The sequence below is a fragment of the Paracoccus sediminicola genome (assembly GCF_027912835.1).
Taxonomy (GTDB): domain Bacteria; phylum Pseudomonadota; class Alphaproteobacteria; order Rhodobacterales; family Rhodobacteraceae; genus Paracoccus; species Paracoccus sediminicola.
This window is the reverse complement of the sequence record NZ_CP115768.1, coordinates 1,570,421-1,625,721: the sequence shown is the minus strand read 5'-3', so window position 1 is coordinate 1,625,721 and position 55,301 is coordinate 1,570,421. Positions and strand designations below refer to the sequence as shown.

Annotated in this window: 57 protein-coding genes and 1 pseudogene (2 of these 58 running past the window's edge); 31 read left to right on the top strand and 27 right to left on the bottom strand. The window is 65.7% G+C overall.

The genetic code is table 11. The features are described 5' to 3' along the window. The 4 genes in view from dut to PAF18_RS08000 are tightly spaced (at most 30 nt apart) and all read left to right on the top strand, a layout consistent with a single transcriptional unit that may run on beyond the window. A protein-coding gene (gene dut / locus PAF18_RS08015) for a dUTP diphosphatase (protein ID WP_271115233.1) crosses the window boundary here: on the top strand, positions 1-109 show its final stretch. It extends 347 nt beyond the left edge of the window; 109 of the gene's 456 nt are visible here — the last part of the coding sequence; its start codon lies beyond the left edge, outside the window; the stop codon is at positions 107-109. Between the two features lie 6 nt (positions 110-115). Beyond that, complete coding sequence (locus PAF18_RS08010; protein ID WP_271115232.1) at positions 116-1,213, top strand: HesA/MoeB/ThiF family protein; 1,098 nt, start codon at positions 116-118, stop codon at positions 1,211-1,213. A gap of 24 nt (positions 1,214-1,237) precedes the next feature. Continuing rightward, a complete protein-coding gene (locus tag PAF18_RS08005; protein ID WP_271115231.1) occupies positions 1,238-3,262 on the top strand; it encodes a M3 family metallopeptidase in 2,025 nt (674 codons plus the stop codon). 30 nt (positions 3,263-3,292) lie between these two features. Further along, a complete protein-coding gene (locus PAF18_RS08000; protein WP_271115230.1) occupies positions 3,293-3,751 on the top strand; it encodes a hypothetical protein in 459 nt (152 codons plus the stop codon). 49 nt (positions 3,752-3,800) lie between these two features. On the opposite strand, the gene selD is transcribed toward PAF18_RS08000, so the two are convergent. After that, the gene (selD, locus tag PAF18_RS07995) at positions 3,801-4,850 is read right to left on the bottom strand and encodes a selenide, water dikinase SelD (protein WP_434802204.1); all 1,050 of its coding nucleotides are present in this window, start codon (positions 4,848-4,850) and stop codon (positions 3,801-3,803) included. A gap of 81 nt (positions 4,851-4,931) precedes the next feature. Between selD and PAF18_RS07990 the strand changes: the two genes are divergently transcribed. From PAF18_RS07990 to glmM, 5 genes are all read left to right on the top strand, one after another. After that, positions 4,932-7,475 carry a putative PEP-binding protein gene (locus PAF18_RS07990; protein WP_271115228.1) on the top strand — a complete coding sequence of 848 codons (2,544 nt, stop codon included), beginning with the start codon at positions 4,932-4,934 and terminating at the stop codon, positions 7,473-7,475. A gap of 231 nt (positions 7,476-7,706) precedes the next feature. Then, complete coding sequence (locus tag PAF18_RS07985; RefSeq protein ID WP_271115227.1) at positions 7,707-8,210, top strand: cell wall hydrolase; 504 nt, start codon at positions 7,707-7,709, stop codon at positions 8,208-8,210. Positions 8,211-8,310: 100 nt separating this feature from the next. Then, the gene (locus PAF18_RS07980) at positions 8,311-9,093 is read left to right on the top strand and encodes a dihydroneopterin aldolase (RefSeq protein WP_271115226.1); all 783 of its coding nucleotides are present in this window, start codon (positions 8,311-8,313) and stop codon (positions 9,091-9,093) included. Continuing rightward, the gene (folP, locus tag PAF18_RS07975; protein WP_271115225.1) at positions 9,090-10,070 is read left to right on the top strand and encodes a dihydropteroate synthase; all 981 of its coding nucleotides are present in this window, start codon (positions 9,090-9,092) and stop codon (positions 10,068-10,070) included. Before PAF18_RS07980 ends, folP begins: the two co-directional genes overlap by 4 nt. Next, positions 10,067-11,410 (top strand): phosphoglucosamine mutase, encoded by a 1,344-nt coding sequence (glmM, locus tag PAF18_RS07970; protein WP_271115224.1) that lies wholly within the window; start codon positions 10,067-10,069, stop codon positions 11,408-11,410. Before folP ends, glmM begins: the two co-directional genes overlap by 4 nt. Before the next feature lie 21 nt (positions 11,411-11,431). On the opposite strand, the gene PAF18_RS07965 is transcribed toward glmM, so the two are convergent. After that, the gene (locus PAF18_RS07965) at positions 11,432-12,556 is read right to left on the bottom strand and encodes an FAD-dependent oxidoreductase (protein WP_271115223.1); all 1,125 of its coding nucleotides are present in this window, start codon (positions 12,554-12,556) and stop codon (positions 11,432-11,434) included. Between the two features lie 51 nt (positions 12,557-12,607). After that, positions 12,608-13,030, bottom strand: coding sequence for an RNA polymerase-binding protein DksA (gene dksA / locus PAF18_RS07960; RefSeq protein ID WP_271115222.1), 423 nt, complete (start codon positions 13,028-13,030; stop codon positions 12,608-12,610). Between the two features lie 164 nt (positions 13,031-13,194). Between dksA and PAF18_RS07955 the strand changes: the two genes are divergently transcribed. Both PAF18_RS07955 and aroQ read left to right on the top strand, forming a co-directional pair. Continuing rightward, positions 13,195-14,037, top strand: coding sequence for an AAA family ATPase (locus PAF18_RS07955; protein WP_271115221.1), 843 nt, complete (start codon positions 13,195-13,197; stop codon positions 14,035-14,037). Positions 14,038-14,160: 123 nt separating this feature from the next. Beyond that, positions 14,161-14,592: a type II 3-dehydroquinate dehydratase gene (gene aroQ, locus PAF18_RS07950; RefSeq protein WP_271118081.1), complete on the top strand. Its 432-nt coding sequence runs from the start codon at positions 14,161-14,163 to the stop codon at positions 14,590-14,592. Here the strand turns inward: aroQ and PAF18_RS07945 are convergent. From PAF18_RS07945 to PAF18_RS07930, 4 genes are all read right to left on the bottom strand, one after another. Next, positions 14,589-14,930 carry a putative quinol monooxygenase gene (locus PAF18_RS07945; protein WP_271115220.1) on the bottom strand — a complete coding sequence of 114 codons (342 nt, stop codon included), beginning with the start codon at positions 14,928-14,930 and terminating at the stop codon, positions 14,589-14,591. The genes aroQ and PAF18_RS07945 overlap by 4 nt on opposite strands. After that, a complete protein-coding gene (locus tag PAF18_RS07940) occupies positions 14,927-15,655 on the bottom strand; it encodes a DUF72 domain-containing protein (protein ID WP_271118080.1) in 729 nt (242 codons plus the stop codon). Before PAF18_RS07940 ends, PAF18_RS07945 begins: the two co-directional genes overlap by 4 nt. A 189-nt stretch (positions 15,656-15,844) precedes the next feature. Then, positions 15,845-17,059, bottom strand: coding sequence for a chromate efflux transporter (gene chrA, locus PAF18_RS07935; RefSeq protein WP_271115219.1), 1,215 nt, complete (start codon positions 17,057-17,059; stop codon positions 15,845-15,847). Positions 17,060-17,230: 171 nt separating this feature from the next. Continuing rightward, a complete protein-coding gene (locus tag PAF18_RS07930; RefSeq protein ID WP_271115218.1) occupies positions 17,231-17,647 on the bottom strand; it encodes a MerR family transcriptional regulator in 417 nt (138 codons plus the stop codon). Between the two features lie 74 nt (positions 17,648-17,721). On the opposite strand from PAF18_RS07930, the gene PAF18_RS07925 reads away from it, so the two are divergent. Together PAF18_RS07925 and PAF18_RS07920 are read left to right on the top strand one after the other, a co-directional pair. Further along, positions 17,722-18,417, top strand: a complete 696-nt coding sequence (locus tag PAF18_RS07925) for a cation efflux transmembrane domain-containing protein (protein ID WP_271115217.1) — start codon at positions 17,722-17,724, stop codon at positions 18,415-18,417. A 199-nt stretch (positions 18,418-18,616) separates the two neighbouring features. Beyond that, positions 18,617-19,957: a cytochrome P450 gene (locus PAF18_RS07920; RefSeq protein ID WP_271115216.1), complete on the top strand. Its 1,341-nt coding sequence runs from the start codon at positions 18,617-18,619 to the stop codon at positions 19,955-19,957. 15 nt (positions 19,958-19,972) lie between these two features. Here PAF18_RS07920 and guaA read toward each other — a convergent pair whose 3' ends face one another. Continuing rightward, complete coding sequence (gene guaA / locus PAF18_RS07915; RefSeq protein WP_271115215.1) at positions 19,973-21,526, bottom strand: glutamine-hydrolyzing GMP synthase; 1,554 nt, start codon at positions 21,524-21,526, stop codon at positions 19,973-19,975. 168 nt (positions 21,527-21,694) lie between these two features. Between guaA and PAF18_RS07910 the strand changes: the two genes are divergently transcribed. Then, positions 21,695-22,270, top strand: coding sequence for a CAP domain-containing protein (locus PAF18_RS07910; RefSeq protein WP_271115214.1), 576 nt, complete (start codon positions 21,695-21,697; stop codon positions 22,268-22,270). A 202-nt stretch (positions 22,271-22,472) separates the two neighbouring features. Here PAF18_RS07910 and PAF18_RS07905 read toward each other — a convergent pair whose 3' ends face one another. The 7 genes from PAF18_RS07905 to PAF18_RS07875 form a co-directional block, all read right to left on the bottom strand. After that, positions 22,473-23,813 carry a branched-chain amino acid ABC transporter permease gene (locus tag PAF18_RS07905; protein ID WP_271115213.1) on the bottom strand — a complete coding sequence of 447 codons (1,341 nt, stop codon included), beginning with the start codon at positions 23,811-23,813 and terminating at the stop codon, positions 22,473-22,475. A gap of 14 nt (positions 23,814-23,827) precedes the next feature. Then, positions 23,828-24,832, bottom strand: a complete 1,005-nt coding sequence (locus PAF18_RS07900) for a branched-chain amino acid ABC transporter permease (RefSeq protein ID WP_271115212.1) — start codon at positions 24,830-24,832, stop codon at positions 23,828-23,830. Beyond that, positions 24,832-25,173: a hypothetical protein gene (locus PAF18_RS07895; protein ID WP_271115211.1), complete on the bottom strand. Its 342-nt coding sequence runs from the start codon at positions 25,171-25,173 to the stop codon at positions 24,832-24,834. The genes PAF18_RS07900 and PAF18_RS07895 overlap by 1 nt, the downstream gene beginning before the upstream one ends. Continuing rightward, positions 25,170-25,670, bottom strand: coding sequence for a hypothetical protein (locus PAF18_RS07890; protein ID WP_271115210.1), 501 nt, complete (start codon positions 25,668-25,670; stop codon positions 25,170-25,172). Before PAF18_RS07890 ends, PAF18_RS07895 begins: the two co-directional genes overlap by 4 nt. A gap of 4 nt (positions 25,671-25,674) precedes the next feature. Then, complete coding sequence (locus PAF18_RS07885; RefSeq protein WP_271115209.1) at positions 25,675-26,505, bottom strand: ABC transporter ATP-binding protein; 831 nt, start codon at positions 26,503-26,505, stop codon at positions 25,675-25,677. Next, entirely contained in the window at positions 26,502-27,284 is a 783-nt protein-coding gene (locus tag PAF18_RS07880) for an ABC transporter ATP-binding protein (RefSeq protein ID WP_271115208.1), read from the bottom strand. The genes PAF18_RS07885 and PAF18_RS07880 overlap by 4 nt, the downstream gene beginning before the upstream one ends. Positions 27,285-27,416: 132 nt before the next feature. Continuing rightward, entirely contained in the window at positions 27,417-28,598 is a 1,182-nt protein-coding gene (locus PAF18_RS07875; RefSeq protein WP_271115207.1) for an ABC transporter substrate-binding protein, read from the bottom strand. A 182-nt stretch (positions 28,599-28,780) separates the two neighbouring features. Here PAF18_RS07875 and PAF18_RS07870 point away from each other — a divergent pair, with 182 nt between their 5' ends. Then, the gene (locus PAF18_RS07870; RefSeq protein WP_271115206.1) at positions 28,781-30,187 is read left to right on the top strand and encodes a class II 3-deoxy-7-phosphoheptulonate synthase; all 1,407 of its coding nucleotides are present in this window, start codon (positions 28,781-28,783) and stop codon (positions 30,185-30,187) included. A 97-nt stretch (positions 30,188-30,284) separates the two neighbouring features. Here PAF18_RS07870 and PAF18_RS07865 read toward each other — a convergent pair whose 3' ends face one another. Beyond that, on the bottom strand, positions 30,285-30,905 hold the full coding sequence (locus tag PAF18_RS07865; protein ID WP_271115205.1) for a thiamine phosphate synthase: 621 nt from the start codon (positions 30,903-30,905) through the stop codon (positions 30,285-30,287). A gap of 91 nt (positions 30,906-30,996) precedes the next feature. On the opposite strand from PAF18_RS07865, the gene PAF18_RS07860 reads away from it, so the two are divergent. Genes PAF18_RS07860 through PAF18_RS07820 form a run of 9 tightly spaced genes read left to right on the top strand, consistent with a single transcriptional unit; the run spans position 30,997 to position 37,752 of the window. After that, positions 30,997-31,737 (top strand): RNA methyltransferase, encoded by a 741-nt coding sequence (locus tag PAF18_RS07860; protein ID WP_271115204.1) that lies wholly within the window; start codon positions 30,997-30,999, stop codon positions 31,735-31,737. 32 nt (positions 31,738-31,769) lie between these two features. Next, the gene (locus tag PAF18_RS07855; RefSeq protein WP_271115203.1) at positions 31,770-31,937 is read left to right on the top strand and encodes a hypothetical protein; all 168 of its coding nucleotides are present in this window, start codon (positions 31,770-31,772) and stop codon (positions 31,935-31,937) included. Beyond that, complete coding sequence (gene murA / locus PAF18_RS07850) at positions 31,937-33,217, top strand: UDP-N-acetylglucosamine 1-carboxyvinyltransferase (RefSeq protein ID WP_271115202.1); 1,281 nt, start codon at positions 31,937-31,939, stop codon at positions 33,215-33,217. Before PAF18_RS07855 ends, murA begins: the two co-directional genes overlap by 1 nt. Next, on the top strand, positions 33,210-33,689 hold the full coding sequence (locus tag PAF18_RS07845) for a DUF2948 family protein (protein ID WP_271115201.1): 480 nt from the start codon (positions 33,210-33,212) through the stop codon (positions 33,687-33,689). The genes murA and PAF18_RS07845 overlap by 8 nt, the downstream gene beginning before the upstream one ends. Further along, on the top strand, positions 33,686-34,222 hold the full coding sequence (locus tag PAF18_RS07840; RefSeq protein ID WP_271115200.1) for a GNAT family N-acetyltransferase: 537 nt from the start codon (positions 33,686-33,688) through the stop codon (positions 34,220-34,222). Before PAF18_RS07845 ends, PAF18_RS07840 begins: the two co-directional genes overlap by 4 nt. A 47-nt stretch (positions 34,223-34,269) precedes the next feature. Further along, complete coding sequence (gene hisD / locus PAF18_RS07835; RefSeq protein WP_271115199.1) at positions 34,270-35,583, top strand: histidinol dehydrogenase; 1,314 nt, start codon at positions 34,270-34,272, stop codon at positions 35,581-35,583. Continuing rightward, positions 35,580-36,059 (top strand): UPF0262 family protein, encoded by a 480-nt coding sequence (locus PAF18_RS07830; RefSeq protein WP_271115198.1) that lies wholly within the window; start codon positions 35,580-35,582, stop codon positions 36,057-36,059. Before hisD ends, PAF18_RS07830 begins: the two co-directional genes overlap by 4 nt. A 4-nt stretch (positions 36,060-36,063) precedes the next feature. Beyond that, positions 36,064-36,522 (top strand): arsenate-mycothiol transferase ArsC, encoded by a 459-nt coding sequence (locus PAF18_RS07825; protein WP_271115197.1) that lies wholly within the window; start codon positions 36,064-36,066, stop codon positions 36,520-36,522. Between the two features lie 39 nt (positions 36,523-36,561). Further along, positions 36,562-37,752, top strand: coding sequence for an acetyl-CoA C-acyltransferase (locus PAF18_RS07820; protein WP_271115196.1), 1,191 nt, complete (start codon positions 36,562-36,564; stop codon positions 37,750-37,752). Positions 37,753-37,858: 106 nt separating this feature from the next. Here PAF18_RS07820 and edd read toward each other — a convergent pair whose 3' ends face one another. Beyond that, on the bottom strand, positions 37,859-39,661 hold the full coding sequence (gene edd / locus PAF18_RS07815) for a phosphogluconate dehydratase (protein ID WP_271118032.1): 1,803 nt from the start codon (positions 39,659-39,661) through the stop codon (positions 37,859-37,861). Positions 39,662-39,799: 138 nt separating this feature from the next. On the opposite strand from edd, the gene PAF18_RS07810 reads away from it, so the two are divergent. From PAF18_RS07810 to pgi, 5 genes are all read left to right on the top strand, one after another. Next, positions 39,800-40,993: an RSP_2647 family RNA methyltransferase gene (locus PAF18_RS07810; protein ID WP_271118031.1), complete on the top strand. Its 1,194-nt coding sequence runs from the start codon at positions 39,800-39,802 to the stop codon at positions 40,991-40,993. Next, a complete protein-coding gene (locus PAF18_RS07805; RefSeq protein ID WP_271118030.1) occupies positions 40,990-41,529 on the top strand; it encodes an RSP_2648 family PIN domain-containing protein in 540 nt (179 codons plus the stop codon). Before PAF18_RS07810 ends, PAF18_RS07805 begins: the two co-directional genes overlap by 4 nt. Before the next feature lie 63 nt (positions 41,530-41,592). Beyond that, entirely contained in the window at positions 41,593-43,041 is a 1,449-nt protein-coding gene (gene zwf, locus PAF18_RS07800) for a glucose-6-phosphate dehydrogenase (protein ID WP_271118029.1), read from the top strand. Continuing rightward, a complete protein-coding gene (pgl, locus tag PAF18_RS07795) occupies positions 43,038-43,712 on the top strand; it encodes a 6-phosphogluconolactonase (RefSeq protein ID WP_271118028.1) in 675 nt (224 codons plus the stop codon). Before zwf ends, pgl begins: the two co-directional genes overlap by 4 nt. Then, a complete protein-coding gene (gene pgi, locus PAF18_RS07790) occupies positions 43,702-45,321 on the top strand; it encodes a glucose-6-phosphate isomerase (protein ID WP_271118027.1) in 1,620 nt (539 codons plus the stop codon). The genes pgl and pgi overlap by 11 nt, the downstream gene beginning before the upstream one ends. 34 nt (positions 45,322-45,355) lie before the next feature. On the opposite strand, the gene PAF18_RS07785 is transcribed toward pgi, so the two are convergent. The 10 genes and pseudogenes from PAF18_RS07785 to PAF18_RS07740 form a co-directional block, all read right to left on the bottom strand. Then, positions 45,356-46,576 (bottom strand): MFS transporter, encoded by a 1,221-nt coding sequence (locus PAF18_RS07785; RefSeq protein ID WP_271118026.1) that lies wholly within the window; start codon positions 46,574-46,576, stop codon positions 45,356-45,358. Position 46,577: 1 nt separating this feature from the next. Continuing rightward, on the bottom strand, positions 46,578-47,222 hold the full coding sequence (gene eda / locus PAF18_RS07780; protein WP_271118025.1) for a bifunctional 4-hydroxy-2-oxoglutarate aldolase/2-dehydro-3-deoxy-phosphogluconate aldolase: 645 nt from the start codon (positions 47,220-47,222) through the stop codon (positions 46,578-46,580). Positions 47,223-47,290: 68 nt separating this feature from the next. Beyond that, positions 47,291-48,313 carry a TAXI family TRAP transporter solute-binding subunit gene (locus PAF18_RS07775; protein ID WP_271118024.1) on the bottom strand — a complete coding sequence of 341 codons (1,023 nt, stop codon included), beginning with the start codon at positions 48,311-48,313 and terminating at the stop codon, positions 47,291-47,293. Then, positions 48,313-48,777: a transglycosylase SLT domain-containing protein gene (locus tag PAF18_RS07770; RefSeq protein WP_353620694.1), complete on the bottom strand. Its 465-nt coding sequence runs from the start codon at positions 48,775-48,777 to the stop codon at positions 48,313-48,315. The genes PAF18_RS07775 and PAF18_RS07770 overlap by 1 nt, the downstream gene beginning before the upstream one ends. Positions 48,778-48,850: 73 nt before the next feature. Continuing rightward, positions 48,851-50,245, bottom strand: a complete 1,395-nt coding sequence (lpdA, locus tag PAF18_RS07765; RefSeq protein WP_271118023.1) for a dihydrolipoyl dehydrogenase — start codon at positions 50,243-50,245, stop codon at positions 48,851-48,853. 139 nt (positions 50,246-50,384) lie between these two features. After that, positions 50,385-50,774 (bottom strand): MAPEG family protein, encoded by a 390-nt coding sequence (locus PAF18_RS07760; protein ID WP_271118022.1) that lies wholly within the window; start codon positions 50,772-50,774, stop codon positions 50,385-50,387. A 26-nt stretch (positions 50,775-50,800) separates the two neighbouring features. Next, on the bottom strand, positions 50,801-51,190 hold the full coding sequence (locus PAF18_RS07755; protein WP_271118021.1) for an MAPEG family protein: 390 nt from the start codon (positions 51,188-51,190) through the stop codon (positions 50,801-50,803). A 3-nt stretch (positions 51,191-51,193) separates the two neighbouring features. After that, positions 51,194-51,448, bottom strand: a complete 255-nt coding sequence (locus PAF18_RS07750; protein ID WP_271118020.1) for a hypothetical protein — start codon at positions 51,446-51,448, stop codon at positions 51,194-51,196. A 177-nt stretch (positions 51,449-51,625) separates the two neighbouring features. Further along, positions 51,626-51,937, bottom strand: a complete 312-nt coding sequence (locus PAF18_RS07745) for a hypothetical protein (protein ID WP_271118019.1) — start codon at positions 51,935-51,937, stop codon at positions 51,626-51,628. Positions 51,938-52,095: 158 nt separating this feature from the next. After that, positions 52,096-52,356: pseudogene (locus PAF18_RS07740) on the bottom strand (transposase); the annotation flags it as partial. 663 nt (positions 52,357-53,019) lie between these two features. Between PAF18_RS07740 and PAF18_RS07735 the strand changes: the two are divergent. Next, positions 53,020-53,982 carry a TAXI family TRAP transporter solute-binding subunit gene (locus tag PAF18_RS07735; protein ID WP_271118018.1) on the top strand — a complete coding sequence of 321 codons (963 nt, stop codon included), beginning with the start codon at positions 53,020-53,022 and terminating at the stop codon, positions 53,980-53,982. Between the two features lie 135 nt (positions 53,983-54,117). Beyond that, positions 54,118-55,301, top strand: partial view of a TRAP transporter permease gene (locus tag PAF18_RS07730; protein ID WP_271118017.1) — the 5' end (the start) only. 1,654 nt of this gene lie beyond the right edge of the window; the window shows 1,184 of its 2,838 coding nt (coding positions 1-1,184); the start codon lies at positions 54,118-54,120; its stop codon lies off the right edge, out of view.

The following is a 55,301-nucleotide window of genomic DNA, read 5'->3' as shown; positions in this document are numbered from 1 at the left end:
CGCGCAGATCGTCGTGGCACCGGTGGTTCAGGCACGCTTTACCGCCAGCAACCAGGTGGATGAGACCGCGCGCGGCAGTGGCGGTTTCGGCTCGACCGGGCGGGGCTAGCGGCCGATGGCGCTGCTGCTTCCGCTCGGGCTGCTCAGCGTTGCCGCCGTGGCCTGGATCATGGGATGGGGCGTGCTGCGGGTATTGCTGCTTCTGGTGGTGATGTGGATTGCGATCCTCGGGCTTATGCTCGCCGCGCCTGCCGCCGAATATCGCAGCTTTAGCGGCTTCGATGTGCAGAGCTGGCTGGTCACGGGGCTCGTGCTGGCGCTCGTGCTTGGCTATGCGGCGATTATACGTCGCCTTCGCGGCGCGGCGCGCGCGCGGTGGGGCGCCGAGAACGCGCCCGGTGCCGTTGCGCCGCGCCAGACCTCGGACAAGATCCATTCCGGCGCGAGACAGGCCGACGCGCTGGACCGCTATGCACGGCATTACGTGCTGCGCGAGATCGGCGGGCCGGGGCAGGGCCGGTTGCGCGATTCCTCGGTGCTGATCGTGGGTGCGGGCGGCCTTGGCTCTCCGGCGGCGCTGTATCTTGCCGCGGCCGGGGTGGGTCGGCTGTGCATCGCCGATCCCGACGAAGTGAGCCTGTCCAATCTGCAACGCCAGATCCTGTTCCGCACCGCCGATACCGGCCGTCCCAAGGGGATGGCCGCGGCAGAGGCGCTTCGTGCGCTGAACCCGTATATCGACATCCACGCCATCTCCCAGCGAATCGGCGCGGGTGATGCAGAACTGATCGCAGGCTTCGATCTGGTGCTCGACGGCTGCGACAGTTTTGCCGACCGCGCCCGGATCAACGCGCTCTGTGCGCGCGCCGGTGTCCCGTTGATCGCCGGGTCGATTTCCCAATGGGAGGGCCAGCTTTCCCTTTATGACCCCGCCGGGGGCGGGCCCTGCATGGCCTGCATCTTCCCCGACCCGCCGGCACCCGGTCTCGCCCCGTCCTGCGCCGAGGCCGGTGTGGTCGGCCCGCTGCCGGGCGTGATCGGCTCGATGATGGCGCTGGAAGCCATCAAAGAGATCGCCGGGGCCGGCACCGGGCTGCGCAGCCAGATGGTGATATTCGACGGGCTTCACGGCGAGACGCGCCGCATATCGCTTAGGCGCCGTGCCGATTGCCCGGTCTGTTCGGGGGTGGCAGAGCGCGGTCACGAGGCGTAGCTTCGCGGGCAAAGGAGAATTGCCATGAACCGCGAATTGACCGAATGGAGCGGCGCGCACGGCCTGCCCCGCTTCGACCTGATTTCCGATGACGACTTTGCCCCGGCGATGGAGACGGCACTGGCCGAGGCCGAGGCGGCTTTCGAGGCGATCGCCAGCAACCCGGACCCGGCCAGCTTCGATAACAGCGTGGCGGCGATGGAAACCGCGGACGAGGCGCTGAACCGGGTTTGCGGCGTGTTCTATACGCTCACCGGCGTCGATTCGAATGAACGCCGCGAGGCGCTCAGCCGGGAGTTCGCGCCGATGCTGGCGGCGCATAACAGCCGGATCAGCATGGACAAGCGGCTCTATGACCGGGTCGCCGCGGTGTGGGAGCAGGCCGGTGATCTCGCCCCGCAGGATCGCCGCATCACCGAGCTGGCGCTGCGCGATTTCCGCCGCGCAGGGGCGGCGCTGACCGGCGCGGATCGCGAGCGCATGGCAGAGATCCGGCAGCGCCTCGCCGTGCTTTACACTCAATTCGGCCAGAACGTGCTCGCTGACGAGCGCGACTTCGTCATGCCGGTGCCGGAAGATCGGCTGGCCGGCTTGCCGGACTGGCTTCTGGACATGATGCGCGCCGCGGCGAAGGAGCGTGGGCGCGACGGGCTGGTCGTCACGCTGAACCGCTCGCTGATCGTGCCGTTCCTGCAATATGCCGAGGATCGCGAGCTGCGCGAGGCGGCATGGCGCGGATGGGTCGCGCGCGGCTCGGGTCACGGCGCGGGGGGCGAGGCCACCGATAACAGCCAGATCATTGCCGAGATCCTCGCTCTGCGCCACGCGCGCGCGCGGCTTCTGGGTTACGAGGATTTCGCCGCCTACAAGCTGGAACCCGAGATGGCCGGGACGGCGGAGCGGGTTGAGGAGTTGCTGACAGAGGTCTGGAATGCCGCGAAAAGGCGGGCGGACGAGGATGAGGAAATCCTGTCGGGCATGATGCAGCAGGACGGCATCAATGCCGAACTGGCACCGTGGGATTGGCGCTTCTATGCCGAACGCCGCCGCCAGCAGGAACACGATTTCGATCAGGGCGCGGTGAAGCCCTATCTGACGCTGGATGCGATGCTGGGTGCGGTCTTCGACGTGGCGAACCGGCTTTTCGGGCTGGAGTTCGAGCCTTTCGACGCGCCGCTCTGGTCGCCGGATGTGCGCGCCTGGGCGGTAACGCGGGACGGGCGACACATGGCGGTCCTGCTCGGAGATTATTTCGCGCGGCCCTCGAAACGCTCGGGGGCGTGGTGCGGCGCGCTGCAATATCAGCACAGGATCGGGGCGGGGCAGCGGGCCATCGTCACCAATGTCTGCAACTTCACCCCGCCTGCCGGGCCGGGCGAGCCGGCTTATCTGTCCTGGGACGATGCCGGCACGCTTTTCCATGAATTCGGCCATGCGCTGCATCACATCCTGTCGGATGTGAAATGGCCCTCGATTTCCGGCACCTCGGTCGCGCGCGATTTCGTCGAGCTGCCAAGCCAGCTCTACGAGCATTGGCTGGAACAGCCCGAAATCCTCGACAAACACGCGCGCCATGTGGATACCGGTGAAAAGCTGCCCGCCGATCTGCGCGACCGGGTGATTGCGGCGGGAAATGCCGATCAGGGCTTCTCGACGCTGGAATATCTGCAAAGCGCACTTGTCGATCTGGGGCTGCATCGTGGCGAACCTGCCGCTGATCCGATGGCGCGGCAGGCCGAGATCCTTGCCGGGCTGGATGCGCCCGCCGCGATTCCCATGCGCCATGCATCGCCGCATTTCGGGCATGTCTTCTCGGGCGACGGCTATTCCTCGGGCTATTACTCCTATCTCTGGTCCGAGGTGATGGATGCCGATGCCTTCGCCGCCTTTCGCGAGGCAGGCGACGCCTTCGATCCCGAGACAGCGCGGCGGCTTGAGGAATCGATCCTGTCAAGGGGCGGATCGGCGCCTGCTGATCAACTCTGGATCACATTTAGGGAACGAATGCCGGGGGTTGAGCCTTTGTTGAAAGGGCGTGGTCTGATCTGAGGCCGCGCGGGACATCAGAGGAGGAAGACGATGAACCGTTTTGTGAAATTCGGCGCGATGGGCGCGGTGGCGGCGTTAACGATTGCCGCCTGCGAGCCCATGGAGGAAGAGCCGATCAGCCGGATCGAGGCTGACGCGCAAGTTGACGAGACCACGGCCCCGGCCGAGCCGGAGGTCGCTTCGGGCGCGGTCGAGCCGGCCAACAGCCTGAACGGAACCTATAATCTGCGGGCCAGCGAATGTGGTCAGCCTGGCAGCGAAGGCGCGCTTGAGGTCGATGGACCTCGCTTCACCTATACCGAGGCGCAGTGCCGCGCGACGCGCAGCGAGGTCAAGGGCGATGCGACCGAGGTCCAGCTGACCTGCAATACCGGCGAGGGCGAGGATTACGAACGCCTGGTGCTGATGCGCCTGTCGCCCGGTATTCTTCAGATCGAAGAGGATGGCACGGGCGTCCGGTTCTATCGCTGTCCCGATCCGGCGGCATAATCCCGGCGAAATCATGTGAGGGGCGGCGCCTGGCGTCGCCCTTTCGCGTTCAGATCACCTCGATCCCGCTATCATCGGTTGTCACGCCGATGATCGCCGCCGCCGGATGCCGCTGGCGAATGCGGGCCAGCACGGCGTCGGCTGCATCGGCTGCCACGGCGACCAACAGCCCGCCAGAGGTCTGTGGATCGGTCAGGATGGTCCTTTGGGCCTCGGTCATGCCGTCTGGCAGACGCACCGAATCGCCCACCGCGTCCCAATTCCTGTCGCTTGCGCCGGTGCGGTGCCCGGTCTCGGCCAGTTCTGCCGCGCGGCGCAGCAGCGGCACCGCGTTCCGCTCGATGCGCAGCCCGCAAGCCGCGCCGCGCGCCATCTCCAACCCGTGACCCAGCACGCCGAACCCGGTGACATCGGTGATGGCATGGACCTCTGGCAGCGCGGAAAGATCCTGCCCGATCCTGTTCAGCGTGGTGCAGCTGTCGATCATCTCGGCGATATCGGCCTCGGTCGCGCTGCCCTTCTTGATGGCATTGGAATAGATCCCGACGCCCACCGGCTTGGTCAGGATCAGCGCGTCACCCGGCTGCGCCCCGCCATTGCGGCGGATCTGTTCGGGCGAGCACAGCCCGATCACCGCCAGCCCATAGATCGGCTCGGGCGCGTCGATGGAGTGACCTCCGGCAATCGGAATGCCTGCCTCGGCGCAGATATCGGCGCCGCCGGCGAGGATCTCGCGGATGGTGGCTGCGTCCATCACATTGATCGGCATCCCGAGGATCGCCAGCGCCATGATCGGCTTTCCGCCCATCGCATAGATATCCGAAATCGCATTGGTCGCCGCGATCCGACCGAAGGCGCGGGCATCGTCGACCATCGGCATGAAGAAATCCGTCGTCGCGACCACGCAAGTGTTTTCGTCGATCTGCCAGACCGCAGCGTCATCCGATTCCGCATTTCCGACAAGAAGCTGCGGAAACATCTGCGCCACCGGCTGATCGGCCAGCAATTCACTCAGCACCGCAGGGCCAAGCTTGCATCCGCATCCGCCACCATGGGCCAGTTCGGTGAGTTTCATGCTGTCTCCATCGTTTGAGGTCATGTTAATGCTGTAGAAAAGCAATGGACAGCGCTTATCTCGCACTTGCAGCAAAAGCGACGCCATGCGTAAGGTGACGCCAAGATGACACGCTCCGTTGATCCGAACGATATCGTTGAAATCACCGCGACCTCCGGGGTGGCGACGGATGTGCATGGCTGGCGGGCGAAATGCCTGCAACGTCTGGTGCGGATGGATCTTCCGGTGCCGCGATCCTTCGCGATTGCCGCCAAAGCGGTGCATGCGATGGCGCAGGGGGTGATGCCCGATGCCAAGCAGCTTGCGCCGCTTTTTGCCGATGGCGACGGGTTGGTCATCGTGCGGCCTTCGGCGGTGAACCCGGAATGGGGCGGGCCGGGAACGGTGCTGAATGTCGGCATCAACGACGACTGCTATGCCGGGCTGATCGCATCGCATGGGCGCGATGCGGCGGATGCGATCTATCTCGCTTTCGTGCAATCCTATGCGATCAACGTGGCGCGGCTCGATCCCGACATGTTCGCCGAAAGCGGCGAGGGCGCGCTCGATCGGGCGCTTGCCGCCTATCGCGCCGAGATGGACGAGGATTTTCCGCAGGATCCGACGCGACAGCTGACCGAGGTGCTGCGCTCGATGGCACGCGCGTGGGAATCGCCCACGGCGCGTCTCTTGCGCCAGGCCAAGGGCGCGCCGGAAGAGGCGCCTCTGGGTCTTGTGGTGCAGCAGATGGCGCTTGCGGTAGGGCCGGGGGTTACCGGCTCGGGGACGATCCAGCTGATCGACAGCGTGACCGGCTCGCCGGGGATCAACGGGCGCTTCCGGGGCCAGATGCACGGCCCGACCCGCGCCGAGGGGGCCGAGACGCTGTATCTCACAAGGGACGCGCGCGGCCCGGCGCTTGAGGATGTGGCCCCCGAGGCTTTCTCGGATCTTGTGGAATACTGCCGCGCCGCGCGGATCCGTCTGCGTGACGAAATGCAGATCGAATTCGTGATCTCGGACGGCGCGTTGTCCATCATCGATGCGCTGCGGGTGCAGCGCTCCTCGCGGAGCGCGGTGCGCATAGCGGTGTCGCTGGCCGAGGACGGGGTGATCCCGCCTGACGAGGCGGTGATGCGGGTCGAGCCGCGCGCCTTGTCCGAGCTCATGCATTATCAGGTCGATCCGCGCGCGCCCCGCGACATCATCGCCCGCGGCATCGACGCCAGCCCCGGTGCGGCGACCGGACGGATCGTGTTCTCGGCAACGGCGGCGCAGGCCTGCGCGGCGCGCGGTGAAGCCTGCGTCCTGGTGCGCCGCGAAACCGCGCCCGAGGATATCCGCGGCATGCATGCCGCCGTCGCGGTGCTCACGGAACGCGGCGGTATGACCAGCCACGCGGCGGTGATTGCGCGGGGGTTGGGCCTGCCTTGCATCGTGGGCGCCACCGGCATCAGCATCGACGCCCGCGCCCGCATCCTCCGCGCCGGCAAGCGCCAGTTCAAGGAAGGCGACGAGATCACCATCGACGGCACCTCGGGCGAAGTGCTGTCGGGTTCGGCCGAGATGCTGGAACCGGCGCTCGATGAAAGCTTCAACCAGTTGCTCGACTGGGCCGATGCGGTGCGCGACCTCGGCGTGCGGGCCAATGCGGACACGCCCGAGGATGCCCGCACCGCGCGCATGTTCAGCGCCGAGGGAATCGGCCTGTGCCGGACCGAGCATATGTTCTTCGACGAGATGCGTCTGCCGATCATGCGCGAGATGATCTTCGCCGACAGCCCCGAGGATCGCCGCGTCGCTCTGGCCCGTCTGCTGCCGATCCAGCGCCAGGATTTTGCCGAGCTGTTCCGCATCATGGCAGGGCACCCGGTGACGATCCGGCTGTTCGACCCGCCGCTGCACGAGTTTCTTCCGCAGGAACGCGACGGGATCCGCGAACTCGCCGAATCGCTCGACCTGCCGCTTTCTGACGTGACCCGGCGGATCGAGGCGCTGACCGAGTTCAACCCGATGCTCGGGATGCGCGGCGTGCGGCTTGGCCTGACCGTGCCCGAAATCTATGACATGCAGGCCCGCGCCATCTTCGAGGCCGCCATCGCCACCGCCTCGACCGGCGAGGCCGTGGTCCCCGAGATCATGATCCCGCTGGTCAGCGCCCGGCGCGAGGTCGAGATCGTCAAGAACCGCATCGATGCCGTTGCTGCGGCCGTGCGCAACGAGACCGGCCGCGACTTCGCCTATCGGCTTGGCGTGATGGTCGAAACCCCGCGCGCGGCGCTGCGCTCGGGCGATATTGCGCGGCATTCGGCCTTTCTGTCCTTCGGCACAAACGACCTGACGCAGATGACCTATGGCCTGTCGCGCGACGATGCCGGGCGCTTCATGGGTGCCTATGTGCAGCAGGGCGTCTATGACGAGGACCCGTTCCATATCCTCGATGAGGACGGGGTAGGCGAGCTGTTGCTGACCGGCGCCAGCCGCGCCCGCGAGGTCAAGCCTGACATCACCATTGCTGTCTGCGGCGAACATGGCGGCAACCCGCAATCCATCGCCTTTTGCCACCGCGCCGGGCTGGATTATATCTCGTGCTCGCCCTTCCGCGTGCCGGTGGCCCGTCTCGCTGCGGCGCAGGAATCGATTCGCAGCCGCGAGGCGAAAACCCGTTGATTCGGGGCGCTTGGCCGTCACACAGTCTTGCTGCAAGTGCGAAATGGCGCGAACTTGCCAGTTCAGCCTGATTGCGTCGGCGAGAAATTGCCCAAACTGACGGCAAATCCCGAAACTCCGGAACCGGAGCGGCTCTGAACTGGCCGCAACTGATCCGATCTGTGTAGTTAGCCCGCCGAGACAAGGGGCCTCTGCTCGGCCCATCCGTTCATCGAGACAGGAAACTGCCACATGCCGAAACTGCCCCGTAAACTGGCCGCGCTTGTTCTGAGCGCATCGCTCGCGCTGCCGGTTGCCGCCACCGCCGATCCCGCCACCGGTCCCGAGACGCTGACCCAGGCCGGCTATGGCGGTGCCGATTCGCTGAACTGCCTGACCGAGGCGCTGTATTTCGAGGCACGGGGCGAGGGACGCAGCGGTCAGCGCGCCGTGGCCGAAGTGATCCTGAATCGCGTTGACAGCGGTGCCTTCCCGAATTCGGTCTGCGGTGTCGTTTATCAGCGCGGTCAGTTCAGCTATAAGAAGGGGCTGCGCATGGCGAATGCCGCCGCCGCCGCCCGAGCCCGGCAGATCGCCGCTGACGCTCTGGCCGGCGCGCCGCGCAGCCTGACCGACGGTGCCACCTATTTCCACACCACCGCCGTGCGCCCCTCGTGGTCGCATCGCTTTACCCGCACCACCAAGATCGGCAGCCACATCTTCTATCGCAACGGCCGCCGCGTCGCCTCGAACTGAGGCCGATTTCAGGCAAGGCGCCCTGCGCCTTCCATCGTTTTCCCTGCCTGGACCTGCCCCGCCCCTTGCGGCGGGGCGTTTTCTTTGGAATTGGGAAAGCATGGATGAGCCCGATCAGATCCATCTGCGCGATTACGAGCTGGACGCCGATATCGGCGCGTTCCAGTCCGAGCGTGGTCAGACCCAGAGGCTGCGGTTCAACCTGACGGTGGATCTCGCCGCGCCGGTGATCGGTGTGGCCGATGATGTCGACCGGATCCTGTCCTATGACGTGCTGAGCGATGCGGTGGCGCATGGGCTTGCCGATCAGCGCTTCAACCTGCTGGAGACGCTGGCCGAAAAAATCGCCGCCGAGGTGCTTGCCCATCCCCGCGCGGCGCATGTGCGCGTCACCATCGAAAAACTGGACCGCATTCCCGGCGCGCTTGGCGTAACGCTGCATCGACGACGGGGCCGGGTCGATGCCGAAGGGGCCGCACTCGCGCCGCTGGTGCTGTTTCACGGTGCCGATATACCGCTTCCCGATGGGGCGGTGATCCTCACCCCCGACGCGCCCGACCTGCCACTGCCGAGCGGCGGAAACGAGCGCCGGGTCGCGCTTCTGGCGCTCGATCAGGCGGCATGGGCGCTGGGCGGCCGGCTCGGGCTGGATGTGGCCGACAGCCGGACCGAACTCGATTGGGCGGTGAAAGAGGCCAGGCCCATCGTCTGGGCCCCGGCGCGCATGGCGGCGGATGTGGCCGGGCTGGAGGCCGATCCGCTGTCCCTCGCGCTGTGGCTGGCGGAACGGATCGGCGCGCGCCGGCTCGATCTTGCCTTGCCCGAAGACCGCGCGATGCCCGAGATGCCCGGCGCCATCCCGACGCGGCGGATCACCGCATGAGCGCCTATTGGCGGCCCATCCCCGAGTTCACGGGCGAGCTCAATCTGGCCGGAGGCTGGGCCCGTTTTTCACGGCTGGAGCGTCTGTCACGCGATGCCCCGCCCCGGATCGTTCCGGCAAGCGATGCGCCGCCGGGTATCGTCGAGCGGCTCATTTCACCGCGCGCGCCGGTTTGCGGGATCGGGATGGCGCGTCCCTCGATCATGGGCATCGTGAACGCGACGCCGGACAGTTTCTCGGATGGTGGACGCTATGAAGCGACCGCGCAGGGCCGCGCACTGATCGCGGCCGGGGCGGATCTTCTGGATATCGGCGGTGAATCGACGCGCCCCGGCGCCGCCGATGTCACGGTCGCGGAAGAGACGGCGCGGATCCTGCCCGCTATCTCCGCGCTCAGCCCCGAGATCCCGGTCTCGGTCGATACCCGCAAGGCGGCGGTCGCCCGCGCCGCGCTCGATGCCGGCGCGGTGCTGGTCAATGATGTCTCGGGCCTCGATTTCGATCCCGGCCTGTCGCGGCTTGTGGCAGAGGCCGGCGTCCCGGTCTGCCTCATGCATGCCCAGGGCGTGCCGGCAACGATGCAGGACGACCCGCGATACGATCATGTCCTGCTGGACGTCTATGACGCGCTGTCGGAGCGGGTGGCGCGGGCCGAGGCGGCCGGTATCGCGCGTGACCGCATCCTGGTCGACCCGGGTATCGGTTTCGGCAAGACACGGGCGCATAATCTTGCGATTCTCGAACGCATCAGTCTATTTCATGGGCTGGGATGCCCGGTTCTGCTGGGGGTCTCTCGCAAGCGCTTCATCGGCGAGATCACCGGCGCCGCCGACGCGTGGCAGCGCGGGCCGGGGACATTGGCGGTGACGCTTGCCGCGATCGGGCAGGGGGTGCAGATGCACCGCGTTCACGATGTGGCGCAACTCACGCAGGGGCTGGCCATGTGGCGGGCCCTTACTGAAAGGACAGGGATATGACGCGCAGGCTTTTCGGAACCGATGGGGTCAGAGGGCGGGCCAATACCGATCCGATGACCGCCGAGATGGCGCTGCGGCTCGGTGCGGCGGCGGGGCGTTTCTTCCGCCGCGACGGGCGCAACGGGCATCGCGTGGTGATCGGCAAGGACACGAGGCTGTCGGGCTATATGCTGGAAAACGCGCTGACCGCCGGGCTGACCTCGACCGGGATGAATGTGCTGCTTCTCGGCCCGGTGCCGACACCCGCGGTCGGATTCCTGACCCGCTCGATGCGGGCCGATCTGGGGATCATGATCTCGGCCAGCCACAATCCGGCCCATGACAATGGTATCAAGTTCTTCGGCCCGGACGGATTCAAGCTGTCCGACGAGGCCGAGACCGAGATCGAGCAGATCGTCGCCGGGCAGATCCGGCCCGCCGAGCCGCAGAATATCGGTCGCGCCCGGCGCATCGATGACGGGCGCGGGCGCTATGTCGAATATGCCAAGACCACCTTCCCCGCCCGTCAGCGTCTGGACGGGATGAAAATCGTGATCGATTGCGCCAATGGCGCTGCCTATCGCGCCGCGCCGGATGTGCTGTATGAACTCGGCGCCGATGTGGTGCGGATCGGTGTCGAACCGGACGGGCTGAACATCAATGACGGGGTCGGCTCGACGCATCCCGAGGCCGCCGCGCAGGCGGTTCTGGACCACAAGGCCGATCTGGGCATCTGCCTCGATGGCGACGCGGACCGGGTGATCCTGATCGATGAAAAGGGCCGTGTCGGCGATGGCGATCAGCTCATGGCGCTGATGGCCGGGCGATGGGCCGAACAGGGCCGGCTGGAAAACGGCGCGCTTGTCGCGACGGTGATGTCCAATCTCGGGTTGGAACGGTTTCTGGACGCGCGCGGGCTGCGGCTCGAACGGACCAAGGTCGGCGACCGCTATGTTGTCGAACGAATGCGCGCCGGAGGTTTCAATCTGGGCGGCGAGCAATCCGGCCATATCGTGATGACCGATTATGCCACCACCGGCGACGGTCTGATCGCCGGTCTGCAATTCCTCGCTGCCATGACCGAGACCGGCCGGACCGCGTCCGAGCTTCTTCACCAGTTCGATCCGGTGCCGCAATTGCTGAAGAATGTGCGCTATGCGGCGGGCTCTGACCCGCTTTCCGCGGGCAGCGTTCAGCAGGCGATCGCCTCGGGCGAGACGCGGCTGAACGGCGCCGGGCGGGTGCTGATCCGCAAATCCGGGACCGAGCCGCTGATCCGGGTCATGGCCGAGGCCGAGGACGAAACCGCCCTGCGCGAGGTGGTCGACAGCATCGTCGCCGCGGTCGAGAACGCCGCCTGACAGGGGAACGCGCCGGGGCGGTCAAAGCCGCTCGGCGGTGGGGTCGTAATCATAGATCCAGTCGAAACCGCGCATCAGCCGCTCGGAGGCGAAGCGTGAGATCGCCCGCAGCCCGGCATGTCCCACCAGACGGGCCGGGCCGCGCAGATGGTAATTGCGGGCATTGGCGTTGGCCGCCTCGACAATGCGGGTGACGCGCGGCGCGCGCAGCGCCTGAAAGCGTGCGAGCGCCGCCTGCTGATCCTCGATCCGGTCCAGAGCCTCGGTCAGCAGCCAGGCATCCTCGATCGCCAGCACCGCGCCCTGGGCCAGAAATGGCAGGGTCGGATGCGCGGCATCGCCGATGATGACCCGCCGCCCGTCATGCCAGCGCTCCGCGACGTCATGGCGGAACAGCCCCCATTTCGAGACGTTTTCCAGCCGCGACAGCCATCCCGGCACCGGCCCGCCGAACCGGGCGAAGGCGGCGCGCAGATTTTCGGGATCGTCCGGATGCGACCAGCCTTCTTCGGCCCAATCGGGGCGCTCCATCACGGCGACGATGTTGCGCAAATCGCCGGGCAGGCGATAGCTGACCAGATGCCGCCCCGACCCCATGAAGACGCGGGCATAGGCATCGGGTTCGGGATCGGAGATCAGCGCGCGCCATGCGGTCTGCCCGGTGAAGAACGGCGCGCGGCGGCCATTCAGCACCTCGCGCACGCGGCTGTGCAGCCCGTCCGCCCCGATCACCAGCGCGGCGTCGGGCAACGCCTCGATCTCCGTGTTGAGGGTCAGCGTGACGCCGGCGTTCTCTGCTGCATTGGCGAGCAATTCGACCAGCCGGGCGCGATGGACGAAACGGAAGCTGAGATCAGGCCGCCGCGCGGCCAATGGCAGCGCCGCCACCTGCCGCCCGGCATGATCGTGCAGCAGAACCCCGTCCGAGCGCCATGACATCTTATCGAGCGCGGGGCCGAGGCCGAGCGTCTCGAGCACGATGCCCGCATTCGGAGAAATCTGGATGCCCGCGCCCAGCTGGCGCAGCGCCTCGGCGCGTTCCATCACCTGCACATGCGCTCCGCGCTGCGACAAGGCAAGGGCGGCGGTCAGCCCGGCGATGCCGCCGCCAATCACGGTAATGTCACGCTCTTTCAGATGGCCCATGCCGGCCCTCGCTCCCTTCCCTGTGGGAGCCGCAAGCCGCTGGCGCCCGCGTCAGTCGTCGCGATGCACGCGCTCGCGGCGCTCGTGCTTTTCCTGCGCGGCCACGGTCATCGTCGCGATCGGGCGCGCATCCAGCCGTTTGAGACTGATCGGCTCGCCGGTCACTTCGCAATAGCCGTATTCGCCATTCGCGATCCGCCGCAGGGCCGAGTCGATCTTGCCGACCAGCTTGCGCTGACGGTCGCGGGTGCGGAGCTCAAGCGCCCGGTCGGTCTCTTCCGAGGCACGATCGGCCAGATCTGGCACATTGCGCGCGCTGTCCTGAAGCCCTTCCAGCGTCTCTGCCGACTGTTCCAGCAATTCGGACTTCCACGTCTCGAGCTTGCGACGGAAATATTCCAGTTGGCGATCGTTCATGAACGGCTCGTCTTCGGCCGGGCGATAATCATCGGGCAGGAAAATCTGCGGTTTCATACGTCCTCCGACGGATCGGGATGCCTGTCCCCCGGTCCTCGGCGCCCCCCTTAAAGGAAGCGCGGCGGGTTGTCACTAGGGCAATGGTCTCATTTGTCCGCGAGCGGCGCTTGCTGCTACCTAGGGTCGCGGCTAGGTTGCGCGGCGCAAGGAAAGGATGAGTCATGCAGTTTTCCTCGACCGAAACCTACGTCGCCCCGCCCGAGCTGAGCATCGCGGTGAACGCCGCCGTGACGCTGGAGCGTCCCCTTCTGGTGAAGGGAGAGCCCGGAACCGGCAAGACCGAACTGGCGCGGCAGGTGGCGCAATCGCTGGGATTGCCGATCATCGAGTGGAACATCAAATCGACCACCAAGGCGCAGCAGGGCTTGTATGAATACGACGCGGTCAGCCGGCTGCGCGACAGCCAGCTTGGCGATGAGAGGGTGCATGACGTCGCCAATTACATCCGCAAGGGCAAGCTTTGGCAGGCCTTCGAGGCGCCGCAGAAGGTGGTTCTGCTGATCGACGAGATCGACAAGGCCGATATCGAGTTCCCGAATGACCTGTTGCAGGAGCTCGACCGGATGGAATTCCATGTCTACGAGACCGGCGAGACGGTGCAGGCCCGTCACCGGCCCATCGTCGTCATCACCTCGAATAATGAGAAGGAACTTCCCGACGCGTTTCTGCGGCGCTGCTTTTTCCATTATATCAGCTTTCCCGACGCCGAGACGCTGCAACGGATCGTCAAGGTGCATTACCCGGGTCTCAAGCCGCGTTTGCTCGAGGCCGCGCTAACTCAATTCTTCGAGATCCGCGATGTGCCGGGGCTGAAGAAGAAGCCATCGACGTCGGAACTGCTCGACTGGCTCAAGCTGATCCTGGCCGAGGATCTCGGACCGGAGGATCTGCACAAGGCGCCCGGCGAGATGCTGCCGAAGCTGCATGGCGCGCTTCTGAAGAACGAGCAGGATGTGGCGCTGTTCGAGAAGCTCGCCTTCATGGCGCGGCGGCAAGGCCGGTAAGGGGGCGCTGCCCCCTCGCGCCGGCGGCGCTCACCCCCGGGATATTTGACTCAGGGTGAGGGCGCTTGCATGGCGCGGCGCTCTGGCAGAGTATCGGCGGCGCATCTGCGCGCGGAGAATGAGATGAAGACGATCCTGCTGCTGAACGGTCCCAATCTGAACCTTCTGGGGCAGCGCCAGCCCGAAATCTATGGCCGTGAGACGCTGGCGGATGTTGAAGCACTGGCGCGGGAAGCCTGCGCCGAGGGGTTCTCGGTCGAGGCGAAGCAGTCGAACTGGGAGGGGCAGCTGATCGACTGGATCCACGAGGCGCGGGGTGCTGCGGCGGGGATCGTCATCAATCCGGGCGCGCTGACCCATACATCGGTGGCGTTGCTGGATGCGCTGAACGCCTTTGACGGGCCGGTGATCGAAGTGCATGTCAGCCAGGTGCACAAGCGCGAGAAGTTCCGGCATCACTCTTATGTCAGCAAGCGCGCCGATGCGGTGATCGCGGGACTTGGCGTGGATGGCTATGGCGCGGCGGTGGCGCGGATCTGCAAGCTGGCGGGTTAGCCCTCGATGCGGTGGAGATCGCGCGTGATCCCGGCGCTTTTGTCGGCCCAGATGCTGGCGGCGGTGCGGGCCTTGTGGGCATCTAGGGCGGCCTCGTCAGCATAAAGCTCCTCGACCTGCCAGATCAGAGGGTCGTCGGTCTGGGCGATGTCGAAGAACAGGCAGCCAGGTTCAGCGCGGCTGAGCGCAATATGACCGGGGAGATATTCCAGTAGCGTTTTGAGCTGGTTGGCGTCGGAACATGACAGACTGCCGGTGATCGCGACCTGTCCGGGAGACGGGGCAGGACGCCGAGCGCCGGGACCGGGGGCGTGGGTTTCTCCGCAGGAACAGCTCATCTCAGCCTCTCGATCAGGGCCTGCGCACAGGCCGGGTTGCGTCGTTTCTCGCCGGAAATCACATAGAGGTAAAGGTCGCGGCCGGTCGCCATGCGGCGCGCCTCGGCGGCCCAGCGGTCCAGCCCCTGCTGGTCGTAACCGCTGTCGATATCGGTCGTGCCCATCAGCCGGAGATAGGCGAAATCCGCCGTTTCGACATCAATATCCGGAAATTTCCCGTCGCATGACCGGATCAGCGCGATGCCCCTAGCTCGGCAGAGATCGGCCGCTTCAGGGGCTGCGAAACTGCTATGGCGGGCCTCGATGGCGTGACGCAGGGGCACGCCCTCGAACGTCGCGGGCAGAAGATCAAGAAAGGCGGAGAAGTCACCGGGATCGAAGAACTTTGTCTCGGCCAGCTGCCAGTTGATCGGGCCGAGTTTGGGGCCAAGTTCGACGATGCCCGAGCCGAGAAACCGCGCCACGCTGTCGCCTGCCTCGGCCAGCACGCGGCGGTTCGTGGCGAAGCGTGAGGCCTTGAGCGCGAAGACAAAATCCGCGGGCGTTTCGTCGTGCCATTTGCGAAAGGTTTCCGGCTTTTGGCTGCGGTAATAGGTGGCGTTGATCTCGATGCTGGAGAGGGCGTTGCTGGCATATTCCAGCTCGCGTTTCTGGGGCAGTCCCTTCGGGTAGAAGAGGCCGCGCCATTCGGGAAAATTCCAGCCGCCGATGCCGATACGGATCATGATCGCCTCCCTGTCAGAGCCCTTTCTATCGCAAATCGCGATGCGCAACAGCAGCGAACGCATAGTGTTGCGCTGCGGCGGGGTGCGGTGCGAACGACGCAGGCGGGGCTGGAAAAAACCCGCTCACAGGGCGCGCATCATCTGTCCACATTCCGTAGACCGGCGGAAAGCCACCTGCGCAATCTCTGGTCAGACCGCAAGCCTCAGCCCCGCCCCGCCAAGCGCGGCGAGCAGAACGACGCTCCATGGAGGGGCGCGCCAGATCATCAGAAACGCGGCGCAGATCAGGGCGAGAGCAAAATCCGCGCGGCTGTGGATCGCGCCGGTGAAGACCGGGTCGTAAAGCGCCGCGCCGAGAATGCCGACCACCGCAGCGTTGGCCCCGCTCATCGCCGCGCGGGCGGGCCGCATGCGGCGCAGCCGGTCCCAGAGCGGCAGTGCCGCGATCAGCAGCAGGAAGCCCGGCAGGAACAGCGCGGCAAGAGCCAGCGCGGCGCCGGCCAACCCGTTCGGCTTCGGTTCGAGTACCGCGCCGAGATAGGCGGCAAAGGTGAAAAGCGGGCCGGGCACCGCCTGCGCTGCGCCGTAGCCTGCGAGGAAGCTGTCCGGCGAGACCCAGCCTGTCGCCACCGTTTCGGCCTGCAAGAGCGGCAGCACGACATGGCCGCCGCCGAAGACGAGTGCCCCGGCGCGATAGAACCCGTCGAGCAGCGCGAAGGCCTGTCCGGCCCCGGTCAGCAGCGGGAGAAGCCCGAGCAGTCCGAGGAACAGCGCCGCGGCGATGACGGCCTGCGCCCGGCGGACGGGCAGACGCAGATGCAGCCCCCGAGGGCTGTCACCTGCCAAGGGCAGGGCCAGGCCGGCAAGCGCGCCGATGCCGATTGCGCCGATCATGCCGGCCGCGCCGGGAAGGGCGGCCAGCGCCACCACCGCCCCAATGGCAATGGCGGCGCGGGGGCGGTCGGGGCAAAGGCTGCGCGACATGCCCCAGACCGCCTGGGCGACGATGGCGACGGCGACGATCTTGAGCCCGCTCAGCAGCCCGTCCCAGATGGCGCTGTCGATGCGGCGCGCGACGAGCGCGAAGCCCAGCAAGAGCAGCGCCGAGGGCAGGGTGAAGGCAGTGAAAGCAGCCAGCGCGCCGCGCCAGCCCGCCCGCATCAGCCCGAGCGCGAAACCCAGCTGCGACGAGGCCGGGCCGGGCAGGAACTGGCACAACGCGACCAGATCGGCATAGGCGTCATCGTCCAGCCAGCGACGCCGTGTGACCAGCTCGTCGCGGAAATAGCCGAGATGGGCGATGGGCCCGCCGAAGGAGGTCAGCCCAAGCTTGAGGAACGCGCCGAACACCTCGGCGGCGCTGCCATCATGCACAGAGAATTGCTCGGCGGGGGTGGGGTTCATCGTGGCGCGGTGCTTCTCTGGTGTAATGCGGTCGGTCTTTGCCGAATTCTCAAGGGATTCTGATGCAGTTTCATGACCTGTGCCGGCGCCTGCTGCATCTGCCGGCACCAACGGCCCCGGCGTGGGCCGGATAAGCGCGTCAGGCGGGGCTGTTTAAGCCTTGCCGACCGGTCAGTGCTCGGTCCGGCACATCTGGTGATCGCCGAGCGAGGCGAGGACATAGCAGTCTCCGGCCTCTCCGGTGCCGCTGCACCCGTCGGTGATGCGCGACAGCTCGGTTTCCAGCGCCTGAAGCTGGGCGATGCGGCGGCGCACATCGGCAAGCTGCGCGCTGGCGATCTGATTGGCCTGACGGCAGGAGCGGTCGGGATGGTCCTGCAATTCCATCAGCGCGAGAATCGCCTCGATCGAAAAGCCGAGATCGCGGGCGTGGCGGATAAAACCCAGGCGTTCCAGCCCGTCGCGGTCATAGCGGCGCTGATTGCCCTCGGTGCGACCGGCCGGCGCGATCAGCCCCATCTCTTCGTAATAGCGGATGGTCGGCACCTTGATGCCGGTGCGCCGCGAAATCTCGCCGATGGAGAACATGAAAATACCTCTTGAAGCTCTAGTCGCTAGAGCAATTAGAACAGAGGCTGAGATGATTCGAAAGAGGTGCTCCGATGAGCGGATGTTGCGGACATAACGCCAGTTTCGACGGCGTGTCGGCGGATTACAAAAGGCGGCTATGGATCGTGATCGCGTTGAATGCGGCCATGTTCGTGGTCGAGATGGCGGCGGGTCAGGCCGCGAAGTCGCAGGCGCTGAAAGCCGATGCGCTGGATTTCTTTGGCGATGCGCTGACCTACGGGATCTCGCTGGCCGTGATCGGCGCGTCGGTGAAGCTTCGCAGCATGGCGGCGCTGGCCAAGGGGATCAGCCTGGCCGCGATGGGGCTGTTCGTCTTCGGTTCGACCCTCTGGCGGGTGTTCTACACCACCACCCCGACGGCCGAGATCATGGGCGTGGTCGGCTTCCTCGCGCTCGCGGCCAATCTGGCGAGCGTGGCCCTGCTGGTGCGCTATAAGGATGGCGATGCGAATGTGCGCTCGGTCTGGCTGTGTTCGCGCAACGATGCGATCGGCAATGTGGCGGTGATGGTGGCGGCGCTTGGCGTCTGGGGCACGGCGACCGGCTGGCCGGATCTGATCGTGGCCGGAATCATGGCCGGGCTGTTCCTGTCCTCGTCCTTCCAGATCGTGCGGCAGGCGCTGGCCGAGCGCCGCGCCGAGGCGGCGGGGCAGGGTCACGCGCATGACCAAGTCCACGACCACGATCACGACCACACGCAGGACCACGGGCACGGCCACGCGCACTAGCCGTGCCGCGCGATCCGGCGCTGCGTTGCCGGGTCGCGCCCTGCCAGTCGCGGGCCGGGACCGGCTCTGCGGCTGAGACATGCTGTCGCGCCGGGCTGGCGGAGATTGTTCCGCGGCCCGCGCGCCGCTATCGTCTGACAATGACGGTTCACCTTTCTCACCTGAGCTCCGCCGCGCGGCCTGTCGGCATGGCCGTCGAATGAGCGGGCGCTTTCCCGCGCGCGTCAGGCTGGCCAACCGGCCCGCAGGTATGATCGCCACGGTGATGATGGCGCGGCGCAACGTGCTGGAGATCATTCCCGAGCTGGCGGTGAACCAGCCCATCGTCTCGGGCAAGACCGGGATCCGCTGGCATATGGTGATGGACCCCGAAAGCCTGCGCGTCATCCTGAAGGACCGGGTCGAGGATTATCCGAAATCGGTCGCGACCAAGCTGATCCTGAACCCCGCCGTCGGTGAAAGCCTCTTCGTCGCCGAGGGGGCGCATTGGCGCTGGCAGAGGCGGGCGGTGGCGCCGGCCTTTGCGGCGCGCCATGTCACCGCGCTCGGCCCGGTGATGAGTGCCGCCGCAAGCGCCAGCATCCGGCGGCTTGAGGCGGCTGAGGGGCCGGTGGATCTGTTCGCCGAGACGGTGGCGGCGACATTCGAGGTGATCTCGGATGTGACCCTGTCCGGCGACGAGGGGTTCGACCGCGATATCGTGCATCACGCCATCAATGGCTATGTCGCGCAGACGGCAAAGGTCTCGTTGATGGATGTGATGGGGCTGCCGGGCTGGCTGCCGCGACCGGGGCGGATCTTTTCGGGGCGCGAGCTGAAGCGCATGAAGGGGATCGCCGACCGGGCCATTGCCGCGCGTGCGGCGGCGGGCCGCGACGGGGCGCCGGATCTGCTGGATCTGTTGCTGGATGCGGAAGACCCGGAGACCGGGCGCCGCATGAATCGCGACGAGCTGCGCGACAACCTGCTGACCTTCATCGTCGCCGGCCATGAGACGACGGCGCTGACGCTGGCCTGGGCGCTGTATCTCTGCGCCTTCGATCCCGAGGTGCAGCAACGCGCCGCCGCCGAGGCACAGGCGGTTCTGGGCGATCGCATCGCCACCGCCGCGGATGTGGCAGCGCTGCCCTATATCGAGAGGATCGTGAACGAAGCGCTGCGGCTGTATCCTCCAGCCGCCTTCCTGTCGCGCACGGCGCAGGCTCATGACCGGCTGGGCGGGCGCGAGGTGCGGCCCGGCGACACGGTGATGCTGCCGATCTATGCGCTGCACCGCAATCGCCTGCTATGGGAGAACCCGGACGGCTTCGATCCCGACCGGTTCGAGACGGCGCCAGACCGTTTTGCCTTCCTGCCCTTCGGCGCCGGCCCGCGGATCTGCATCGGCGCGAATTTCGCCATTCAGGAGGCGGTCATTATCCTGTCATCGCTGCTCGCGCGGTTCCGCTTTGACAGCATCCCCGGACGCGCCCCGCAGCCGCGCATGATCCTGACGCTGCGCCCCGATGGCGGGGTCTGGCTGAACGTGTCGCGCCGCTGAGACACGGCGCTGCGGTCACTCCCACTCGATCGTGCCGGGGGGTTTCGAGGTGATGTCGTAAGTCACCCGGTTGATGCCCTTCACCTCGTTGATGATCCGCGTCGCGGTTTCGCCCAGAAAGTCGTGGCTGAACGGATAGTAATCCGCCGTCATCCCATCGACCGAGGTCACCGCGCGCAGCGCGCAGGCATAGTCATAAGTACGCCCGTCGCCCATCACGCCGACGGTCCGCACCGGCAGGATGGCCACGAAGGCCTGCCAGATCTCGTCGTAGAGGCCATGCTTGCGGATCTGGTCGATATAGACGGCGTCGGCCTTGCGCAGGATGTCCAGCTTTTCGGCGGTGATCTCTCCGGGGCAGCGGATCGCGAGACCGGGGCCGGGGAAGGGGTGGCGGCCAATGAAGCTGTCCGGCAGGCCCAGTTCGCGGCCAAGGGCGCGGACCTCGTCCTTGAACAGCTCGCGCAGGGGTTCGACCAGTTTCAGTCCCATCTTCTCGGGCAGGCCGCCGACATTATGGTGCGATTTGATGGTGACCGAGGGGCCGCCCGAGAAGGATACGCTTTCGATCACATCGGGATAGAGCGTGCCTTGTGCCAGGAACTCGGCCCCCTCGATGTCGTTGGCGTATTTCTGGAACACGTCGATGAACAGCCTGCCGATGGTCTTGCGTTTGACCTCGGGATCCGAGACGCCTTCGAGCGCGCCGATGAACAGTTCGGATTCGTCGGCATGGATCAGCGGGATATTGTAATTGTCGCGGAACATGGTCACGACTTCCTCGGCCTCGTTCAGCCGCAACAGCCCGTGATCGACGAAGACGCAGGTGAGCTGATCGCCGATGGCTTCGTGGATCAGCACGGCGGCGACGCTGCTATCCACCCCGCCCGACAGCCCGCAGATCACCTTTTTGTCGCCGACCTGTTCGCGGATCTTGCGGATCGCCTCATCCCGGTAAGCGGCCATGGTCCAGTCGCCGGTGAAGCCCGCCATGCGGATGAAGTTTTCCAGCATGGTCTTGCCGTTCGGGGTGTGGTGCACCTCGGGGTGGAACTGCACGGCGAAGAAACCGCGCGATTCGTCGGCGGTGATGGCGAAGGGCGCGTTGGGCGAGGTGCCGATCACCTCGAAGCCGGGAGCGAGTTCGGTGACCCGGTCGCCATGGCTCATCCAGACCTGTTCGCGGTCGGACAGCCCGGCAAAGATGCCGTCCTTCCTGTGGCCCGGCGCAGGCGTGACGAAGGCGCGGCCATATTCGGCGTGATGGCCCGCCTCGACCCGGCCGCCAAGCTGGGTCATCATCACCTGCTGGCCATAGCAGATGCCGAAAACCGGCACGCCCATCGACCAGAGCGCATCCGGCGCGCGGGGGCTTCCTTCGCGGGTCACGCTGTCCGGGCCGCCGGACAGGATCACCGCGCGCGGTGCGATCTCGGCCAGCGTGGCGTCGGTGACGTTCTGATAGGGGTGGATCTCGCAATACACGTCCAGCTCTCGCAGGCGGCGCGCGATAAGCTGGGTGACCTGAGATCCGAAATCAATGATGAGGAGGCGCTGATGCTGGGTCATGCCCCGCGATTTACGGCGCGGGATGGGCCGTGGCAAGCCTGCTGCGTCGCGGGTGGGGTCGGCCAGGCAAGGCGGTTCGATAATTGTCCCGGTCCGGGAACCAGCCGGCGACAGGCGGCGTTGCGATTTCAGCTTGCTAAACAAGGACTTGATTCGCAGGAGGTCTGCATGTCCCGCCCGCCGCTTTATTCCCTGATCGCCGTCACCGCTGCGGCCACGCTGTCCGTCGCCGCCTGCGCGCCGGAAAACGCCGCCACCGCTGGCGATACCGAGAATCTGATCGAAGTCATTCCGGCGGCCGATCCGACGCTGCCCGATCCGGCGGTTCAGGCTATCGGCCCGGTCTGCGCCGCGCCGAATGCGGCGCTGGTGGCCGAGATGCAGCAGCAGATCAATGCCGAGCGCGAGCGGCTGGGGAAATCTCCGGTCGATTTCGTCGAGAACCTGACCTTCGCCGCGCAGGCTCATGCCTGCGACATGGCGACGATGGGACGGCCGACTGTGGTCGGATCGAATGGGTCCTCGGTGGTGCATCGGGTGCGGGCGGTGGAATATACCGCCTGTTCCTCGGCACAGCTGATCGGCCGCAGCGGGGATGCCTATGCGCAATCGGCGGCCTGGATGAACCAGGCGCCGGACGAAGAGATCCTCATCCATCAGAAATTCGACGATGCCGGTGTCGGCGTGGTCCAGCAGGGCGGGCGCTTCTGGTGGTCGGTGGTGATGGCCGATAATTGCAGCTGATCTTCGGGTCGCGATGGATGCAGGAAAGGGGCCGGACTGGCCGCTTTTTCGTCGGCGAGGCCGGTCATGACCTATCGCGATGCGGGGCGCGTAAGCGGGGTCAGTCCGATCCTTGGCTGTTTCTGGCACGGCGCAGCGCCTCGCAGCGCAACTGAAAAGGGGGCCAATGCGGCCCCCTTAGATCCTTGGCGCCGCGCCGGGCCTATTTTTCGGGGACCAGCCCTCGCGGTGCGAAGCGCAGCACCAGAAGCAGCACCAGCCCCATCGCGATAAAGCGCATATGCGGCGCGCTTTGCAGCAGATGCGATTTCAGATCGCCGGCGGGCATCGGCCCGGTCAGCAGCCCGATCAGCTGCGGGCCCCAGCTCTCCGCTTTGATCCAGAGGAACCAGATCAGCACCCCGCCAAGCGCCGCGCCGAGATTGTTCCCCGAGCCGCCGACGATCACCATCACCCAGATCAGGAAGGTATAGCGCAGCGGGTTATATTGCGTCGGCGCCATCAGCCCGTCATGGGTGATCATCATCGCGCCCGCGACGCCGATCACCGCCGAACCGATCACGAAGACCTGCAAATGCCGCCCGGTGACATCCTTGCCCATCGCCTCGGCGGCGGTCTCGTTGTCGCGGATCGAGCGCATCATCCGGCCCCAGGGCGATTTCAACGACAGCTCGGCCAGCACGATCATCAAGATCAGCACCGCCGCGAACAGCCCGGCATAGCTGAGCTTGACGACGATGCCCGACAGCTCGGCCGAGTTCATGCCCCAATTCGCCGCGCGCTGCACGAATTCCGGGTCCTGCTGGAGATTGATTTCGTAAGGGACGGGGCGCGGGATGCCGGTGACGTTCTTGACGCCGCGGGCCAGCCATTCCTCGTTCTTGAGCACCGCGACGATGATCTCGCCAATGCCGAGCGTGGCGATGGCCAGATAATCCGAGCGCAGCCCGAGCGCGACCTTGCCGACACCCCAGGCGGCCGCGGCGGCGAACAGCCCGCCCACCGGCCAGGACAGCAGCACCGGCAGGCCGAGCCCGCCGAGATTGCCATATTGCGCGGCCTGGTTGGCCTCGATCGCCTGAACGGCGGGATCGAACAGGAAGCGATAGGCGAAGAAGCCGACCAGCAGAACGGCGATGATGCCGATCACGCGCAGATTGCGGGGCGCGCGCTGCCAGACCATCGCGGTCAACGCCAGCGTGCCGAGCCCGACGATCAGCGCGAACATCACCCGTGTGCCGCCGGCGGCCCAGGCGCCCTCGACCGGCGCGACCGAGATCAGCACCGGGGCGAGCCCGCCAATGGCGATGAAGCCCACCACGCCAGAGTTGAACAGCCCCGCATAACCCCATTGCATGTTCAGCCCGAGCGCCATGACAGCCGAGATCAGCCCCATGTTCAGCATCGAAAGCGAGGTGTTCCACGAGCCGGTGAACAGCGCATTGCTGGTCGTGCCTTCGAGCACGAAAAGCACGGCGAGGATCGCGAAGATCAGAGGGGCGCGCCAGCGGCTGGTGGCTTCGGCCTGTCGTGTCGTTGCCATGTCTGGTCCTCCCCTTACACCGATTTGCCGCGGAACAGGCCGGTCGGCCGGAACAGCAGCACCACGATCAGGATGATGAAGCTGACGGCGAACTTATATTCGGTCGACAGCAATTGCAGCAGCGAGCTTCCGGTATCGATGCCGAGATACTCGACCACCCGCTTCCACGGATAGGTCACGGCGACCTCGGAAAAGGCGACGATGAAGCCGCCCGCGATGGCGCCGACCGGGCTGCCCAGACCGCCAACGATGGCCGAGGCGAAGATCGGCAGCAGAAGCTGGAAATAGTTGAACGGTTTGAATGCCTTGTCGAGCCCATACATGGTCCCGGCTATGGTCGCCAGCGCCGCGGCGATGATCCAGGTCATGCGCACGACACGCTCGGGGTCGATGCCGGACAGAAGCGCCAGATCCTCGTTATCCGAATAGGCCCGCATCGCCTTGCCCGAGCGGGTCCGGTTCAGGAACCAGAACAGTGCCCAGACCACGATCACTGCCACGACCAGCGTGATGACCTGGGTGGTGCGCAGTGCAAGCCCTTCCGACAGGCCGGTCATCTCGCGGAAGTCGCGCACATTGATGACGAAGCGCGCCCCGTCATCGAAGCGGATCTCATCCACGCCGATCAGCAGGCGGGTGAGGCCGTTCATCACGAACATCACCCCGACCGAGGCCATGACCAGAATGATCGGATCGGATTTCTTGCGCCGATAGAAGCGATAGACGGCGCGGTCGGTCAGCAGCATCGCCACCGCGCAGCCGGCAATGCCGATGGGCAGTGCGATCAGCGCCACCGGCAGCGGGCCGAGGCCGACACCCAGCGATTGCAGGCCCCAGGTGGCAAGAATGGTGACAGCCGTGCCGAAGGCCATGGTGTCGCCATGCGCGAAGTTCGAAAAGCGCAGAATGCCATAGATCAGCGTCACCCCGAGCGCGCCCAGCGCAAGCTGCGCGCCATAGGCGGCGGCGGGGATGAACACGAAATTCAGGAACACGACGAGCGCGTTGAGCAGTTCCATCAGGCGGCCCTCCCACAGTTCCCGGCATCCATCTCGGTGATGCCGCTTTCGGCCATGGCGTTGAAGCCGTATCGTCCGGTGGTCGTATCGAGCATGAAGGTCAGTAACTCTCCGTCGTCATTGACGCCCTGGTAGATGGGCTGCGTGCCGCCGCTGAGCAGCTTGAGCGGCGTGTCTGATCGACCCGGCAATTCCAGCAAGGGCTGCGAGCCGTCATAGCCGGCCAGGGTGAGCGCGCCGCGGCCGTTCTCGGACCGGCAGGCGAGATCGGCGGCAGCCAGCGGCCCTGTCGCTGCAATCATCGCGGCAAGCACGGTCAGCGCCGTGAGGCCCGCCGTCATTGGCACGCACCCGCATAGGTGATCGACATGGCCGGGTCGGTCAGATGGGTGGTGAAGCGCGCCGTGCCGTCTTCCAGCACGGTCAGCAGGCGCTGGCGGGCGGGCGCGGTCTCGGTGGCGCTGGCAAGCGTAGTGCCGTTTTCGACCACCGCGGCGAGCGCCACGGTTTCCGAGACATCCGACCATTCCGCCTCGGCCAGCCCGGCGCCGTCGGTGATGACGGTCAGCGTGCCGCCATATTCGGTCTCGGCGCATTCATCGTCGATACATTCGGAGACGAAGCTGCATTCCATCCGCGCCGAGGCAGCGTCGGGCACCCCTGCGGCATCCGGCGCCGCGTCCGAGACCGGGGCGATTTCGTCAACCGGAGCCTCGCCCGCGGGCGGCAGCGTCTCTGCCGGGGCGGTTTCGGGCTGTGCGGCCGGGGCGGTGGCTTCCTGCGCCAAGGCGGGCAGGGCCGAGATCAGCAGAGTGGCCGCGATCAAATGAGTTTTCATGGTGTCAGCCTCCCAGGAAGGTGCGGCGCACCTCTTCATTGGCCATGAGTTCCTGTCCGGTGCCGGTATGCGCATTCGCACCCTGCACGAGGACATAAGCCTTGTCGGCGATATTCATGGCCTGTTTAGCGTTCTGTTCGACCATCAGCACCGGCAGTCCGGTGCGGGCGATCTCGATGATGCGGTCGAAAAGCTCGTCCATGACGATGGGCGAGACCCCCGCCGTGGGTTCGTCGAGCATCAGCAAGCTGGGCTGGGTCATCAGCGAGCGGCCCACCGCGACCTGCTGGCGCTGACCGCCGGACAGCTCGCCCGCGGCCTGGCGGCGCTTTTCCTTGAGGATCGGGAAAAGATCGAAGACCTGATCCATGGTGCCGCGGAAATCGTCGTCGCGGATGAAGGCACCCATTTCGAGATTCTCCTCGACGGTCATCGAGGGAAAGATGTTGTTGACCTGCGGCACAAAGCCCATCCCGGCCTTGACGCGGTCCTGCGGGTTCAGCTCGGTGATGTCGCGGCCATTCAGCCGGACCGAGCCTTCGCGCAGGTTCAGCATCCCGAAGATCGCCTTCATGGCGGTGGATTTTCCGGCCCCGTTCGGGCCGACGATCACCGCGATCTCGCCCTTTTCGACGGCGATGGTGCAATCATGCAGGATGTCGGGGCCCTTGCCATAGCCGCCGGTCATGTTCTCGCCGATCAGGAAGGGATCGCCCGCGCGGCCCTCCGAGGTGGGACCGGACCGGCGCGAGCCGTCGATCTCGCCGCGGCCATGTGTGTTGACGATGGAGGCGTCGCGATTGCCGCGCCCGCCGAAGGGATCGCTGTCGCTCATGCGCCGATCATCTCCTTGTTCTTCAGCCCGCGGCCCAGATAGGCCTCGATAACGGCTTCGTTCTGCATGATGGAGTCGGCGCTGCCTTCGGCCAGCACCTTGCCCTCGGCCATGACGATGACCGGATCGCACAGCTTGCCGATGAAATCCATGTCGTGCTCGATCACGCAGAACGTGTAGCCGCGTTCCTTGTTGAGCCGGGTGATGGCGTCGGCGATGGTCATCAGCAGGGTGCGGTTCACGCCGGCGCCGACCTCGTCGAGAAAGACGATCTTGGCGTCCACCATCATCGTGCGACCGAGCTCCAGCAGTTTCTTCTGTCCGCCCGACAGATTGCCGGCCTTTTCGTCCGCCAGATGGTCGATGGTCAGGAATTCCAGCACTTCGTCAGCCTTTTCGCGCAGCGCCTTTTCCTGTGCGCGGATCCGGCCGCGGCCGAACCATGTGTTGATGAGGCTTTCACCGGCCTGACCGGCGGGGACCATCATCAGATTCTCGCGCACGGTCATGGTGCTGAATTCATGGGCGAGCTGAAAGGTACGCAGCAGACCCTTGTGGAACAGCTCATGCGGGGGAAGGCCGGTGATGTCCTCGCCATCCATGATGACGCGGCCCTCGGTCGGGGCATGAACCCCGGCGATCACGTTGAAGAGCGTGGATTTTCCGGCACCGTTCGGGCCGATCAGCCCGGTGATCGAGCCGGTTTCGATGGTCAGGCTGGCGCCATCCACGGCGGAGAAGCCGCCGAACTTCTTATGCAGGTTCTCGACCTGGATCATCACGCCCCCTGTTGCGTCCGATGATGTTTATGAACAAGCGTTCAGTTCTTGAAGTATGAACTCTTTTGCCGCTTATTTCCATTGCAAAAGGCCCGGCGCTGCGAGCGCCGGGCCGGTTGCATGCTTTCGGGATCAGTGGAAGCCCACGACCTCGAGCGCCCCATCGGTGATGGTGGTCTCGCGGTAGGAGCCTGCGCTTTCGCCCGGCTCGACCAGCTCGACGGCGGTGGCGCCGACATAGTCGATGTCCTCACCTGCGGCGAGAAGTTCCAGACCCTTGGCCAGATCGCCCGGCAGGATTTCCTCGCCCGGGGCGTTGGCGACATTCATCACCTCTTCCTTGGCGGCGGCCGGATCGGACGAACCCGCAGCCTGCATGGCCAGCAGGATCAGCGCGGCGGCGTCATAGGCTTCACCGGCATAGGCCGAGCTGCCGTCGAAGCCGGCGGCCTCGGACAGTTCCATGAAGCGGTCGCGGCCATCGCCTTCGGCGGCGGGGTTGATGCCCATCGAGCCCTCGATTTCCGAGCCGAAGCGGTCGACCAGCTCCTGACCGACCATGCCGTCGGGGAAGATGAACATGTCGAAGGCGCCGGTGTCGAGCGCCGCGCGGGTCACGCCCGAGCCGCCCTGGTCGACATAGCCCGCCACGACGAGCGCATCGCCGCCAGCTGCCGCGAGCGCCGCGACTTCGGCCGAATAGTCGCCCTTGCCGTCGTCATGCGCGGCCGAGGTGGTGACGCTGCCGCCCTGTTCCTCGAACGCGGCCTGGATGCTGTCCGCCAGCCCCTTGCCGTAATCGTTGTTGGTATAGGTGATGGCGACCGATTCGATGCCCTTATCCATCATCAGCTGTGCGATGACTTCACCCTGGCGCGCATCCGAGGGCGCGGTGCGGAAGAACAGGCCCTGATCCTCGATCGTGGTCAGCGCCGGCGAGGTGGCCGAGGGCGAAATCATCATCACGCCGTTCGGAATCGCCACGTTTTCAAGCGCGGCAATGGTTTCGCCCGAGCACTGGCCGCCGACCATGACGCGCGCGCCCTCGGCGACCTGACGCTCGGCCGCGGCGGTGCCGGCGGCAGCGTCGATGCAGGTGGTGTCGGATTCCGAAGTCACGACCGTTGAGCCATCCAGGAACTGCCCGGAATCGCTGACTTCCTGCGCGGCGGCCTTGGCACCGGCGGAAATGTCGGGCGCCATGGATTCCAGCGGGCCGGTGAAGCCCAGATGGAGACCCAGCTTGACCTCTTCGGCCCCGGCGGTCCCTGCGATCAGCGCGGAGGCAGCGGTGGCGAGAAGCAGATGTTTCATTGAAAATTCCCCTGTTGGTCTTGTTGATGCAGGGAAGGTTATCGGGGCCGCGCCGCAAAAGTAAAGTTTAATGTCGCGTCAGCGGGCCGGCGGCGCTGCCGGACGGTGCAGGGGCGGGCTTTCCCTTTGATTCGGGTCGGACTATATACGGGCGTCGCATCTCAACCAGGAAAGGCCTCGCCATGACGCAGGATCCGCGCACCGTCCCCGCCGCCCAGAACTGGGACAAGGCCGGCTGGCGCAGCTATCCGCGGGTGCAGATGCCGGATTATCCCGACCCGACGGCGCTGAGCGCTGTCGAGGCGCAATTGGCGAAATACCCGCCCTTGGTCTTCGCCGGCGAGGCGCGGACGCTTCGCGCTCATCTGGCCGATGTCGCCCAGGGCAAGGCGTTCCTGTTGCAGGGCGGGGATTGCGCCGAAAGCTTCGGAGAATTCAGCGCCGACAATATTCGCGACACGTTCAAGGTCATGCTGCAAATGGCCGTTGTGCTGACCTGGGGGGCGCAGCTTCCCGTGGTCAAGGTCGGCCGCATGGCCGGTCAGTTCGCCAAGCCGCGCTCTGCCCCGACCGAGACGCAGGGCGGAACCGAGCTGCCGAGCTATCGCGGCGATATCATCAACGGGTTCGATTTCACCGCCGAAGCGCGCATTCCCGATCCGCAGCGTATGCTGGCAGCCTATACCCAGGCGGCGGCGTCGCTGAACCTGCTGCGGGCCTTCTCGACCGGCGGTTTCGCCGACATGCACCGGGTGCAAAGCTGGATCGCCGATTTCGTCGGCGGCCCCGAGGCAGAGCGCTATCGCGACATTGCCAGCCGGATCAGCGATGCCATGGCCTTCATGAAGGCGGCGGGTGTCACGGCCGATATCGCGCCCGAGCTGGGCGAGGTGGAGTTCTATACCAGCCACGAGGCTCTGCTGCTGGAATATGAAGAGGCTCTGGCGCGGGTCGATACGACGACCGGGCTGCCGGTGGCGGGATCGGGTCACATGATCTGGATCGGCGACCGCACCCGTCAGCCAGACGGCGCGCATGTCGAATTCTGCCGCGGCGTGCAGAACCCGATCGGGCTGAAATGCGGTCCGACGACGACCGAGGAGGATCTGAAGGTCCTGATGGAGAAGCTGAACCCGCAAAACGAGGCGGGCCGTCTGACGCTGATCGCGCGCTTCGGGGCGGGCAAGGTGGGCGACAACCTGCCCCGTCTGATCCGCACCGTTCAGCAGGAAGGCGCCAATGTCGTCTGGTCCTGCGATCCGATGCACGGCAATGTCATCAAATCCTCGACCGGCTACAAGACGCGCCCATTCGATTCGATCCTGCGCGAGGTCCGCGAGTTCTTTGCCGTTCACAAGGCCGAGGGCACCATCCCCGGCGGCGTGCATTTCGAGATGACCGGCAAGGACGTGACCGAATGCACCGGCGGGGTTCGCGCGGTGACGGATGAGGATCTCTCGGATCGCTATCACACCGCGTGCGATCCGCGGTTGAATGCCAGCCAGTCGCTGGAGCTGGCCTTCCTCGTCGCGGAAGAACTGCGCAACCGCCGCACCGCTGAAGATATGGCGCGCAGCAAGGCGGGCTGAGCCGGGTTCGACAGGTCGGAAAGGCCCCCTTGCGGGGCCTTTTTCGTTCCCGGTCCGGATGCGGTGCGCGGAAGCGCAGCCTAAGCCGCACCCCGGCTTATCGCCACAGCATCGACAGCGCAGTAACCGGATCGTCCTCGGACCAGATCTCGGGGCCGAGCGCGAAGAAATCGGTGATCGGCGCGAGCTTGCCGATCAGCGCCGCATCGAGCGCGCCCTCGGCCACGACCGGCACCTCGATCATCTCGGACCACCAGGCAAAGAGATCGGCGGGCACCGGCTCTCCGGTGCCAAGCGCGCTGTCGCCGGCGGGCCCGAAGCTCACGTAATCCGCGCCGGCCTCGGCCGCCGTCATCCCGTCATGGCGCGAGGCACCGCAATGAGCGCCTACGATGGCATCCGCGCCAAGCTCCTTGCGGGCATAGCGAACCTGTTTCGGGCCGCCGGTCAGATGCACGCCGTCCAGCCCGTGACGCTGCGCCAGAGGGATATGGTCGTCGATCACCACCATCACGTCATGCGCATGGGCAACGTCGCGCACCGTGTCGGCCATCCGCCCGAGCGCGGTTTCATCGCCCGCGCCGGGGATACGGATACAGGCCACATCGAAACGCTCAAGGATCTCGGCGAGCATCGGGGCGAAGGCGCTCGGCTCGGCGCCGACCGGGGTGATGAGATAAAGCTGCGGGGCGCTGGGCGCGTCTGGCTGGTCGGTCATCGCTTGGTCCTCTTTCCTCATCGCCATAACAGTGCCGCCGCCGCCATGCCAGAGCTTGCGGGATGCCGCGCGCGGCGCTAACAGGCCCGCCATGCCAGAGACAGACCGCCAGCCCGTCATCATTCTGACCCGCCCGCAGATGGGCGAAAATATCGGCGCCGCCGCGCGCGCCATGCTGAATTTCGGCCTGACCGAGATGCGGCTGGTGGCGCCGCGCGACGGCTGGCCGAACCCGAAAGCGGTGGCGATGGCCTCTGGCGCGGCGGGGCAGGTGCTGGACCGGGCGCGCGTATTTCCGACGCTGGCCGCGGCGATGGAAGGGATTTCCTACGCCTTCGCCACCACCGCGCGGGGCCGCGAGTTGACCAAGCCGGTCTTCACCCCCGCCACCGCCGCCGCGCGCAACCGCGAGGAAGCCGCGTCGGGCGGGCGCTGCGCCTTCATCTTCGGGCCTGAGCGGGCAGGGCTGGAAAATGACGACATCGCGCGGGCCAACGCGATCCTGACGGTGCCGGTAAACCCGGATTTCCCCTCGCTCAACCTCGCGCAGGCGGTGCTGCTGACCGGATACGAGCTGTCGCGCGGCGCGCTGCCCGATCAGCCCATGCCGACGCAGCGGCGCCCGGCGAACGAGGTGCCCGCCGACCGGGTCGAGATCGAGAAGCTGGCCGATCACTATGAAACCCGGCTGGAGGATGCCGGGTATTTCTTCCCCGAGACGAAATCGCCCTCGATGAAGCTCAACCTGCGGAACCTCTGGTCGCGCATGCCGCTGACCCGCGCGGATGTGCAGGTGCTGCACGGGCTGCTGCGTCAGCTCACCCGGCGCTAGACCTCTGCGGGCCGAGGCGTTAACACATCGCAATGAACGAGACGCGCAAATCCGACAAGACCAGACCCGAAAGCCGCGAGGACCGGCTGGGCAAGGCGCTGCGCGCCAATCTGGCGCGGCGCAAGGCGCAGGCGCGCGCGCGGGCAGACCATAAAGAGGGCGGGCAGGCCGAGAACAGCGCCCCGGAAAGCGAGGAATAATGGATCAGATCATCGTGCAGGGGGGCGGCGAGCTTCACGGCGAAATTCCGATTGCCGGGGCCAAGAATGCCTGTCTGACGCTGATGCCGGCGACGCTGCTGACCGATGAGCCGCTGACGCTGACCAACGCGCCGCGGCTGTCGGATATCCGCACCATGGCCGAGCTGCTGCAATCGCTGGGGGCCGAGTTCACCTCGATGCAGGATGGCAAGGTGCTGTCGCTGTCCAGCCATGATCTGAACAACCTGACCGCCGATTACGACATCGTGCGCAAGATGCGGGCCTCGAACCTGGTGCTCGGCCCGCTTCTGGCGCGGGCGGGCAAGGCGGTCGTGTCGCTGCCCGGCGGCTGTGCCATCGGGGCGCGGCCGATGGATCTGCATATCTCGGGCCTCGAAGCGATGGGCGCCCGGATCGAATTGAAGGACGGCTATCTGCATGCGGAAGCGCCGGGCGGGCTGAAAGGCGCGGTGATCGACCAGAGCTTCGCCTCTGTCGGGGCGACGGAAAACATCGTCATGGCGGCGACGCTGGCCAAGGGCACCACGGTGCTGAACAATGCCGCGCGCGAACCCGAGATCGTCGATCTGGTCAAATGCCTGCGTGCGATGGGCGCGCAGATCGAGGGTGAAGGCACGGAAACCATCACCATCCAGGGCGTCGACAAGCTGCATGGCGCGACGCATCCGGTCGTGGTGGACCGGATTGAGCTTGGCACCTACATGATCGCGCCCGCCATCACCGGCGGCGAGGTCGAGTTGCTGGGCGGGCGCATCGACCTGATCGAAGCCTTCTGCGAGAAGCTGGACGAGGCCGGGATCTCGGTCGAACAGACCAATCGCGGCATCAAGGTCGCGCGCAAGAACGGGCGCATCCGCGCCGTGGATGTAAAGACAGAGGTCTTCCCCGGCTTCCCGACCGATCTTCAGGCGCAGATGATGGCGCTGATGTGCACCGCCGAAGGCACCTCGGTGCTGGAGGAAACGATCTTCGAGAACCGCTTCATGCACGCGCCCGAGCTCATGCGGATGGGGGCGAAGATCGACGTGCATGGCGGTCACGCCACCGTCACCGGCGTGGAAAAGCTGCGCGGCGCGCCGGTCATGGCGACCGATCTGCGCGCCTCGATCAGCCTGATCCTCGCGGGTCTGGCGGCCGAGGGCGAGACCGTCATCAGCCGCGTCTATCATCTCGACCGCGGCTATGAGCGCGTCGTGCGGAAGCTGCGCGGCGTTGGTGCCGACCTGAAACGCATTAAGGAGGCGCATCCCGATGACTGATGCCAGTTTTCATGACGCAGATCCCGGCCCGCTGATGCTGCGCGCCGAGGGGCCGGAAGACGTGCAGGTGCTGTCGACCCTGGTACAGGATGCGGTTCTGACGGGGGCAGATATCACGTTCGACCGCAAGCGGCGGCAGCTGGCGATGCTGATCAACCGTTTCCGCTGGGAAGATGCCGAAGATGCAAAGCGCGACGGGCGCGAATTCGAACGTGTGCGTGCCTTGCTGGTGATTTCGGACATCACCGGCATCCGCAGCGACGGGGTGAAGCGCGCCGATGCCGACGAGGTGCTGTCGCTGCTGGCGATGATCTGGCAGCCGGGTGAGGACGGCACCGGGCGGCTGATGCTTGAATTCGCCGGGGATGGCACGATTGCGGTCGATGCCGAATGTATCTCGGTCGACCTGCGCGACGTGACCCGGCCCTATGCAGCCAATTCTGGCAGCATGCCGCGTCACGAGGGCGCTTGAGCGGGACGGATTTCCAGCTCTGGCGGCTGACACCGGACCGCGCCGAAGAATGGCGCGCGATCCGTCTTGAGGCCCTGCGCAGCGCGCCCGAAGCGTTCGGCTCCAGCTTCGATGAATGGGAAGAGCGTCCGCTGGAGGACTTTGCCGCGCGGCTCGCCTGCTGCGAGATGTGGGCCGCCGGAGCTGCACCGGGTCAGCCCCGTGCCGTGGCCAGCTGGGAGCGTGACATCTCCCCCGCCGAGCCGGATCTGGGCTGGGTGATGTCGGTGTTTGTCGCCCCGGACGCGCGCGGTCAGGGGCTGGGCGACGCGATCCTCGCCCGGCTGATCCGCGATGCCGGAGCGGCGGGCATGACCCGGATGGGGCTGCATGTCGGGCAGAATAATCTGGCGGCGCTGGCGCTCTATGCGCGGGCCGGGTTCATCGCCACCGGAGGCCCGCCCATGCTCAACGGGCGCGGCAATTGGGAAATCGAGATGCGCCGGATGCTGCGCCCGCCCTTGCGCGCCCGGCTGCGCGCTTTGCGTGCTTGAGGGTTTCCCTGCGCGCGGATAGTAATCCCTCGCAAGAGGAGCCTTCCATGCCGATCAGACTCGCCACTTCCGACCCGGATTTCGAGGATCGCTTCACCGCGATGCTCAGCGCCAAGCGCGAGGATTCCGCCGATGTGGGTGACGCCGTTGCGGCCATCGTCGCGGATGTGCGGGCCCGCGGCGATAGGGCGGTGATCGACTATACGGCGCGTTTCGACCGGCTTGGGCTGACCGCAGAGACACTGCGCTTCACGCGGGACGACATCTCGGCCGAGCTCGGGAAGGTGTCGGCGGAGGATCGCGCCGCGCTCGAACTCGCCGCCGAGCGGATCCGTGCCTATCATGCCCGCCAGATCCCGCCCGATGAAAGCTGGACCGACGAAAGCGGCGCCACGCTTGGCTGGCGCTGGCGTCCGGTTTCGGCGGCGGGGCTTTATGTGCCGGGCGGGCAGGCGAGCTATCCATCCTCGGTGCTGATGAACGCGGTCCCTGCACGTGTGGCCGGGGTCGAGCGGCTGGTGGTCTGCGTGCCGACGCCGGACGGGGTGGTCAATCCGCTGGTGCTGCTGGCCTGCGAACTGGCCGGGGTGGACGAAATCTATCGGATCGGCGGGGCGCAGGCGATTGCGGCGATGGCCTATGGCACGGACAGCATCGCTGCGGTGGACAAGATCACCGGGCCGGGCAACGCCTATGTCGCGGCGGCCAAGCGGCAGGTCTTCGGCCGGGTTGGTATCGACATGATCGCCGGGCCGTCCGAGGTGCTGGTCATTGCCGACAAGGATCAGAACCCGGACTGGCTGGCGCTCGACCTGATGGCGCAGGCCGAGCATGACGCCGACGCCCAGTCGATCCTCATCACCGACGCACCCGGCATGGCCGATGCCGTGGCCGAGGCGGTCGAGCGGCTGATCCCGACCCTGGAGAGGGCGCAGATCGCCGGGGCAAGCTGGCGCGATTACGGCTGCATCATCACCGTGCGCGATATGAAAGAGGCCGCGCTTCTGTCCGACCGGATCGCGCCCGAGCATCTGGAACTTTGCGTGGCCGACCCCGAGGCGCTGGCCGAGCAGACCCGCCATGCCGGCGCGATCTTCCTCGGCGCTCATACGCCCGAGGCTGTGGGCGATTATGTCAGCGGGCCGAACCATGTGCTGCCGACGGCGCGTTCGGCCCGGTTTTCGTCGGGGCTGTCGGTGATGGATTTCATCAAGCGCACGACACTCGCACGGCTGACACCCGGCGCCCTGGCGCAGATCGGCCCGGCGGCGGTTCGGCTGGCGCAGTCGGAAGGCTTGCAGGCACATGGGCAGTCGGTCTCGGCCCGGCTGGCGCATTTGAACGAAAGGAGCGGGACATGAACCGCATTTCAAAGATCGAGATTGACGATAGCGACCTGCCTCCGGCCTCGCCCGAGGTCGCGCAGGAGCGGAAGGTCGCGATCTACGACCTGCTCGAAGAAAACAGCTTCGGCCTGCCCGGCCGCGAGGGGCAGGAGATCCCGCCCGGCCCCTATGCGCTGAAACTGGCGATCCGCGAGGGGCGGCTGGTCTTCGACATCTCGACCGAAGGGGGAGAGAAGGTCGGCGAATTTCATCTGTCGCTCGGGCCGTTCCGCCAGGTGGTGAAGGATTATTTCCAGATTTGCGACAGCTATTACGACGCGGTGAAGAACCTGCCCCCGGCCAAGATCGAGGCGATCGACATGGCACGGCGCGGGATCCATAACGAGGGTGCGCGTACACTGGAGGAACGGCTGGAGGGCAAGGCCGAGATCGACAGCCCCACCTCGCGCCGCCTGTTCACGCTGATCTGCGCGCTGATCCCGCAGGGCTGAGCGCATGGCCGCGCAGATCCCCCATTCGGTGCTGTTCTGCTGCGATCACAACGCCGTCCGCTCGCCCATGGCGGAAGGGTTGATGAAGAAATTCTACGGCCACGCTGCCTATGTGCAATCGGCGGGGGTGCGCAACGATCTGGAGATCGACGGTTTCGCCGTCGCCGTCTGCGCGGAGCTGGGGGTGGAGCTTGCGCGTCACCGCTCGCGCAGCTTCGAAGAGATGCAGAGCTGGGGCGACGATCTGGGCAGCTTCGATCTGATCGTCGCGCTGTCGCCCGCCTCGCAACGTCAGGCGATGGAACTGACGCGGCACGCGCATCTCGATATAGAATACTGGCAGATCATGGACCCGACCGGTCAGGCCGAGGGGCGCGAGGCGGTCCTGCAGAAATACCGCGAGACCCGCGACCAGATCCGCGGCCGGATCATCGACCGTTTCGGTCCGCCAACGCAGGAATAAGGCCAGCCGGTCAGCTTGGCCATGAAAGGGAGGAATATCATGTCCAGCATCGACCCTGTCGTCATCGTCTCTGCTGCACGCACCCCGATGGGTGGGTTTCAGGGCGATTTCGCCTCTGTCCCCGCCGCCGATCTGGGTGCGGCGGCCATCCGGGCTGCGGTGGAACGCGGCGGCATCGCGCCCGAGCAGGTGCAGGAGATCATCATGGGCTGCGTGCTACCCGCCGGTCAGGGTCAGGCACCGGCCCGGCAGGCGGCGCTCGGGGCCGGGCTGCCGCTCGGGGCGGGGGCGACGACGGTGAACAAGATGTGCGGCTCGGGGATGAAAGCCGCGATGCTGGTCCATGACCTGCTGCTGGCGGGCAGTGCCGAGATCGCCGTCGCGGGCGGGATGGAGAGCATGTCGATGGCCCCCTATCTGCTGCCCAAGGCCCGCGCCGGGATGCGGATGGGGCATGGGCAGGTGATGGATCACATGTTCCTCGACGGGCTGGAGGACGCCTATGACAAGGGCCGTCTGATGGGGACATTCGCCGAGGATTGCGCACAGAGCTATGGCTTCACCCGGCAAGAGCAGGACGATTTCGCGATCCGCTCGCTGAAGCGCGCACAGGCGGCGATTGCCGAGGGGAAATTCGCGGCAGAGGTCGCGCCTGTCATCGTGCCAGGGCGCAAGGGCGATGTGGTGGTCGAAATCGACGAACAGCCAGGCAAGGCCAATCTCGACAAGATCCCGTCACTGAAACCGGCCTTCCGCAAGGACGGGACGGTGACGGCGGCGAATTCGTCGTCCATCTCGGACGGGGCGGCGGCGATGGTCCTGATGCGGCGCTCGGTGGCCGAGGCGCGCGGGCTGACGCCGCGGGCCGTGATCGCGGGCCACGCGACCTTTGCCGACAAGCCAAGCCTGTTTCCGACCGCGCCGGTGGGCGCGATGACGCGGCTGGCCGAGCGCACCGGCTGGGATCTGGCCGATGTCGATCTGTTCGAGATCAACGAGGCGTTCGCGGTGGTGACCATGGCCGCGATGCGCGATCTGGACCTGCCCGCCGACAAGGTGAACGTTCATGGCGGCGCCTGCGCGCTCGGCCATCCTATCGGCGCTTCCGGGGCGCGGGTGATGGTGACGCTGCTGGCCGCGCTTGAAACCTATGGCAAGACGCGCGGCGTGGCCTCGCTGTGCATCGGTGGCGGCGAGGCGACGGCAGTGGCGATCGAGCGGGTGGGCTGAGAGACCGTTAACCGCACATCACGCAAGGCTTGGCGTTACGCCATGACCGGCCGCTGGCCCGGCGCGCCGCGCGCTTGATTCCGGGCCGGGCGTGTCGGGGCGCCGCTTACAGGATCGCGCAGGCCCCTTCGGTCGCGTCGCTTGCGGCGGCGCGAAAGGCGCCGAACATTTCGCGGCCCATGCCGAACTGGTTCGGGGTGAGGTCATGCGTGGCGCATTCGCGGCCATCGAAATCCTGTTCGAGGCATTCGATGCCGCCATTCACCGCATCCAGACGGACCATGTCGCCATCGCGCAGTCTCGCGATGGGGCCGCCATTCGCCGCCTCGGGCGCGATATGGATCGCCGCGGGAACCTTGCCCGAGGCGCCGGACATGCGCCCGTCGGTCAGAAGCGCCACTTTCAGCCCGCGATCCTGCAATACGGCGAGGATCGGGGTCAGGGAATGCAGCTCGGGCATGCCGTTCGCCGCCGGACCCTGAAAGCGGACCACGACGATGGTGTCCTCGGTGAACTCGCCTGCCTTGAACGCGGCCTTGACCTGGTCCTGATCGGTGAAAACGCGGGCCGGCGCCTCGATCACATGACGCTCGGGCGCCACGGCAGAGACCTTGATGACCCCACGGCCCAGATTGCCCGCAAGCTGCTTCAGACCGCCGGTTTTCGCGAAAGGGTCGCTCGCCGGGCGCAGGATCTTGTCGTTCTGGGACTCGCGGCTGCCTTCCTCCCAGACGATGCGGCCATCGCGCATCTTCGGCTCGGTCGTATAGCGGTCCAGCCCGCCGCCCGCGATGGTGCGCACGTCCTCGTGCAGCAGTCCGGCTTCGAGCAGATGCCGGATCATGTAACCCAGACCGCCCGCGGCGTGGAAATGGTTCACATCGGCCAGCCCGTTCGGATAGACCCGCGCCATCAGTGGCACGCTGTCCGAGATGTCGTTGAAATCCTCGATGTCGATCAGCACCCCGGCGGCGCGCGCCATGGCCGGCAGATGCAGCACCAGGTTGGTCGAGCCGCCCGTCGCCATCAGCCCGACAATGCCGTTGACGAAGGCGCGCTCATCCAGCACCTCGCCAACCGGCAGGAAATCATTTCCCAGCTTCGTGATCGCGGCGGCGCGCTCCACCGCAGCCCCTGTCAGCGCGTCGCGCATCTCGGTGCCGGGATTGACGAAGCTCGCGCCGGGCAGGTGCAGCCCCATGAACTCCATCAGCATCTGGTTGCTGTTCGCGGTGCCGTAGAAGGTGCAGGTGCCGGGCGAGTGATACGAGGCCATCTCGGCCTCCATCAGCTTGTCGCGCCCGACCTCGCCACTGGCGAATTGCTGGCGCACCTTGGCCTTTTCGTCATTGGGCAGCCCCGACGGCATCGGTCCCGCCGGCACGAAGACGCTGGGAATATGGCCGAAAGTCGCCGCTGCGATCACCAGTCCCGGCACGATCTTGTCGCAGACGCCCAGATACATCGCCGCATCGAATGTGTCATGCGACATCGCCACCCCGGCGGCGAGCGCGATGACATCGCGCGAGAACAGCGACAGCTCCATCCCGGCGCGGCCCTGGGTGACGCCGTCGCACATCGCCGGTACTCCGCCCGCGACCTGAGCCGTGGCCCCGGATTTTGCCGCCGCTGCGCGGATCAGATCGGGAAAGCGTTCATAGGGCTTATGGGCCGACAGCATGTCGTTATAGGCGGTGACGATACCGATATTCGGCTTGCGGCTGGCGGCGAGATCGTCCTTGTTTTCCATCCCCGCATAGGCATGGGCCTGGTTGCCGCAGGAGAGATGCGCCCGGCGCGGCCCATCCTCGGCAGCCTTGGCCATCCGGTCGAGATAGGCGGGCCGGGTCTTTTGCGAGCGTTCGCGGATGCGGTCGGTGACGCGATCAATGGTGCTGTTCAATGTCATGGCTCTCTCCCGTTGGGTGGGGCGGAAACTGGCTTGTTTCGACTGTAGTCCGTTAGCGGTAACTATTCAATGCGTGCTGGGCGGACTTGTGGTCTGACCGGGGGCGTGTCACATCATTCGGGACGAAGAGGATGCCCCATGACCACGCGACCCGCAATCCGGCTCAGGCCGAAATCCAAACCGCAGGCCATCCGTCACGGCTTCCCTTGGGTCTTTGCCGATGAGGTGGTGACCGACCGGCGCACGCGATCGCTGGAGCCGGGCAGCTTCGCGGCTCTGGAGGACGCCGAGCGCAGGGCGATGGCGCTGGTGACCGTCAATCCCGGCTCGAAGATCATCGCGCGGGTGATGGACGCTGATCCCGGGGCAGAGATCGGCGCGGAGTGGCTGAAGGCGCGGCTGAGCCGGGCTCTGGCGCTGCGCAACCGCCTCTTCGACGTGCCTTTCTATCGGCTGGCCCATGCTGAATCGGATGGCCTGCCGGGCGTCGTGATCGACCGTTTCGGTGACACCGCGGTGATCCAGCCCAATGCCGCCTGGTCGGATCGTATGGCGGCCGAGATCGCTTCGGCGTTGCAACAGGTCGCGGATATCTCGACGGTGGTATTGAACGGGCAGGGGCGGGCGCGGGCTCTGGAGGGTCTCGATGAGCGGTTGGAGGTGATCGCCGGTGATCCACCGGCTTCCCCGTTCCAGGTGCCGATGAACGGTGCCATCTACATGGCCGATGTGATGGGCGGGCAGAAGACCGGGCTGTTCTATGACCAGCGCCCGAATCATGCCTTTGCGCAGCGCCTGGCATCGGGACGGGTGCTGGATGTGTTCAGCCATGTCGGCGGCTTCGGCCTGGCGATGCTGGCGGCGGGTGCCGCGCATGCGACGCTGATAGACGGCTCGGAACCGGCGCTGAGCCTCGCGCGGGAGGGTGCAGGCGCGATGGGGGTCGAGGACCGTCTGGCGCTGCATCAGCAGGATGCCTTTGCCGCGATGGAGAAGCTTGGCGATGAGGGGGTGCAGTTCGACGTGGTGATCTGTGACCCACCCGCTTTCGCACCGTCGAAAAAGGCGCTCGAAGCGGGGTTGCGGGCTTATGAGCGCGTCGCGAAGCTGGCCGCGCCGCTGGTGGTGCCGGGCGGCTATCTGGGGCTGTGTTCCTGCAGTCACGCGGCCGATCTGACCAGCTTCCGCAATGTCTCGGCCCGGGGAATCGGCCGGGCAGGGCGGCGCGGGCAGTTGATCCATACCGGGCAGGCCGGGCCGGATCATCCGACGCTGCCGCAGCTGGCGGAAACGGGTTATCTCAAGGCGCTGTTCTTCCGGCTGGACGGATGATCGCTGTCCTCGATGCCTGTGTGCTGTTTCCGACCGTGCTGCGCGAGATCCTGACCGATCTTGCCGAGGCGGGCGCCTATCGTGCCGTCTGGTCGGAAAGAATCCTCAGCGAATGGACCCGCGCGGCGGGGCGTCTCGGCCCGGTCGATGCCGAGATCGCCCGCGCCGAAGCCTCCCGGCTGCGCGACCGCTTCCCCGCTGCCAGCGTCGAGGCCGAGGAGGACCGCGCCATCGGTCTCGATCTGCCCGACCCTGCCGATCGCCATGTCGTCGCCGCAGCGATGCAGGCGCGGGCTGATCTGATCGTGACATTCAATCTCAGGGATTTTCCGCGTCCGGCCATGCTGGCGGCCGGTCTGCGCGCGATCCATCCCGATGCGTTCCTGACCGATCTCTGGGCGCATGACCCTGACCCCGTCGCCCGTGCCGTTCATGCCGCGCATGGCAAGGCCGAGGCGCTTGGCGGGCAGATGCCCTTGCGCGGGTTGATGAAACGGGCAAGGCTGCCACGGCTTGGCAAGGCGCTGACGCGCTGACCGCTCGCGGCTTGCTGATAACGCTAACATCGGTTACGCAATCCCGGATTGAAGGAGGTGCTCATGGTCGTTCGCACGATACCCGTCGATGATTTCGATCTGGTGATTTTCGGTGCCACGGGCGATCTCGCCCGGCGCAAGATCCTTCCCGGGCTTTATAAGCGCTATCTTGCGGGTCAGATGCCACCAGAGGCGCGGGTCATCGGTGCGGCGCGCTCGGACAACAGCGACGACGAATTTCGCAAGGAGGTGCGCGAGGCAATCGTCGAATTCGCCCCCAAGGTCGAAATGAGCCAGCTCGACGGGTTTCTCGGCCAGCTTCATTACGTCGCCATTGACGCGAAAGGCAGCGGAGGCTGGGACAAGCTGAAAGACACGATGCGCAATGGGGTGGTGCGGGCGTTTTATTTCTCGGTCGCGCCCTCGCTGTTCGGCGATCTCGCCAAGCGGCTTTCGGAATATGACATTGCCGATGAGAACAGCCGGATCGTCGTGGAAAAACCCTTCGGCCGCGATCTCGATTCGGCCCGGGCGCTGAACGACACGCTGGCGCAACATTTCGACGAAGGGCAGATCTACCGGATCGACCATTATCTCGGGAAGGAGACCGTGCAGAACCTGATGGCGGTGCGCTTTGCCAATATCCTGTTCGAACCGCTGTGGAATGCGCAATATGTCGATCACGTCCAGATCACCGTCGCCGAGACCGTGGGCGTCGGCGGGCGCGGCGGATATTACGACAATTCCGGCGCCATGCGCGACATGGTGCAGAACCATCTGATGCAGCTGCTCTGCCTCACCGCGATGGAGCCGCCCTATCATTTCGATCCCGACGCGGTGCGCGACGAGAAGCTGAAGGTGATCCGCGCGCTCGAACCCGTGTCCGAGGCCGAGATCGTGCGCGGCCAGTATCAGGCCGATGGAAACGAGCCGGGCTATGTCGAGGATTCCGAGAACCCGTCGAGCCGCACCGAAAGTTATGTGGCGCTGAAGGTGCGGATATCGAACTGGCGCTGGCAGGGGACGCCCTTCTATCTGCGCACCGGCAAGAAGCTGCGCGCTCGCACCAGCGAGATCGCCATCACCTTCAAGGAGCCGCCGCATTCCATCTTCGACGACAGCGCCCATCAGCGCGCGAACCAGCTTGTCATCAAGCTGCAACCTGATGAGGGCATGGATCTGACAGTGATGATCAAGGAACCCGGCCCGGGCGGGATGCGGTTGATGCAGGTGCCGCTGGACATGTCCTTCGCGGATACGTTCGGCCCGGATTCCGACGGGATGCCGGATGCTTACGAGCGGCTGATCATGGATGTGATCCGGGGCAACCAGACCCTGTTCATGCGCGGCGACGAGGTCGAAGCCGCATGGGCCTGGGCAGATCCGATCATCGAGGCCTGGGACGGGTCGAAGGCGCGGCCCGAACCCTATGATGCGGGCTCGTCCGGCCCCGAAGAGGCGCTGCGGCTGATGCATCGCGACAATCGCCGCTGGAGGGAGATCCGCGCATGAGCCGCCCCGAGATCAAGACCTATCCCGACCGAGAAATGATGGCACTGTCGCTCGCCGACCGCATCGCGCAGGAGCTGCGCCAGAATCTCGACGCAATTGGCAGGACCAGCCTTTGTGTGCCCGGCGGCTCGACCCCGGCTGGGATGTTCCGCGCGCTCTCGGACCTGCCGCTCGACTGGCAGAAGGTGACGGTCTTTCTCAATGACGAACGCTGGGTGGATGCGGATCACCCGCGCTCGAACTCGGCCATGCTGCGCAAGACGCTGCTGACCGGTCCTGCCGGCAAGGCGGAGTATCTGGATCTGTATACCGGGGCGGAAAGCCCCGAAGAAGCCGCGCCGGAGCTGTCGCGGCAGATCCGGCCGCATCTGCCGATCACCGTTCTGGTCCTGGGTATGGGCGGCGACATGCACACGGCCAGCCTGTTCCCCAACGCGCCGGGGCTGGACGCGCTTCTGGCCGCGGACGCCCCCCCGATCATGGCCGCAGGCGGCGGGGCCGAGCCGCGTGTCACACTGACCGCGCCCGCCTTGCATTCGGCGCTGCACACCCATGTCATGATCACGGGCGCCGATAAGCGCGAGGCGCTTGACTCCGCAATTGGCGCCGACCCGACGGATGCGCCGATCTCTGCATTTCTCCGTGACGCAATGGTGCATTATGCCGAATGATCTCGAACCTGTCTGGACCCGCCTGAAAGCCGCCAAACCGGCAGAGCGCCGGATCACCGGTCTCTTCGACGCTGACCCGACGCGCGCGGGCGAATTCAGCATCGCGGCAGACGGGATGCTTTTCGATTATTCCAAGACCAATCTTGACGCCGAGACCCGCGAGACGCTGCTGGAGCTTGCCCGCGTCGTGCCGGAAAAGCGCGATGCGATGTTCTCCGGCAGCCGCATCAACGAGACAGAGGACCGTGCCGTGCTTCATACGGCGCTGCGCAACCCGGAAGGCGAGCTGACGGTCGAGGGCGAGGATATCTCGGCTGGCGTGGCCGAAACGCTCGACCGGATGTGTGGCTTTGCGAAGGCCGTCCGGGATGGCAGCTTCGCGGGGCAGGGCGGGCGCATCACCGATGTGGTGAATATCGGCATTGGCGGTTCGGATCTCGGCCCCGCCATGGCGGCGCTGGCTCTGTCGCCCTTCCATGACGGGCCGCGCACGCATTTCGTGTCCAATGTCGACGGTGCTGACATCGCGGACACGCTGGACGGGCTCGACCCGGCGACAACGCTGGTGATCGTCGCTTCCAAGACCTTCACCACCATCGAGACGATGACCAACGCCGAAACCGCGATGGCCTGGATGAGACAGAGCGTCGATGACCCCTCGGCGCAGTTCGCGGCGCTGTCCTCGGCAGAGGACAAGACGGCGGACTGGGGGATCGACCCCTCGCGCGTCTTCGGCTTCGAGGACTGGGTTGGCGGGCGCTATTCGATGTGGGGACCGATCGGGCTGTCGCTGATGATCGCCATCGGGCCGGAGAATTTCCGCGAGTTCCTGCGCGGCGGTGCGGCGATGGACGCGCATTTCCAGAACGCGCCGCTGGCCCGGAACATGCCGGTGATGCTGGCGCTGGTCGGCATCTGGCACCACCAGATCAGCGGCTACCCGACCCGCGCCGTGCTGCCCTATGACAACCGCCTGGCGCGGCTGCCGGCCTATCTTCAACAGCTCGAGATGGAATCGAATGGCAAGCGTGTCTCGATGGACGGGGCCGATCTCGACCGCGCCTCCGGCCCGGTGGTCTGGGGCGAGCCCGGAACCAATGGGCAGCACGCCTTCTATCAGCTGATCCATCAGGGCACGCAGATCGTGCCGTGCGAGTTCATCGCCGCCGCGCGTGGCCATGAGCCGCATCTGGATCACCATCACAAGCTGCTGCTCGCCAATTGCCTCGCCCAGTCCGAAGCGCTGATGCGCGGGCGCGATCTCGACACCGCGCGCGAGCTGATGCGCGAAAAGGGAATGCGCGGCGAAGAGCTGGAACGTCAGGCGCGGCACCGCGTATTTCCCGGCAACCGCCCCTCGACCACGCTGCTGATCAGACAGCTCACGCCCTATACGCTTGGCCAGATCGTCGCGCTTTACGAGCATCGCGTTTTTGTCGAGGGCGTCATCCTCGGCATCAACAGCTTCGATCAATGGGGCGTCGAACTCGGCAAGGAGCTGGCGCTCAAGGTCGCCCCGCTTCTCGACGGCGAACAGGCGCCGGGCCATGATCCCTCGACGCTGGCGCTTGCGGAAGCGGTGCTCGAGATGCGGAATTCTTCGGTGTGACCGAGCTCCTGTGATCGGGGCCTGCCCCGGTCTCTCAGGCCGCTCGCGGGCGCATCCGCAGCCAGATCAATGCCCCGCCTGCCAGCACGAGGAAGGGCGCCATGGCCATGTTGACGGCGCTCCAGCCGGCCTCGGCCGAGACGGCGCCGGAACAGTTCATCAGCCCCCCTGAGGCAAGCGAGGCCATGAACACCCCGCCGAACACGACCAGATCGTTAATGCCCTGCACACGGCCGCGTTCCTCGGGGCCATGGCCGCGGGAAAGCAGTGTGGTCGAGCCGATGAAGCCGAAATTCCAGCCGAGGCCGAGCAGGATCAGAGTGAGGTAGAACCGCTCCAACGCCACCCCGCTCAGCGCCACGCCGCCTGCGGCGGCCAGCAGCGCCAGCCCCACGGCGACGATGCGCGCCGCTCCGAAACGGGTGATGAGATGGCCGGTGAAGAAAGAGGGCACGAACATAGCCAGCACATGGGCAAAGACCACATCGCCCGCCTGGCTCGGCGCGAAGCCGCAGCCGACCATGGCGAGCGGGGTCGAGGTCATGACCAGATTCATCAGCGCGTAAGAAACCATGGCGCAGACCATCGGCACCAGAATGCGCGGATCGCGCAAAATCGCGCTTGTCGGCCGCCCGAGCCGCGTGGCGCCCGGTTCGGGCCGTGGTGGGCGCGGAATATCGAGCGCGAGGAACAGCGCCACACCGATCAGGTTCAGCCCGACAATCGCTGCGTAGCTGTAGAGAAACGGCACCGCCGAAAGCCCCTCTGTCGCGCGCAGCAGCCCGAGCGCGACAAAGGCCGAGGCAAGCCCGCCGGCCAGCACGAAGCTGATCGCGCGCGGCGCGAAGGCATCGGGCGCGGTGTCTGTGGCGGCGAAGCGGAAGAAACCCTGCGAGGCCATATAAACCCCGGTCAGCGCCGATCCGGCAAGATAGATCGCGAAGCTGCCCATATAGAGCCCGCTCAGCGCGATGGACGCGCCCGATGCCCCGGCAAGCGCGGCCAGCTGGAACCCCGCCCGCCTTCCATGGCGCTGCATGAAGCCCGAGAGCGGCCGTGCGCTCAGTGCCGTTGCCAGCACCACCATCGAGATCGGCAGCGTGGCGAGGCAGGGATTTGGCGTCAGCATCTGCCCGGCCAGCCCGCCCATGGTGAAGATCATCGGCATCTGCGCGCCAAGCAGCGCCTGCGCCGCCACCAGCACCGCGACATTACGCCAGGCCCGCCGCATCGACGGTGCGGCGGGATCGTCCATGTTACTGCTGCCTCAGATGCGCGGCGGTGCGGGCGCGGCTTTCGATACCCGCCCAGTCGGCATCGGCCACCGCCTGACCCGAGGCGACCCAGCTTGACCCGACGCAGACGACATTGGGCAATGCAAGATAGCCGGGTGCGTTTTCCGGGGTGACCCCGCCGGTCGGGCAAAAGCTGACCGCCGGAAGCGGGCCGGCCAGAGCCTTCAGCGCCGGTGCCCCGCCCGAGGTTTCTGCGGGGAAGAATTTCAGCATGTCATAGCCGTACTCCATCGCCTGCATCACCTCGGATGCGGTCACCGCGCCGGGCAGAAGCGGCAGCGAGGCATCCTCGCAGGCGCGGATCAGTGTCTCGGTCGCGCCCGGTGCCACCGCGAAAGAGGCGCCCGCATCCTTGGCGCGATAGACCTGCTCGGGCGTCAGCACGGTTCCTGCCCCGACATGGCCACCCTCGACCTTCGCCATGGCGCGGATCGCGTCAAGCGCAGCCTCGGTGCGCAGCGTCACCTCCAGCACCGGAAGGCCGCCACGCACGAGCGATTCCGCCAGATCCGCCGCTTGGGCCGCATCCTCGATCACCAGCACCGGCACCACCGGCGCCAACTCGCAGAGTTTGCGGGTCTGTTCGGATTGCGTCTTGGGGGTCATGGCGGAGGCTCCTGAAATCCTATCGCGAAAGTGACGGGTCGATGCCGGGCTTGCAAGGCCTGTCTGGCCTATTCAAGCAGCCCGGCCTCGCGGTAATAGCGCGCGGCACCGGGATGCAGCGGTATGGCCACGCCTTGCAGCGCGTTCTCGCGCCGGATGCGGCGGCCGATCGGATGGCCATAGCGCAGCTGGCGCATCGTGTTGTCGTTCCACAACACGCGCGTGATCGCGTGGATCAACGCGTCAGGCTGCGCCTCCGAGGTGATCCACAGCGCCCCGACCGAAAGTGTCGTCACCTCGCCGGACACGCCGCGATATACGCGCTCGGGCACGGTGTCGGCGATGAAGAAACTATCCTGTCCGGTCAGCGCCGCGGCGATGTCGGCATCGACCGGCACCAGCGATATATCGACCTGCCCGGCCAGCTGGCTGATCGCCGGGGCCGGATAGCCGCCGACGAAAAAGAAGGCGTCAAGCTCGCCCGCGCGCAGCGCCGCCGCGGCCTGCGTCGCGGGCAGGTTCAGCACGGTGATGTCCGCGTCGCTCAGCCCCGCGGCGTCCAGCACAAGACGGGCATCGACCAGCGTCCCGGATCCCGGCTCGTCAATCGAAACGCGCTTCCCGCGCAGGTCCGACAGCGCCGAGATCCCGGCATCCGCACGCGCGACGATATGCAGCGTCTCGGGATAGAGACAGGCGATGGCGCGCAGATTTTCGATTGGGGGAAGCCCGGCGAAATTGCCGGTGCCGGTCTGCGCCCAGAATGCGACATCGGCCTGCGCGAAACCCGATTCCAGCCGGCCGCTGCCCACCGCCTCGACATTCTCGACCGACCCGGCCGATGCCACCGCCGAGGCCAGCAAGCCGGGCACGCCGCAATCGCCCCCCGCCTCGCAGCCGGTCCCGCCCGGCGGGTTCGAGATCGACGCGGCGATGATTCCGCCGATCGGATAATAGGTCCCGGCGGTCGAGCCATTGCCGATGCGGAAGAAGGTCAGCGCCTCGGGCGGTGCTGCGCGCTGCTGCGCCGAAAGCCCTGCCGGTGCCGCAAGCCCCGCCAGAGCCGCGCCCAGAAAGTGCCGACGCCGCATCAGCCGCGCAGCCCCGTTTCTTCCAGAAGCCCCTTGCGCTTGGCCTCGTAATAATAGCCGCGCGCGTACCATTTCACCGCCTCGGCCTCATTGCCGCCCGACACGAGCCAGGCGCCACGCAGATAGCGTCCGGCATATTGCAGATTGGTATCCGCATCGAGCAGTCCCGAGGCCGGGCCGCGATAGCCCATGGTCCGCGCGGTCTGCGGCAGGATCTGCATCAGCCCGTAATAGGGCCCGTTCCTCGCATCTGCGCGATAATCGGATTCGCGCTGGATGACGCGGTGCAGCAGCGAGGCCGGAATGCCGTGCTGCCGCGCCCAATAGTTGATCTTGCGCCGCATTTCGGGCGTCTCGCCAGGATAGAGCGCAGCCGAATTGCCCCGTTCCGGTTTAACCGCCCCCTTGCGACGCCCGCACGCCGCCAGCGCAAGCAGACCCAGCACCGCCCCGCGCCGTGACAAGCTGCTCACCCTGAGCGAAATATTCCGGGGGGCGGCCGCAAGGCCGGGGGGCAGCGCCCCCCGCGAGGGCTGATCAGACATGGATCGCGCCGTCACCGCAGGCAAGCGCCGCCTCGCGCACGGCTTCCGAGGTGGTCGGATGGGCGTGACAGGTCAGCGCGATGTCCTCGGCCGAGGCGCCGAATTCCATCGCGACGCAGACCTCGTGGATCATTTCGCCCGCATTTGGGCCGATGATATGACAGCCCAGAACCCGGTCGGTCTCGGCATCGACCACCATCTTCACGAAGCCGTCGCTCTGGAACATCGCCTTGGCGCGGGCATTGCCCATGAACGGGAATTTCGCGGTCTTGATCTTGCGTCCGGTCTCTTTCGCGGCGGCCTCGGTCAGGCCGACATTGGCAACCTCGGGGGTGGTATAGATCACGCCGGGGATCACGTCGTAATTCACATGCCCCGCCTTGCCGGCGATCACCTCGGCGGCGGCAGATCCCTCATCGCCCGCCTTATGGGCCAGCATCAGCCCCGGCACCGCGTCGCCAATCGCATAGATGCCCTTCACACTGGTCTGCCAATGTTCGTCGATCTTGACCTGGCCCTTGTCGGTCATCTCGACGCCGATCTTGTCGAGACCGAGCCCGTCGACATAGGGACGACGCCCGGTGGCCAGCAGGACGACATCGGTCGCGATCTCTTTCTCGCTGTCATCCTTGCGCAGCTTATAGCTGACTTTCGCCTTGCCATTCTCGGCCGAGGCAGATTGCACCGCCGCGCCCAGCACGAATTTGATGCCCTGCTTGCCGAGGATCTTCTGGAACTGCTTCTGCACATCGGCGTCCATGCCGGGCGTGATCGTGTCCAGATATTCGATCACCGTCACCTCGGTGCCGAGCCGCGCATAGACCGATCCGAGTTCCAGCCCGATCACGCCTGCGCCGATCACCACCATCGAGCCGGGGATCTCCGGCAGGGTCAGCGCGCCGGTCGAATCGACGATCACGCCGCGTTCATTGTCGACCTCGACGCCTTTCAGCGTCGCTGGCTCCGAGCCGGTGGCGATGACGATGTTCTTGGCCTCGTGTTCGTCCTCGCCGACCTTCACCTTGCCCGGAGCAGTGATCTCGGCCCAGCCCTTGATCCAGTCGATCTTGTTCTTCTTGAACAGGAACTCGATGCCCTTGGTATTGGTCTCGACCGTGTCGGCCTTGTAGCTTTGCATCACCGTCCAGTCGACATTCGGCGCATCGCCCATGAGGCCCATCTTGGTGAAATTATGTCCGGCCTCGTGATACATATGCGAGGCATGCAGCAGCGCCTTGGACGGGATGCAGCCGACATTCAGACAGGTGCCGCCGAGCGCCTCGCGGCCTTCGACCACCGCCGTCTTGAGCCCAAGCTGGGCGGCGCGGATGGCGCAGACATAGCCGCCGGGGCCGGCGCCGATGACGATCAGGTCGTAGCTGGACATTCGGATCTCCTTCAGAATGCGTGCGGGCGGCCCGATCCGGGCGCGTCCTTTTTCTGCACCCGTGCTTACACAACAGCCGCACCGGATTCATCAGCAAAATTCACCGAATTGGACCTGTCCGACGGCGGTGAGGCGCGGCTCAGAAGAGTGCGGCGAGGATCATCAGCAGCGTGGGGGCCAGACCCACCGCCCAGATCACCGTGCGCCAAGGTGTCCAGCCATAGGCATAGGCCGGGATATACAGCACCCGGGCCGCCAGATAGACCCAGGCACAGAGCGCGGTGAAACGGCTGCCTTCGCCCGAGGCCGTCACCGTCACCACGGCAATGGTGAAAAAGGCAAGCGCTTCGAAATGGTTGTTCACGGCGCGGCGCAGACGCCCGGTCAGCGCAGAGAAATCCGGTTGGCGGTCGCGCGGGCCGGTGTTCCAGTCCATCCCCACATCCCGGTTCATCACCGCACCGGCAAGGCCGATCTGAAAAGCCTGCAAAAGCGCGGCAAGGGCGAGCACGGTCAGTTCGGCGGTCATGGCAAAATCCTCGGCGGGGGAAGGAATCAAAACAGCGCGGCAAGGATCATCAGCATCGTCGCCGCGAAACCGACGACCCAGATCACCGAGCGCCAGGGCGTCCAGCCGAACGCATAGGCCGGAACATAAAGCACCCGTGCAATCAGATAGATCCAGGCGCAGGACGCGGTCAGCCAAGAGCTCTCATCGGCGAGCGTGACGACCACGACAGCGATGGTGAACAGCGCCAGCCCCTCGAAATGATTGGCCATGGCACGTTGCAAACGGCCGGTCATCTTCGAGAGCTGCACCGGCTTGTCGCGCGGGCCCATCGTCACGGCGGGACCGAGCTCCAGATTGGCACGGATCGCAAAAAGGGCGAACTGGCATGCCTGGAGCAGTCCCGCCAGGGCAAGAACGGTCAATTCGGTGGTCATGGTTCAGGCCGTCTCCAGCGTATGGCTGCTGACCGACGAGACACCGGCCTGCGAGTTGAACGCAGCGGCGGCGCCGTCGAGATAGTCGCGGGCCTTCTTGGCGTCGTGCAGGTCGAACAGCGCCCAGGCCGAGCCGCTATCCTCGCGCCAGAGCTGCAGCAGGGACAGACCGTTATTGCGACGATCCTCCTGATCCGCGTCGAAGGCGGATTTGAAGCTGCCATAGTCGGAGAAGCTGTAGTTGATGAGCATTTGCATGGGTCACTCCTGTCCGTTTCCGACCCAACGACGCGAGCCGCGTTTGGGTTGCTTCGCCGGCATTGCCCCGTGGCGGAAACTCGGCGAGGCGCACCGTCAGAGCGTGACGCGATCCCGGTCGCCACCGGCGCGGGTCGCCTCGGCCTGGGCTATCGCCCGGAATGCAGTTCGCAGGGCTCAGGACAGGCGGTCGTCCTTGTAGATCCGTTCGATCCGGTCGAGCTGACGCTCTTTCACGCGGGTCATGATGATCGAAATGAGCAGCGACAGCACGGCATAAGCGGGCAGAAGCCACCAGACCCAGCCAAACGGTCCGAAGAATCTGTTCACCAGCCAGATCAGCACCGCGACGATGACGACGCGCACGACCCAGAACTTGACCACCTCGGACGGGGTGTCGCGCAGCCGCGCGAGGCTTTCCAGACCTTCTGCGCGCGGATCATCGGACGGCACCGCACCGCTTTCCGTCTTTTCGTCGGCAGAACTCATGGCATTCAGTTGTCCCGGTAGGCGCAGGGCCCGGTGTCCGAAAAACGCCACACGACGCACCCTTCCAGGCCGGACTCCATGGTCTGAATTTACCGCCAGCACCCTTTCCGCGCAAGCTTGGCATGCGCTGATCCGGAATCGTGCTTAAGGATCGGGTCTCATACCCAGAACATGACCGCGGCTGCGAGGGCGATGGCAGACAGGAAGACGTTCGGACATCTGTCTTAACGGGTTACCTTACGCCTCCAATCCTTCAATCCGCTGAACATGATCTCGATCCGGTTGCGCCGTTTGCAGCGACGCTTGTCGCGCTTTGCGGGCGTCCTCCGTCGTTTCCGGGCGGAGACGCAGGCGCATATGCTTCTGTCTGTCAACGCGTCTCGGAACCGGTCGGCGTCATGGCCCCGATCCCCGAGCAGCGATTCCACAGCTAGGTCGCGCCGATCATCAAAGCGGGGCTTGCCGTGGGGCTTCGGGATAAGGGTCCGAGACGCGCCATATCCGCATTGCTCAGCCAAAAGAGTTTGCTCATGTCACCGCCGATTTTTCGGGCGTTGGATCACGCCTTAACCGCGCAATCGATGGGTCCGGAGCCTGTCGAGCAGGCGATTTCCGAAATGGGGTCGGGCTGCAACCATGATATTCCCACCGAAGACTCTGACCGGCAATGTGAAGCCTGCGCGCTGGCGATCTCGACCGGGCGCTATGCCGTTCCCGACCTGGCGCAGGGCCGCCCGGTTCACCGCATGGGCGCTGAAGAGACGCTGGAAAACAAGCTCAGGGCCACCTTCTCCGAGGGTGCGAACATCTCTCCATCCTTGCACTCGCCGTTCAATATCCCGGAAGATCACGACAGGGAATGTCGCGCCATGAGGCTGTTATCGAATGGCGGACGGCATCCGATGCGGCGCGCTCGTGAACAAGCCGCGCGGCCGGCACACCGAAGCTTGTCGGTAAAAACACACGATAATTCAATGGCTCAAGATCAATTCCTCGACTCCTGCGCCTCACGCAGTCCTGTGTTGCACTTTTTGTGCAGATATCGGACGCTTGAGCCCATCCAACCAACAGGGGAGTCACCAATGAACTTTGTTAAAACCGTGACCGCAGCTTTCGCGCTGGCATCGGCTGCCGGTGCCGCCAATGCGCAGGAAGAGCGTTTCATGACCATCGGCACCGGCGGCCAGACCGGCGTATACTACGTCGTCGGCCAGTCGATCTGCCGTCTGGTGAACCGGACCTCGGAAGAGACCGGCATCAAATGCACCGCGCCTTCGACCGGCGGCTCGGTCGCCAATATCAACGCCATCAAAGCTGGCGATCAGACCATGGGCGTCGCACAGTCGGACCAGCAATATTACGGTCTGAACGGCGAAGGCTCGTTCGAGGAGCCCTTCGAGAATCTTCGTGCGGTGTTCTCGGTCCATCCCGAGCCCTTTACCGTCGTCGCCCGTGCCGATAGCGGCATCGAAAGCTTCGAGGATCTGGCCGGCAAGCGGGTCAATATCGGCAATCCCGGCTCTGGTCAGCGCGCCACGATGGATGTGGTGATGGAAGCCACCGGCATGACCGAGGATGATTTCTCGCTGGTCTCCGAGCTGAAGGCGACCGAGCAGGCGCAGGCGATGTGCGACAACAAGATCGACGCCTTCGTCTATCAGGTCGGCCATCCGAACGGGTCGATCCAGGAAGCTTTCTCGTCCTGCGAATCCGGCTTCGTGAATGTCACCGGCGAGGCAATCGACGGGCTGATCGAAGAGAATGATTTCTACGCTACCGCGACGATCCCGGCTTCGGCCTATGAGGGCATCGAGGAGGACACCGAAACCTTCGGCGTCCGCGCGACCTTCGTGACCTCGGCAGATGTGCCGGAGGACATGGTGTATGAAACCGTGAAGGCGGTGTTCGAGAATTTCGACCGCTTCAAGGATCTGCACCCGGCCTTCGCCAATCTGACCAAGGAAGAAATGGTCTCGGCCGGTCTGTCCGCGCCGCTGCATCCGGGTGCCGAGAAATACTATAAGGAAGCCGGCCTGATCGAGTGATCGACGGCTGATCGCCTCCATACGATCTGCGAAATATGCGGCTCCGCTCTTGCAGCGGGGCCGCTTTTTTATGAAGGTTAAAGAAAAGATAAGCCAGAATGCCGGCCCGAACCGGCTCCAATCGGGGAATGGGACATGACCAACGAGAATGATCCAAAGCGTCCGGGGCCGCGCCGGGATGACCGGCCACAGGACCAGATGGACGCCGCCGCTGTCGAGATGGAGGCAGCGGGGCGGGGCAATATGAACCAGTCAGAGCTGGATGAGCTGGTCGCGTCCTCCGATACCGGGGCTCGGACGCCGGCGGGCTGGGTCGGGCGCACCATCCTGATCGTGGCCTTCCTGTGGTCGCTGTTCCAGATATGGATCGCCTCGCCGCTGCCCTATATGGTCGATTTCGCCATTCTCAACGATACCGAGACGCGGTCGATCCACCTCGCTTTCGCGATGTTCCTGGCCTATCTCGCCTATCCGGCAGAGCGCACCAAGGTGCAGTTCATCCTGGCGTTGGCGGTGCCGGTGGTCCTCACGCTTCTCTTTATCGAGGGGGCGGATTCCGGTCAGGCCTGGTGGATCGTGCTGATTGGCGCGGCGGTGCTTCTGGCGATCGTTGCCGGCAGTCCCAAGAGCTGGGTGCCGCCATGGGAATGGGCGATGGCGCTGATTTCGGTCTTTGCCGCGCTGTATATCTATATCTTCTATGACGACATCGCGACGCGTGTCGGCGCGCCGATCAACCAGGACATGATCGTCGCCGTTGCGGGCATGCTTCTGCTGCTGGAGGTGACGCGCCGCGCGCTCGGCCCGGCGCTGATGATCGTGGCCACATTCTTCCTCGCCTATACCTTCCTCGGCCCCTACATGCCCGAGATTATCGCCCATAAGGGCAACTCGCTGTCAGAGGTCGTCAACCACCAGTGGATCACCACCGAGGGCGTATTCGGGATCGCGCTTGGCGTGTCGACCAGCTTCGTCTTCCTGTTCGTGCTGTTCGGCGCGCTGCTGGATAAGGCCGGGGCGGGGAACTATTTCATCCAGGTCGCCTTCTCGCTGATGGGCCATATGCGCGGCGGGCCGGCCAAGGCCGCCGTGGTCAGCTCGGCCATGACGGGGCTGATCTCGGGCTCGTCCATCGCCAATGTGGTGACGACAGGCACCTTTACCATTCCGCTTATGAAAAAGGTGGGCTTCAGTTCCGAAAAAGCCGGCGCGGTCGAGGTGGCCTCGTCCGTGAACGGCCAGATCATGCCTCCGGTGATGGGCGCGGCTGCCTTCCTGATGGTCGAATATGTCGGCATTCCCTATTTCGACGTGGTCAA

Bases quoted from the DNA above. Each gene is read 5' to 3' on its own strand.
- PAF18_RS08010 (WP_271115232.1), top strand. From the start codon at position 116: ATGGCGCTGCTGCTTCCGCTCGGGCTGCTCAGCGTTGCCGCCGTGGCC.
- PAF18_RS08005 (WP_271115231.1), top strand. From the start codon at position 1,238: ATGAACCGCGAATTGACCGAATGGAGCGGCGCGCACGGCCTGCCCCGC.
- PAF18_RS08000 (WP_271115230.1), top strand. From the start codon at position 3,293: ATGAACCGTTTTGTGAAATTCGGCGCGATGGGCGCGGTGGCGGCGTTA.
- selD (WP_434802204.1), bottom strand. From the start codon at position 4,850: ATGACCTCAAACGATGGAGACAGCATGAAACTCACCGAACTGGCCCAT.
- PAF18_RS07990 (WP_271115228.1), top strand. From the start codon at position 4,932: ATGACACGCTCCGTTGATCCGAACGATATCGTTGAAATCACCGCGACC.
- PAF18_RS07985 (WP_271115227.1), top strand. From the start codon at position 7,707: ATGCCGAAACTGCCCCGTAAACTGGCCGCGCTTGTTCTGAGCGCATCG.
- PAF18_RS07980 (WP_271115226.1), top strand. From the start codon at position 8,311: ATGGATGAGCCCGATCAGATCCATCTGCGCGATTACGAGCTGGACGCC.
- folP (WP_271115225.1), top strand. From the start codon at position 9,090: ATGAGCGCCTATTGGCGGCCCATCCCCGAGTTCACGGGCGAGCTCAAT.
- glmM (WP_271115224.1), top strand. From the start codon at position 10,067: ATGACGCGCAGGCTTTTCGGAACCGATGGGGTCAGAGGGCGGGCCAAT.
- PAF18_RS07965 (WP_271115223.1), bottom strand. From the start codon at position 12,556: ATGGGCCATCTGAAAGAGCGTGACATTACCGTGATTGGCGGCGGCATC.
- dksA (WP_271115222.1), bottom strand. From the start codon at position 13,030: ATGAAACCGCAGATTTTCCTGCCCGATGATTATCGCCCGGCCGAAGAC.
- PAF18_RS07955 (WP_271115221.1), top strand. From the start codon at position 13,195: ATGCAGTTTTCCTCGACCGAAACCTACGTCGCCCCGCCCGAGCTGAGC.
- aroQ (WP_271118081.1), top strand. From the start codon at position 14,161: ATGAAGACGATCCTGCTGCTGAACGGTCCCAATCTGAACCTTCTGGGG.
- PAF18_RS07945 (WP_271115220.1), bottom strand. From the start codon at position 14,930: ATGAGCTGTTCCTGCGGAGAAACCCACGCCCCCGGTCCCGGCGCTCGG.
- PAF18_RS07940 (WP_271118080.1), bottom strand. From the start codon at position 15,655: ATGATCCGTATCGGCATCGGCGGCTGGAATTTTCCCGAATGGCGCGGC.
- chrA (WP_271115219.1), bottom strand. From the start codon at position 17,059: ATGAACCCCACCCCCGCCGAGCAATTCTCTGTGCATGATGGCAGCGCC.
- PAF18_RS07930 (WP_271115218.1), bottom strand. From the start codon at position 17,647: ATGTTCTCCATCGGCGAGATTTCGCGGCGCACCGGCATCAAGGTGCCG.
- PAF18_RS07925 (WP_271115217.1), top strand. From the start codon at position 17,722: ATGAGCGGATGTTGCGGACATAACGCCAGTTTCGACGGCGTGTCGGCG.
- PAF18_RS07920 (WP_271115216.1), top strand. From the start codon at position 18,617: ATGAGCGGGCGCTTTCCCGCGCGCGTCAGGCTGGCCAACCGGCCCGCA.
- guaA (WP_271115215.1), bottom strand. From the start codon at position 21,526: ATGACCCAGCATCAGCGCCTCCTCATCATTGATTTCGGATCTCAGGTC.
- PAF18_RS07910 (WP_271115214.1), top strand. From the start codon at position 21,695: ATGTCCCGCCCGCCGCTTTATTCCCTGATCGCCGTCACCGCTGCGGCC.
- PAF18_RS07905 (WP_271115213.1), bottom strand. From the start codon at position 23,813: ATGGCAACGACACGACAGGCCGAAGCCACCAGCCGCTGGCGCGCCCCT.
- PAF18_RS07900 (WP_271115212.1), bottom strand. From the start codon at position 24,832: ATGGAACTGCTCAACGCGCTCGTCGTGTTCCTGAATTTCGTGTTCATC.
- PAF18_RS07895 (WP_271115211.1), bottom strand. From the start codon at position 25,173: ATGACGGCGGGCCTCACGGCGCTGACCGTGCTTGCCGCGATGATTGCA.
- PAF18_RS07890 (WP_271115210.1), bottom strand. From the start codon at position 25,670: ATGAAAACTCATTTGATCGCGGCCACTCTGCTGATCTCGGCCCTGCCC.
- PAF18_RS07885 (WP_271115209.1), bottom strand. From the start codon at position 26,505: ATGAGCGACAGCGATCCCTTCGGCGGGCGCGGCAATCGCGACGCCTCC.
- PAF18_RS07880 (WP_271115208.1), bottom strand. From the start codon at position 27,284: ATGATCCAGGTCGAGAACCTGCATAAGAAGTTCGGCGGCTTCTCCGCC.
- PAF18_RS07875 (WP_271115207.1), bottom strand. From the start codon at position 28,598: ATGAAACATCTGCTTCTCGCCACCGCTGCCTCCGCGCTGATCGCAGGG.
- PAF18_RS07870 (WP_271115206.1), top strand. From the start codon at position 28,781: ATGACGCAGGATCCGCGCACCGTCCCCGCCGCCCAGAACTGGGACAAG.
- PAF18_RS07865 (WP_271115205.1), bottom strand. From the start codon at position 30,905: ATGACCGACCAGCCAGACGCGCCCAGCGCCCCGCAGCTTTATCTCATC.
- PAF18_RS07860 (WP_271115204.1), top strand. From the start codon at position 30,997: ATGCCAGAGACAGACCGCCAGCCCGTCATCATTCTGACCCGCCCGCAG.
- PAF18_RS07855 (WP_271115203.1), top strand. From the start codon at position 31,770: ATGAACGAGACGCGCAAATCCGACAAGACCAGACCCGAAAGCCGCGAG.
- murA (WP_271115202.1), top strand. From the start codon at position 31,937: ATGGATCAGATCATCGTGCAGGGGGGCGGCGAGCTTCACGGCGAAATT.
- PAF18_RS07845 (WP_271115201.1), top strand. From the start codon at position 33,210: ATGACTGATGCCAGTTTTCATGACGCAGATCCCGGCCCGCTGATGCTG.
- hisD (WP_271115199.1), top strand. From the start codon at position 34,270: ATGCCGATCAGACTCGCCACTTCCGACCCGGATTTCGAGGATCGCTTC.
- PAF18_RS07830 (WP_271115198.1), top strand. From the start codon at position 35,580: ATGAACCGCATTTCAAAGATCGAGATTGACGATAGCGACCTGCCTCCG.
- PAF18_RS07825 (WP_271115197.1), top strand. From the start codon at position 36,064: ATGGCCGCGCAGATCCCCCATTCGGTGCTGTTCTGCTGCGATCACAAC.
- PAF18_RS07820 (WP_271115196.1), top strand. From the start codon at position 36,562: ATGTCCAGCATCGACCCTGTCGTCATCGTCTCTGCTGCACGCACCCCG.
- edd (WP_271118032.1), bottom strand. From the start codon at position 39,661: ATGACATTGAACAGCACCATTGATCGCGTCACCGACCGCATCCGCGAA.
- PAF18_RS07810 (WP_271118031.1), top strand. From the start codon at position 39,800: ATGACCACGCGACCCGCAATCCGGCTCAGGCCGAAATCCAAACCGCAG.
- PAF18_RS07805 (WP_271118030.1), top strand. From the start codon at position 40,990: ATGATCGCTGTCCTCGATGCCTGTGTGCTGTTTCCGACCGTGCTGCGC.
- zwf (WP_271118029.1), top strand. From the start codon at position 41,593: ATGGTCGTTCGCACGATACCCGTCGATGATTTCGATCTGGTGATTTTC.
- pgl (WP_271118028.1), top strand. From the start codon at position 43,038: ATGAGCCGCCCCGAGATCAAGACCTATCCCGACCGAGAAATGATGGCA.
- pgi (WP_271118027.1), top strand. From the start codon at position 43,702: ATGCCGAATGATCTCGAACCTGTCTGGACCCGCCTGAAAGCCGCCAAA.
- PAF18_RS07785 (WP_271118026.1), bottom strand. From the start codon at position 46,576: ATGGACGATCCCGCCGCACCGTCGATGCGGCGGGCCTGGCGTAATGTC.
- eda (WP_271118025.1), bottom strand. From the start codon at position 47,222: ATGACCCCCAAGACGCAATCCGAACAGACCCGCAAACTCTGCGAGTTG.
- PAF18_RS07775 (WP_271118024.1), bottom strand. From the start codon at position 48,313: ATGCGGCGTCGGCACTTTCTGGGCGCGGCTCTGGCGGGGCTTGCGGCA.
- lpdA (WP_271118023.1), bottom strand. From the start codon at position 50,245: ATGTCCAGCTACGACCTGATCGTCATCGGCGCCGGCCCCGGCGGCTAT.
- PAF18_RS07760 (WP_271118022.1), bottom strand. From the start codon at position 50,774: ATGACCGCCGAACTGACCGTGCTCGCCCTTGCCGCGCTTTTGCAGGCT.
- PAF18_RS07755 (WP_271118021.1), bottom strand. From the start codon at position 51,190: ATGACCACCGAATTGACCGTTCTTGCCCTGGCGGGACTGCTCCAGGCA.
- PAF18_RS07750 (WP_271118020.1), bottom strand. From the start codon at position 51,448: ATGCAAATGCTCATCAACTACAGCTTCTCCGACTATGGCAGCTTCAAA.
- PAF18_RS07745 (WP_271118019.1), bottom strand. From the start codon at position 51,937: ATGAGTTCTGCCGACGAAAAGACGGAAAGCGGTGCGGTGCCGTCCGAT.
- PAF18_RS07735 (WP_271118018.1), top strand. From the start codon at position 53,020: ATGAACTTTGTTAAAACCGTGACCGCAGCTTTCGCGCTGGCATCGGCT.